Origin of the sequence: Kribbella sp. NPDC050820, from assembly GCF_040653975.1 — a bacterium.
In the GTDB taxonomy this organism is placed as follows: Bacteria; Actinomycetota; Actinomycetes; order Propionibacteriales; family Kribbellaceae; genus Kribbella.
Genome location: NZ_JBFAHB010000055.1, coordinates 1 through 56,261 on the forward strand (window position 1 = coordinate 1; position 56,261 = coordinate 56,261).

Annotated in this window: 56 protein-coding genes, 1 pseudogene and 1 riboswitch (1 of these 58 running past the window's edge); of the genes and pseudogenes, 35 read left to right on the forward strand and 22 right to left on the reverse strand. The window is 69.0% G+C overall.

The window, feature by feature from the left end; translation table 11 throughout:
• The 3 genes and pseudogenes from AB0H36_RS34140 to AB0H36_RS34150 all read right to left on the reverse strand — a co-directional run.
• A pseudogene (locus AB0H36_RS34140) lies at positions 1–320 on the reverse strand (serine hydroxymethyltransferase); the annotation flags it as partial.
• Positions 321–352: 32 nt separating this feature from the next.
• Entirely contained in the window at positions 353–1,489 is a 1,137-nt protein-coding gene (locus AB0H36_RS34145) for an aromatic ring-hydroxylating dioxygenase subunit alpha (protein WP_360533266.1), read from the reverse strand.
• Between the two features lie 42 nt (positions 1,490–1,531).
• Positions 1,532–3,970, reverse strand: a complete 2,439-nt coding sequence (locus AB0H36_RS34150; RefSeq protein ID WP_360533269.1) for an FAD-dependent oxidoreductase — start codon at positions 3,968–3,970, stop codon at positions 1,532–1,534.
• Positions 3,971–4,109: 139 nt separating this feature from the next.
• Between AB0H36_RS34150 and AB0H36_RS34155 the strand changes: the two genes are divergently transcribed.
• Both AB0H36_RS34155 and AB0H36_RS34160 read left to right on the forward strand, forming a co-directional pair.
• On the forward strand, positions 4,110–4,838 hold the full coding sequence (locus tag AB0H36_RS34155) for a PIG-L deacetylase family protein (RefSeq protein WP_360533272.1): 729 nt from the start codon (positions 4,110–4,112) through the stop codon (positions 4,836–4,838).
• Between the two features lie 40 nt (positions 4,839–4,878).
• Complete coding sequence (locus AB0H36_RS34160) at positions 4,879–5,610, forward strand: alpha/beta hydrolase (protein WP_360533275.1); 732 nt, start codon at positions 4,879–4,881, stop codon at positions 5,608–5,610.
• Here the strand turns inward: AB0H36_RS34160 and AB0H36_RS34165 are convergent.
• On the reverse strand, positions 5,599–6,921 hold the full coding sequence (locus tag AB0H36_RS34165; protein ID WP_360533278.1) for a C1 family peptidase: 1,323 nt from the start codon (positions 6,919–6,921) through the stop codon (positions 5,599–5,601). The genes AB0H36_RS34160 and AB0H36_RS34165 overlap by 12 nt on opposite strands.
• Before the next feature lie 130 nt (positions 6,922–7,051).
• On the opposite strand from AB0H36_RS34165, the gene rpsR reads away from it, so the two are divergent.
• Positions 7,052–7,294, forward strand: coding sequence for a 30S ribosomal protein S18 (gene rpsR / locus AB0H36_RS34170; RefSeq protein ID WP_360533281.1), 243 nt, complete (start codon positions 7,052–7,054; stop codon positions 7,292–7,294).
• A 1-nt stretch (position 7,295) separates the two neighbouring features.
• On the opposite strand, the gene AB0H36_RS34175 is transcribed toward rpsR, so the two are convergent.
• Genes AB0H36_RS34175 through AB0H36_RS34185 form a run of 3 tightly spaced genes read right to left on the reverse strand, consistent with a single transcriptional unit; the run spans position 7,296 to position 9,834 of the window.
• Positions 7,296–7,649, reverse strand: coding sequence for a hypothetical protein (locus tag AB0H36_RS34175; protein WP_360533284.1), 354 nt, complete (start codon positions 7,647–7,649; stop codon positions 7,296–7,298).
• A 44-nt stretch (positions 7,650–7,693) separates the two neighbouring features.
• Positions 7,694–8,335 carry a response regulator transcription factor gene (locus AB0H36_RS34180; RefSeq protein ID WP_360533287.1) on the reverse strand — a complete coding sequence of 214 codons (642 nt, stop codon included), beginning with the start codon at positions 8,333–8,335 and terminating at the stop codon, positions 7,694–7,696.
• Positions 8,332–9,834, reverse strand: coding sequence for a PspC domain-containing protein (locus AB0H36_RS34185; RefSeq protein WP_360533290.1), 1,503 nt, complete (start codon positions 9,832–9,834; stop codon positions 8,332–8,334). Before AB0H36_RS34185 ends, AB0H36_RS34180 begins: the two co-directional genes overlap by 4 nt.
• A 195-nt stretch (positions 9,835–10,029) precedes the next feature.
• On the opposite strand from AB0H36_RS34185, the gene AB0H36_RS34190 reads away from it, so the two are divergent.
• The 3 genes from AB0H36_RS34190 to AB0H36_RS34200 all read left to right on the forward strand — a co-directional run bounded on the left by AB0H36_RS34190 (position 10,030) and on the right by AB0H36_RS34200 (position 12,873).
• Positions 10,030–11,343, forward strand: coding sequence for a PspC domain-containing protein (locus AB0H36_RS34190; RefSeq protein WP_360533293.1), 1,314 nt, complete (start codon positions 10,030–10,032; stop codon positions 11,341–11,343).
• Entirely contained in the window at positions 11,340–11,528 is a 189-nt protein-coding gene (locus tag AB0H36_RS34195) for a hypothetical protein (protein ID WP_360533296.1), read from the forward strand. Before AB0H36_RS34190 ends, AB0H36_RS34195 begins: the two co-directional genes overlap by 4 nt.
• A gap of 178 nt (positions 11,529–11,706) precedes the next feature.
• Entirely contained in the window at positions 11,707–12,873 is a 1,167-nt protein-coding gene (locus AB0H36_RS34200) for a Cmx/CmrA family chloramphenicol efflux MFS transporter (protein ID WP_360533299.1), read from the forward strand.
• Here the strand turns inward: AB0H36_RS34200 and AB0H36_RS34205 are convergent.
• Positions 12,834–13,094 (reverse strand): CGNR zinc finger domain-containing protein, encoded by a 261-nt coding sequence (locus AB0H36_RS34205; protein WP_360533302.1) that lies wholly within the window; start codon positions 13,092–13,094, stop codon positions 12,834–12,836. The two genes, AB0H36_RS34200 and AB0H36_RS34205, sit on opposite strands and share 40 nt — an antisense overlap.
• A 52-nt stretch (positions 13,095–13,146) precedes the next feature.
• On the opposite strand from AB0H36_RS34205, the gene AB0H36_RS34210 reads away from it, so the two are divergent.
• The 9 genes from AB0H36_RS34210 to AB0H36_RS34250 all read left to right on the forward strand — a co-directional run bounded on the left by AB0H36_RS34210 (position 13,147) and on the right by AB0H36_RS34250 (position 21,521).
• Entirely contained in the window at positions 13,147–13,461 is a 315-nt protein-coding gene (locus AB0H36_RS34210) for a hypothetical protein (RefSeq protein WP_360533305.1), read from the forward strand.
• Between the two features lie 288 nt (positions 13,462–13,749).
• Positions 13,750–13,917: a hypothetical protein gene (locus AB0H36_RS34215; RefSeq protein WP_360533307.1), complete on the forward strand. Its 168-nt coding sequence runs from the start codon at positions 13,750–13,752 to the stop codon at positions 13,915–13,917.
• Between the two features lie 61 nt (positions 13,918–13,978).
• Positions 13,979–14,179, forward strand: a complete 201-nt coding sequence (locus tag AB0H36_RS34220; RefSeq protein ID WP_360533456.1) for a cold shock domain-containing protein — start codon at positions 13,979–13,981, stop codon at positions 14,177–14,179.
• Between the two features lie 128 nt (positions 14,180–14,307).
• A complete protein-coding gene (locus AB0H36_RS34225) occupies positions 14,308–15,456 on the forward strand; it encodes an L-histidine N(alpha)-methyltransferase (protein WP_360533310.1) in 1,149 nt (382 codons plus the stop codon).
• Complete coding sequence (locus tag AB0H36_RS34230; RefSeq protein WP_360533313.1) at positions 15,453–16,025, forward strand: hypothetical protein; 573 nt, start codon at positions 15,453–15,455, stop codon at positions 16,023–16,025. The genes AB0H36_RS34225 and AB0H36_RS34230 overlap by 4 nt, the downstream gene beginning before the upstream one ends.
• A gap of 118 nt (positions 16,026–16,143) precedes the next feature.
• Positions 16,144–18,171: a hypothetical protein gene (locus tag AB0H36_RS34235; RefSeq protein ID WP_360533316.1), complete on the forward strand. Its 2,028-nt coding sequence runs from the start codon at positions 16,144–16,146 to the stop codon at positions 18,169–18,171.
• 91 nt (positions 18,172–18,262) lie between these two features.
• Positions 18,263–19,531, forward strand: a complete 1,269-nt coding sequence (locus tag AB0H36_RS34240; protein ID WP_360533319.1) for an extracellular solute-binding protein — start codon at positions 18,263–18,265, stop codon at positions 19,529–19,531.
• A gap of 302 nt (positions 19,532–19,833) precedes the next feature.
• Positions 19,834–20,649 carry a sugar ABC transporter permease gene (locus AB0H36_RS34245; protein ID WP_360533322.1) on the forward strand — a complete coding sequence of 272 codons (816 nt, stop codon included), beginning with the start codon at positions 19,834–19,836 and terminating at the stop codon, positions 20,647–20,649.
• Entirely contained in the window at positions 20,649–21,521 is an 873-nt protein-coding gene (locus AB0H36_RS34250; RefSeq protein ID WP_360533325.1) for a carbohydrate ABC transporter permease, read from the forward strand. Before AB0H36_RS34245 ends, AB0H36_RS34250 begins: the two co-directional genes overlap by 1 nt.
• Positions 21,522–21,606: 85 nt before the next feature.
• Here the strand turns inward: AB0H36_RS34250 and AB0H36_RS34255 are convergent, their stop codons facing one another.
• Entirely contained in the window at positions 21,607–22,572 is a 966-nt protein-coding gene (locus tag AB0H36_RS34255) for an LLM class flavin-dependent oxidoreductase (RefSeq protein ID WP_360533328.1), read from the reverse strand.
• A gap of 96 nt (positions 22,573–22,668) precedes the next feature.
• Here AB0H36_RS34255 and AB0H36_RS34260 point away from each other — a divergent pair, with 96 nt between their 5' ends.
• From AB0H36_RS34260 to AB0H36_RS34280, 5 genes are all read left to right on the forward strand, one after another.
• Positions 22,669–23,820, forward strand: coding sequence for an enolase C-terminal domain-like protein (locus tag AB0H36_RS34260; protein ID WP_360533331.1), 1,152 nt, complete (start codon positions 22,669–22,671; stop codon positions 23,818–23,820).
• A gap of 8 nt (positions 23,821–23,828) precedes the next feature.
• Positions 23,829–24,791, forward strand: a complete 963-nt coding sequence (locus AB0H36_RS34265; RefSeq protein WP_360533334.1) for a dihydrodipicolinate synthase family protein — start codon at positions 23,829–23,831, stop codon at positions 24,789–24,791.
• A 48-nt stretch (positions 24,792–24,839) separates the two neighbouring features.
• Positions 24,840–26,063: a helix-turn-helix domain-containing protein gene (locus tag AB0H36_RS34270; protein ID WP_360533337.1), complete on the forward strand. Its 1,224-nt coding sequence runs from the start codon at positions 24,840–24,842 to the stop codon at positions 26,061–26,063.
• A 251-nt stretch (positions 26,064–26,314) separates the two neighbouring features.
• Positions 26,315–26,710 (forward strand): hypothetical protein, encoded by a 396-nt coding sequence (locus tag AB0H36_RS34275; RefSeq protein ID WP_360533340.1) that lies wholly within the window; start codon positions 26,315–26,317, stop codon positions 26,708–26,710.
• Between the two features lie 339 nt (positions 26,711–27,049).
• A complete protein-coding gene (locus AB0H36_RS34280) occupies positions 27,050–27,517 on the forward strand; it encodes a hypothetical protein (RefSeq protein ID WP_360533343.1) in 468 nt (155 codons plus the stop codon).
• A gap of 173 nt (positions 27,518–27,690) precedes the next feature.
• Here AB0H36_RS34280 and AB0H36_RS34285 read toward each other — a convergent pair whose 3' ends face one another.
• A complete protein-coding gene (locus tag AB0H36_RS34285; RefSeq protein ID WP_360533346.1) occupies positions 27,691–28,002 on the reverse strand; it encodes a hypothetical protein in 312 nt (103 codons plus the stop codon).
• A gap of 77 nt (positions 28,003–28,079) precedes the next feature.
• On the opposite strand from AB0H36_RS34285, the gene AB0H36_RS34290 reads away from it, so the two are divergent.
• Positions 28,080–28,610, forward strand: coding sequence for a hypothetical protein (locus AB0H36_RS34290; protein ID WP_360533349.1), 531 nt, complete (start codon positions 28,080–28,082; stop codon positions 28,608–28,610).
• Between the two features lie 43 nt (positions 28,611–28,653).
• Positions 28,654–29,229 (forward strand): HD domain-containing protein, encoded by a 576-nt coding sequence (locus AB0H36_RS34295; RefSeq protein WP_360533352.1) that lies wholly within the window; start codon positions 28,654–28,656, stop codon positions 29,227–29,229.
• Positions 29,230–29,591: 362 nt separating this feature from the next.
• Here the strand turns inward: AB0H36_RS34295 and AB0H36_RS34300 are convergent, their stop codons facing one another.
• The 7 genes from AB0H36_RS34300 to AB0H36_RS34330 all read right to left on the reverse strand — a co-directional run bounded on the left by AB0H36_RS34300 (position 29,592) and on the right by AB0H36_RS34330 (position 36,885).
• On the reverse strand, positions 29,592–30,614 hold the full coding sequence (locus AB0H36_RS34300) for a zinc-dependent alcohol dehydrogenase family protein (protein WP_360533355.1): 1,023 nt from the start codon (positions 30,612–30,614) through the stop codon (positions 29,592–29,594).
• Positions 30,614–30,889, reverse strand: a complete 276-nt coding sequence (locus AB0H36_RS34305; RefSeq protein WP_360533358.1) for a ubiquitin-like small modifier protein 1 — start codon at positions 30,887–30,889, stop codon at positions 30,614–30,616. Before AB0H36_RS34305 ends, AB0H36_RS34300 begins: the two co-directional genes overlap by 1 nt.
• Positions 30,886–32,145, reverse strand: coding sequence for a threonine synthase (gene thrC / locus AB0H36_RS34310; protein ID WP_360533361.1), 1,260 nt, complete (start codon positions 32,143–32,145; stop codon positions 30,886–30,888). The genes AB0H36_RS34305 and thrC overlap by 4 nt, the downstream gene beginning before the upstream one ends.
• Positions 32,146–32,158: 13 nt before the next feature.
• A riboswitch (SAM riboswitch) is annotated at positions 32,159–32,298 on the reverse strand.
• A 65-nt stretch (positions 32,299–32,363) separates the two neighbouring features.
• On the reverse strand, positions 32,364–33,326 hold the full coding sequence (locus AB0H36_RS34315) for a helix-turn-helix domain-containing protein (RefSeq protein ID WP_360533364.1): 963 nt from the start codon (positions 33,324–33,326) through the stop codon (positions 32,364–32,366).
• A gap of 155 nt (positions 33,327–33,481) precedes the next feature.
• A complete protein-coding gene (locus AB0H36_RS34320; RefSeq protein WP_360533367.1) occupies positions 33,482–34,711 on the reverse strand; it encodes a cation:proton antiporter in 1,230 nt (409 codons plus the stop codon).
• A 27-nt stretch (positions 34,712–34,738) separates the two neighbouring features.
• On the reverse strand, positions 34,739–35,692 hold the full coding sequence (locus AB0H36_RS34325; RefSeq protein WP_360533370.1) for a DNA-3-methyladenine glycosylase 2 family protein: 954 nt from the start codon (positions 35,690–35,692) through the stop codon (positions 34,739–34,741).
• 29 nt (positions 35,693–35,721) lie between these two features.
• Positions 35,722–36,885 (reverse strand): Fic family protein, encoded by a 1,164-nt coding sequence (locus tag AB0H36_RS34330; protein ID WP_360533373.1) that lies wholly within the window; start codon positions 36,883–36,885, stop codon positions 35,722–35,724.
• Positions 36,886–36,982: 97 nt separating this feature from the next.
• Here AB0H36_RS34330 and AB0H36_RS34335 point away from each other — a divergent pair, with 97 nt between their 5' ends.
• Entirely contained in the window at positions 36,983–37,450 is a 468-nt protein-coding gene (locus tag AB0H36_RS34335; protein ID WP_360533376.1) for a hypothetical protein, read from the forward strand.
• Here AB0H36_RS34335 and otsB read toward each other — a convergent pair.
• From otsB to AB0H36_RS34350, 3 genes are read right to left on the reverse strand one after another with little or no spacing between them, the layout of a single operon-like run.
• Positions 37,416–38,249: a trehalose-phosphatase gene (gene otsB, locus AB0H36_RS34340; RefSeq protein ID WP_360533379.1), complete on the reverse strand. Its 834-nt coding sequence runs from the start codon at positions 38,247–38,249 to the stop codon at positions 37,416–37,418. The genes AB0H36_RS34335 and otsB overlap by 35 nt on opposite strands.
• Positions 38,246–38,878 carry a LytR C-terminal domain-containing protein gene (locus AB0H36_RS34345; RefSeq protein WP_360533382.1) on the reverse strand — a complete coding sequence of 211 codons (633 nt, stop codon included), beginning with the start codon at positions 38,876–38,878 and terminating at the stop codon, positions 38,246–38,248. Before AB0H36_RS34345 ends, otsB begins: the two co-directional genes overlap by 4 nt.
• 3 nt (positions 38,879–38,881) lie before the next feature.
• Positions 38,882–39,190 carry a DUF3263 domain-containing protein gene (locus AB0H36_RS34350; RefSeq protein ID WP_360533385.1) on the reverse strand — a complete coding sequence of 103 codons (309 nt, stop codon included), beginning with the start codon at positions 39,188–39,190 and terminating at the stop codon, positions 38,882–38,884.
• 150 nt (positions 39,191–39,340) lie between these two features.
• On the opposite strand from AB0H36_RS34350, the gene AB0H36_RS34355 reads away from it, so the two are divergent.
• The 9 genes from AB0H36_RS34355 (at position 39,341) to AB0H36_RS34395 (ending at position 50,925) form a co-directional block, all read left to right on the forward strand.
• Positions 39,341–40,744, forward strand: coding sequence for an amidase (locus AB0H36_RS34355; protein ID WP_360533388.1), 1,404 nt, complete (start codon positions 39,341–39,343; stop codon positions 40,742–40,744).
• Positions 40,735–41,736, forward strand: a complete 1,002-nt coding sequence (locus tag AB0H36_RS34360) for a Gfo/Idh/MocA family oxidoreductase (protein WP_360533391.1) — start codon at positions 40,735–40,737, stop codon at positions 41,734–41,736. Before AB0H36_RS34355 ends, AB0H36_RS34360 begins: the two co-directional genes overlap by 10 nt.
• 6 nt (positions 41,737–41,742) lie before the next feature.
• The gene (locus AB0H36_RS34365) at positions 41,743–43,140 is read left to right on the forward strand and encodes a trehalose-6-phosphate synthase (RefSeq protein ID WP_360533394.1); all 1,398 of its coding nucleotides are present in this window, start codon (positions 41,743–41,745) and stop codon (positions 43,138–43,140) included.
• Positions 43,127–44,548, forward strand: coding sequence for an FGGY family carbohydrate kinase (locus AB0H36_RS34370; RefSeq protein WP_360533397.1), 1,422 nt, complete (start codon positions 43,127–43,129; stop codon positions 44,546–44,548). Before AB0H36_RS34365 ends, AB0H36_RS34370 begins: the two co-directional genes overlap by 14 nt.
• 83 nt (positions 44,549–44,631) lie before the next feature.
• The gene (locus AB0H36_RS34375; protein WP_360533400.1) at positions 44,632–45,948 is read left to right on the forward strand and encodes a sensor histidine kinase; all 1,317 of its coding nucleotides are present in this window, start codon (positions 44,632–44,634) and stop codon (positions 45,946–45,948) included.
• Entirely contained in the window at positions 45,851–46,549 is a 699-nt protein-coding gene (locus AB0H36_RS34380; protein WP_360533403.1) for a response regulator transcription factor, read from the forward strand. The genes AB0H36_RS34375 and AB0H36_RS34380 overlap by 98 nt, the downstream gene beginning before the upstream one ends.
• Positions 46,550–46,630: 81 nt before the next feature.
• Positions 46,631–48,823, forward strand: coding sequence for an MMPL family transporter (locus tag AB0H36_RS34385; protein WP_360533406.1), 2,193 nt, complete (start codon positions 46,631–46,633; stop codon positions 48,821–48,823).
• 116 nt (positions 48,824–48,939) lie between these two features.
• The gene (gene panD, locus AB0H36_RS34390) at positions 48,940–49,362 is read left to right on the forward strand and encodes an aspartate 1-decarboxylase (protein ID WP_360533409.1); all 423 of its coding nucleotides are present in this window, start codon (positions 48,940–48,942) and stop codon (positions 49,360–49,362) included.
• Between the two features lie 36 nt (positions 49,363–49,398).
• The gene (locus AB0H36_RS34395) at positions 49,399–50,925 is read left to right on the forward strand and encodes an aminopeptidase P family protein (protein ID WP_360533412.1); all 1,527 of its coding nucleotides are present in this window, start codon (positions 49,399–49,401) and stop codon (positions 50,923–50,925) included.
• 104 nt (positions 50,926–51,029) lie between these two features.
• Here AB0H36_RS34395 and AB0H36_RS34400 read toward each other — a convergent pair whose 3' ends face one another.
• Positions 51,030–51,632, reverse strand: coding sequence for a hypothetical protein (locus tag AB0H36_RS34400; RefSeq protein ID WP_360533415.1), 603 nt, complete (start codon positions 51,630–51,632; stop codon positions 51,030–51,032).
• Positions 51,633–52,206: 574 nt separating this feature from the next.
• Here AB0H36_RS34400 and AB0H36_RS34405 point away from each other — a divergent pair.
• Positions 52,207–52,350 (forward strand): hypothetical protein, encoded by a 144-nt coding sequence (locus tag AB0H36_RS34405; RefSeq protein WP_360533418.1) that lies wholly within the window; start codon positions 52,207–52,209, stop codon positions 52,348–52,350.
• Between the two features lie 264 nt (positions 52,351–52,614).
• Here AB0H36_RS34405 and AB0H36_RS34410 read toward each other — a convergent pair whose 3' ends face one another.
• On the reverse strand, positions 52,615–54,570 hold the full coding sequence (locus AB0H36_RS34410; protein WP_360533420.1) for a M13-type metalloendopeptidase: 1,956 nt from the start codon (positions 54,568–54,570) through the stop codon (positions 52,615–52,617).
• Between the two features lie 135 nt (positions 54,571–54,705).
• Here AB0H36_RS34410 and AB0H36_RS34415 point away from each other — a divergent pair, with 135 nt between their 5' ends.
• A complete protein-coding gene (locus AB0H36_RS34415; RefSeq protein WP_360533423.1) occupies positions 54,706–55,641 on the forward strand; it encodes an SMP-30/gluconolactonase/LRE family protein in 936 nt (311 codons plus the stop codon).
• A gap of 111 nt (positions 55,642–55,752) precedes the next feature.
• Positions 55,753–56,261: the 5' portion of a superoxide dismutase gene (locus AB0H36_RS34420; RefSeq protein ID WP_360533426.1), read on the forward strand. Its footprint extends 424 nt past the window's final position; 509 of the gene's 933 nt are visible here — the first part of the coding sequence; it begins with the start codon at positions 55,753–55,755; the stop codon falls past the right edge of the window.

Here is a 56,261-nt window from a genome sequence, read left to right on the forward strand (position 1 = left end):
CCCGAGTGCGGCTGCACGTTCGCCGCCTCCGCGCCGAACAGCGCCTTGACCCGGTCGATCGCGAGCCGCTCGACCACGTCGACGTGCTCGCAGCCGCCGTAGTACCGGCGGCCGGGATAACCCTCGGCGTACTTGTTCGTGAGGACGGAACCCTGGGCCTGCATGACCGCCCGCGGCGCGAAGTTCTCCGAGGCGATCATCTCCAGCGTGGTCTGCTGGCGGACCAGTTCGAGGTCGACCGCGGCAGCGATCTCCGGGTCGAGGTCGGCCAGGCTGCGGTCGAGGACAGTGCCCGCCAACGCGGTGTCGTTCGTCGTCACGATCTTCTTCCTTCGGGTGCGCGGGGTGGCCGTCAGGTGTTCGGGTTGAGCGAGTCGAGGACCCACTGGTGGAACTCGGCGATGTGGTGCTCGCTCGGAACCAGGACGCCGCCGTCGGCGTACATCCGCGAGTCGGTGGCCGCCTGGCAGCGCTCGCACGCGTCGAAGTCCTGCTGGTTCACCCGGTGGAAGAGCTCGACGGACTTGGTCAGGTCTTTGCCTTCAGCAACGACATCGGGCAGGTAGAGCCAGTCGCACTCGACGACCGTGCGGTCGGGGGCGAGCGGGAACATCCGGTGGATGATCACGTGGTCCGGCACCAGGTTGACGAAGACCTGCGGGCGGATCGTGACCGCGTAGTACCGGCGGTCCTGGTCCTCGGAGACCCCCGGGATCCGGTCCAGGCCCTCGGAGCCGTCGACGGTGAAGCCCTTGATCTCGTCGCCGAACAGCGCGCCGTGGCCGACGAAGTACTGCGCGGCGAAGCCGTCGGCGAACTCCGGCAGCACCTCGGTGAGCTCGGGGTGGATGGTCGCGCAGTGGTAGCACTCCATGAAGTTCTCGATGATCAGCTTCCAGTTCGCCTGCACGTCGTACGTGATCCGGCGGCCGAGCTCGAGGTTCTCCACGCCGTAGTGCTCGATCGACTCGACGTCGCCGAGCCGGGTCCGGACCGCGCCGACGACCGCGTCCTCGAACGACGGCGCGTCGGGCGCCAGGCAGACCCACACGTAGCCCAGCCACTCCCGGACGTGGACCTTGCGGAGTCCGTACTCGACCCGGTCGATGTCCGGCATCTTGGTGAGGTTCGGGGCGGCGACCAGCTTGCCGTCGAGGTCGTAGGTCCACGCGTGGTACGGGCACTGGAAGGCGCGCTGCGTCTCCCCGGACTCCTCGGTGCAGAGCTTGGCGCCGCGGTGCCGGCAGATGTTGAAGAAGGCGCGCGCCTCGCCGCGCCGCGAGCGGGTGATCAGGATGCTCTCACGGCCGATCTGGACGGTCCGGAAGGCACCGGGCTTCGCGATGTCGCCCGAACGGATCGCGCAGAACCACAGCTGCTCGAAGATCAGCTCCTGCTCGCGGGCAAAGAGCTCGGGGTCCGAGTAGGCGGCGCCCGGCAGCGTCGGCAGAAAGCTCTCCGGGAGGGTCTGGTTCTCGGTGACGGTCATAGGGATGCTCCTTGCAGGCGTGGACAGGGCCCGGGTGAAGGTTCAGCCGCGGAGGCGGGTCATCGACGGGTCGAAGAGCGGCTCGGCCGCGACGACGGCCCGGACCCGGCGATCGAAGTAGCCGATCTCGACCGGGGTCCCGGGGGTGGCGACGTCGGCCGGCAGCCAGGCGTAGGCGATGCCCTTGCCGATCGTGTAGCCGTACGCGGCGCTGGTGACGTAGCCGACCGCGCGGCCGTCGGCGAACACCGGCTCCTTGCCCACGACAACGTCTGCCGGCTCGTCGACGGTCAGGCACGCGAGCGTGCGGGTCTGGTTCTCCTTCCGGCGCAGCAGTGCGTCCCGGCCGACGAAGTCACCCTTGTCGAGCTTCACTGCGAAGCCGACGCCGGCCTCGTACGGGTCGTGCTCGAAGGTCATGTCGGCGCCGAACGAGCGGTAGCCCTTCTCCAGCCGGAGGCTGTTGAACGCACCGCGACCGGCGGCGATGATGCCGTGGTCCTGACCGGCCGCCCAGATGGTGTCCCAGAGGCGCAGACCGAGGTCGGCTGTGGTGTAGAGCTCCCAGCCAAGCTCGCCGACGTAGGACAGGCGCATCGCGGTGACCGGGACGTTGCCGATGCTGAACCGGGCGGCCCGGAAGTACTTCAGGCCGTCGTTGGTCAGGTCCGCGTCCGTGAGCCCGCTGAGGACCTCGCGGGCCTTCGGGCCCCACAGGCCGATGCAGCACGTGCCCGGCGTGATGTCCGTGACCACGACCGACCCGTCCGCGGGCAGGAAGCGGTTGAACCAGTCGGTGTCGAGCGCGCCGTTGACGCCGGCCTGGTAGTGGTTCGGACCGAGGCGGGCGATGGTTACGTCGCTGCGGATCCCGCCGTCGACGTCGAGCAGCAGCGTGTAGATCACCGAACCGACCGTCCGGTCGACGTTTCCGGTCGTCAGGCGCTGCAGGAAAGCCGTCGCCCCCGGGCCGGTGACCGTGAGGCGCTTGAGCGCGGTCATGTCGTACATCGCGACGCCGTCGCGCGTCGCCTGCGCCTCGGCGCCGACGATCGGCGACCAGTACTTCGCGGCCCAGTCGTTCGGCTGCGGGACCTGGTAGCGGTCGAGGAGGCCCTTGTTCGCCTCGTACCACTGCGGGCGCTCCCAGCCGTTGGCCGGCAGGAAGAAGGCGCCGAGCTCCTGCTGCCGCGCGTAGTACGGCGAGGTGCGGAGCTCCCGCGGCGAGTCCATCGGCTGGAGGGGGTGGAGGATGTCGTAGACCTCGACGAAGTTCTGGCAGTCGCGCTCGAGGATGTACTCGGGCACGAGCTGGTAGTCCTCGAAGCGGTTCAGGTCGCACTCGTGCAGGTCGAAGCTCTCGCTGTGGCCGTTGGCCAGCCACTCGGCCACGGCGCGGCCGACGCCGGCCGAGTGCGTCACCCACACGGCCTCCGCGACCCAGAAGCCGGAGACCTCCGGCGACTCACCGAGCAACGGCATGCCGTCGGGCGTGAACGAGAAGACTCCGTTGATCCCTTCCTCGACCTTCGCGTCGAGGGTCGCGGGAAGCAGCGCCTGGGTCTCGTCCCAGGCCGGGGCGAAGTCGTCGGGGGTGAACTCGAGCACGGACGGCATCACCTCGGCGTACTCGACCGGCAGCAGGTCGTTCGCGTCGATCGGCATCGGCCGGTGGCCGTAGTAGCCGATGCCGAGCTGGTCGTACCGGTCGCGGTAGTAGAGGTCCGCGTCCTGGTGGCGAAGGATCGGGCGGACCGCCTCCTCGGTCTGGCCGGCCAGCGCCGGAATCGGCCCGGTCCAGGCGAGTTGGTGCGCCAGTGGGGTCAGCGGCAGGTTCATGCCGACCAGGGCCGCGACCTTCGGTCCCCAGATGCCGGCGCAACACACGACGACGTCGGCCGGGATCTCGCCGTGGTCGGTGACGACTCCCACGACCTTGCCGTCGGCGACCGAGATGTCGGTGACCTCATGACGCGGCAGGAACTTCACTCCGCGGCTCTTCGCGCGGTCGATCTGGGCCTCGACCGCCCACAGCGCCTTGGCCAGGCCGTCGGTCGGGCAGTGCAGGCCGCCGAGCACCCGGTCACGGTCGACGAGCGGGTGCAGCTCGACGCAGCGATCCGCGTCGACGACCTCCGCCTCGACGCCCCAGGACGTCAGCCAGCCGTGCCGGCGGTGGATCTCCGCCAACCGCTCCGGCGTCGTCGCGACCTCGAGGCCGCCGACCTGGAGGAAGCACGACTGGCCCTCGTGCTCCAGCGCGACGAACTTCTCGACGGTGTAGCGCGCGAGGTCGGTCAGCACCTTGGACCCGCTCGCCTGGAACACCAGACCAGGCGCGTGCGAGGTGGAGCCGCCGGTGGCCGGCAGGTCGCCCTGGTCGAGGACGACGATGTCGGTCCAGCCGAGGGCGGACAGCTCGTCCGCGAGCGCCGCGCCCACCACTCCGGCACCGATGACGACAGTTCGACGTCCCACCATCCTGAGGCCTCCCTGTTGCGTATCCTGCACTGCATTGCGACACAAGCAACAATGCAGTCGGGACAGCAATGCCGTCAAGACCTCCGAACGCCTTGATTCACAGGACAACCGTTGGGAGCGTTCGACTAGGGTCGACGGCGTGAGCGTGCCGGAGGGGAATCCGCGGTCGGACAGTGAGATCGAGCGGGTGCTGGTGGTGGTCGCGCACCCGGACGACATCGACTTCGGGGGCGCCGGGACGGTCGCGGGCTGGACCAAGGCCGGGATCGAGGTGCACTACTGCGTCGTCACCGACGGTCAGGCGGGCGGGTTCGAGCCGGACCGGGACCGGGCCGAGATTCCCGCCGTACGACGGGCCGAGCAGACGACCGCCGCCGAGCACGTCGGCGTCCGCGACCTGCACTTCCTCGGGTACGTCGACGGCCAGGTCGAGGCGAGCCCGGAGCTGGTCCGCGACCTCACCCGGCTGATCCGGCAGGTCCGGCCGCAGCGGCTGCTCACCCAGTCACCCGAGCGCTGGTGGGCACGCCTGCCGGTGTCGCATCCCGACCACCTCGCCACCGCCGAGGCGACCGTCCGCGCGTTCTACCCCGCGGCCGGCAACCCCTACGCGTACGACGACCTGCCCGAGGAGGCCTGGGACGTCGGCGAGCTGTGGATGATGGAGCACCCCGAACGCAACCACTGGGTCGACATCACCGACACCATCGACCAGAAGATCGCCGCCCTGCTGTCGCACGCCAGCCAGCACCGCGATCCCGAGACCCTCGCCACCAACATGCGACGCTGGGCCCAGGACAACGCCCGCGACGCCGGCCTCCCGGCGAACCACTACGCCGAGGCCTTCACGGTGATCCGAATCGGCTAATCGGTTTGCGATTCGTGGTGCGAGCGGCGAGGGTGCGGCCATGACGATTGCGCATTGGGTGGTTGGGGAGGGTCCGGCACTGCTGCTGGTGCACGCCGGGGTGGCTGATGCACGGATGTGGGCTCGGCAGGTCGAAGAGCTGAGCCAGGACCACCGGGTGATCACTCTGGACCTCCGCGGGTACGGCGAGACTCCGCTCGAGCCCGGGGCGCAGTACTCCGACGCCGGCGACCTGCTCGCGGTCCTCGACGAGCTCGGCGTCGACACGGTCGAGGCCGTCGGGGCGTCGTACGGCGGCTATGTCGTGCAGCAGGCGGCCAGCCGGCACCCGGAGCGGTTCAGCCGGCTGGTGCTGCTCTGCGCGCCGGCCGACGAGGTGGAGCCGACCGACGATCTCCGGGCCGTCTGGGCAGAGGAGAACCGACTGCTGGACGCCGGGGACATCGACGGTGCGACCGAACTGACGGTGCGGAGCTTCATCGGCCCGGAGGCTTCTGACGACGCGCGCGCACTGCTCTGGTCGATGCAGAAGCGGGCGTACGAGCTTCAGTCCGCGGCCGGGGATGGTGGCAGCGAGGAGTGGCCGGTCGAGCCGGAGAAGATCAGCGCGCCCGTGAGGTTGGTCACGGGCGCCCATGACTTCGCCTGGTTCGGCAACTGCGCGGCCTACCTGGCCGAGCGGCTGCCGAACGCCGAGCTCGTCGAGCTGCCCTGGGCCGGCCACCTGCCGACCCTCGAACGACCCGCCGAGGCGCTGGGACTAATCCGCTAGCGCGCCCATCGGGTCCCACGCCGGCAGCACGATCGGCGCCTCGTCGAGCCGGGCCTGGAGCTCGGCCGGCAGGGCGGACCGTCGTACGGCGATCTCGAAGACGTGCTCGCCGAACCACGAGTCGTTCATGGTCCAGAAGCCGCTGTCCGCCTTCTCGTCACCCCAGCTGTTCTCCACCCGCCAGCGCCGCGGCTTGCCGTCCACCACGTCGACCCCGGTGAACAGCATCGCGTGCGTCATCAGCGTCTCGTGATGCAGCAGGCGGTCGGCCTTGTCCAGGGTGAACGCGGTGTCGTAGACCGAGCCGTAGTCGTACAGCTTGGCGTCCCAGTAGCCGAGGTCGGCGTTCATCTGCTTGCCGACGTCACAGCCGAACCAGACCGGCTCGCCGCCGACGATCGCGTCCTGGGTGAGCTGCTTCATCAGCTCGATGTCGACGTTCAGGTACACCACCGGCGGCGCGTCGATGACGTTGCCGAGGTAGTCGACGGTGAAGGTCTTGCCGACCGGGCTGGACGCGCGCGGGTCGTGCACCAGGCAGACGTAGTCGTCGACCGGCAGCTGCACGTACGCCGCGGCGAACTCGGTCGGCGTGGTCCAGCCGTCGCGGTGGAAGCCCTTGTCGCTGTCCTTCCACTGCCACAGGAACTTCTGCGGCGGCGTGCCGAGGTGGATGCTCAGCACCCGGTGCACGGCGGCCAGGATCTCCTGCTTGCGGTCGCGCTGCGCCTCGACGCCGTCCAGCGCGCGCAGGTCGCGGGCGCCCTGCCGGAGCAGCTTGCGCAGGGTGTCGTTCAGCTGGGAGGTCGACGACGAGCTCTCGGTCTCCGGCATCGCCGACTTCGGCACCAGGCCGTGCTTGCGGACCAGCGCGACGAACATGTTCCATTGGCCGCCGTCACCGATCGGGTCGGACAACAGGTGCGCCACGGTCCGGTCGTCGACGTCCCGGCCGGCGGTCTCGATGATCGCCTCCAGGAAGAAGTTCGAGCGCTCGATCTTGTCCCAGAACAGCAGGTAGTTCTGGGAGAACTCGAAGTCCTTCACGCCGAGCTTGCCGGCCGCGCCGACACGGAGCAGGTTCAGCCCGGCGAACAGCCAGCAGCGGCCGCTCTTCTTCTGGTTCGTCACCTTCCAGTCGTCCAGCAGGTGCGACACGGAGTGGTCGATCGAGGTGACGACCTGGCGGTCGAGGGCGATGGTGTTCACCGGCGTCTGCGTGACGGCGTTCTGCATCACCCGGTACTGCGGGTTCGACACGAACTCCTTCTCGAAGAGCGCGAGCTGTTCGGTTGTGAGATTCCGCTCCATAGCACTCGACGGTATAACAGCCGCCAAGCCCGCACCGCCTTCGCCGGGGTGGCGAAACAGTGCCCTGTCCACAAGGCGACACAGCAGCTATCCTAATTGAAAACGACATTCAACAAGGATGGAGTCCGAGATGCCCCGACGCCCGGCGCCGACCGGTAAGCGCAAACCCAAGCAGAACCCGCTCGACCGCGACGGCATCACCTACATCGACTACAAGGACATCGCGCTGCTGCGCAAGTTCATCTCCGACCGCGGCAAGATCCGGTCCCGGCGGGTCACCGGCCTCAGCGTCCAGCAGCAGAAGCAGGTCGCCCGGGCGATCAAGAACGCCCGCGAGATGGCGCTGCTGCCCTACACGTCGTCCAGCCGGTAGGTCAGTGCCAGAAGACCGCGATCCCCGCGTTCAGCAGGGTCAGACCGCCGAGGGCGAAGAAGGTGCCGCGGCTGATCGCCGGCCGCTTGCGGTAGGCGAGCACCAGCCCGGTGACGACCAGGACGACGACCAGCTTGACCGCGATCTTGGTGTTGTCGACGGTGAAGTCGTCGTCCTTCACCCCGGACGCCAGCCCGACCAGCAGCACGCCGGTGACCAGTTGGGTCAGCGCGCCGTGCAGCATGGCCGCGTTGACCACCGGTGCCTTCGACTTCAGCTGGGTGAAGAACCCGCCGAACAGGGCCGCGAAGCCGACCAGGTGCAGCAGGGTCAGCACGTCGTGCAGGAAGTCCATGCGCGCAACCCTAGTGCCACAGCGCTACCGGGCTCCCCGTGTGCTCAGACCAGGCGGCGGTCGGTCGCCCAGCGGGTCAGCTCGTGCCGGTTGGAGAGCTGGAGCTTGCGCAGTACGGACGAGACGTGGGTCTCCACGGTCTTCACGGAGATGAAGAGCTCGCGGGCGACCTCCTTGTAGGCGTAGCCGCGGGCGATCAGGCGCAGCACCTCGCGCTCACGCTGCGACAGCCGGTCCAGGTCCTCGTCCACCGAGGCGATGTCGATCGCACCAGAGAACGCGTCCAGCACGAACCCGGCCAGCCGCGGTGAGAACACCGCGTCGCCGTCCGCGACCCGGCCGATCGCGTCGACCAGCTCGGCGCCGCTGATGTTCTTGGTGACGTACCCGCGGGCGCCGGCCCGGATCACGCCGATCACGTCCTCGGCGGCGTCCGACACCGACAGCGCCAGGAACTTCACGTCCGGGTGCCGCTGGTGCACCTGCTTCATCACCTCGGTGCCGCCGCCGCCGGGCAGGTGGACGTCGAGCAGCACGACGTCCGGCTCCGTCTCGACGATCGCCTTCACCGCGCTGTCGACGTCGGCGCCCTCGCCGACGATCTCGACCGCGGCGCCGATCTCGCTGCGCACCCCGGCCCGGAACATGTCGTGGTCGTCGACGACGACAACGCGCCTCTGGCTCATCTGTCCATCTCCAGTCGCACTTCGGTCCCTGTCTCCGGATCGGACCGCACCGTCGCGCGGCCGCCGTGCCGTTCCATTCTGCCCAACACACTGTGCCGCAGGCCGAGCCGGTCCTCCGGCACGCCGTCGACGTCGAATCCCTTGCCCCGGTCCCGGACGAAGATCTCCGCCCGGTCGCCGTCCACCTCGACGAACACGTCGATCTTGTCCGCACCGGAGTGCTTGGCCGCGTTCACCATCGACTCGCGCGCGGCCCGGACCATCGAGGACAGCGGCTCGCTCAGCTCGCAGTCCCCGACCGTCACCACCTCGATCGGCACCCCGTGCGAGTCCTCGACCTCGGCCGCGGCCCGCTTGGCGGCGCCGGACAGGGTCTGGTCGGTCTTGTCGTCCTCGTCGTACAGCCAGGTCCGCAGCTCGCGCTCCTGCGACCGGGCCAGCCGGGCGACGGCCCGCGGGTCGTTCGCCTGCTTCTGGATCAGGGCCAGTGTCTGCAGCACCGAGTCGTGCAGGTGCGCGGCCATGTCCGCGCGCTCCTGCGACCGGATGCGCTCCGCACGCTCCGTGTTCAGGTCTCGGGTCAACCGGTGCACCCACGGGCCGGCGATCACGCCGATTCCGACGACGGCGAGCAGCAGCGCGACCAGTACGTCGCCGACCATCGAGAGCCGGCCGTTCTGGACCAGGAAGACGGTGACCGCGGTCCCGATCAGGATCAGGCCGACGGCGATCCGTACCAGCGACTTCCAGCCGCCCTTGCCGAGCACCAAGCCCAGGATCGGAACCCGGACCGAGTTGGCCCACTCGTTCTTCTGGCTCTCGTCCGCCTGCCGCCAGATCAGCGCCAGACCAGTGCCGGCGAACACCAGCGGCCAGAACATCTTCCCGGCGATCCCGAGCCCGGCGACCTGCAGCAGGAGCAGCACGCCGATGCCGACGACCACCAGGGCGGTCACCTGGCCGCGGCTCTTCTCCTTCTTGCGCTCCTTGGCCTCGGTCACCGGCTGCGGCGGCTGGTCCGTGCGGAGGCCACCCCGGGTGTGCGCCGCCAGCCCAGGCGCGGCCGGCATCGCGGGAGTGCCCAGCGGCATCAGGAACCAGAGCGCCGCATAGATCAGTACGCCGAACCCGCCGAAGACGGTGGCCGCGATCAGGATCAGCCGGACGACCGTGTCGGACACCCCGAGGTGGTCCGCGACACCGCCCGCGACCCCGGCGACCACACGGCCCTCCGTACGGCGGTACGCGCGACGGACCGGTGGTTGCTCGTTCGGCTGGCCTTGCGGAGCGCCGTACGGTGGCTGCTGAGGTCCGAACGGCGGTGCCTGCTGGCCGGCGTACGGAGCGTAGGGGCCTTGGTACTGCCTCGGGCCCTGCGGTCCCCAGCCCTTGTACTGCCACTGACCGGCGCCCTGGTCGCCACGGCCATGCGGTGGCCCGGGAGGGGTCCCCGGCGTGGGGGACCCGCCCGTGGGCGCGGCGCTGGCTGGCTGACTCATCCCCACGATCGTCACACGTGGACCGGGCCGACACCAGCAGGCTTGTCCCTAGCCGTCTCCTCAGCGCCCGCCGGGCGGGCTCAGGGTCGTACCGGGGAGAACCCCGAGCCGCGGGTCCCCCGGCGCGCGACCCCGGGGTCGCCAGAGGGGGATCCCCGATGTTGTCCGCGCGAGTACGGGGCCAGTATCGATGGCATGGAGCAGAACTCGAGTGGACCCGGTGGGTTCGACCGCGGCAGCCTGCAGAACGTGCAGAGCTGGCAGCGCAGCCGGTCGGACCGGATGGTGGCCGGCGTCTGCGGCGGTATGGGCCGCGCGCTGAACATCGACCCGGTGCTGATCCGCGTGGTGATGGCAGTGCTCATCCTCAGCGGTCCCGGGGTCATCTTCTACATCGCCGCCTGGGTGCTGATGCCCGACGAGGGCAGCGACCGCTCCGCGGCGCAGGGTCTGCTCGGCGACCGGGTCCGCCCGGACCACCCGTGGCTGTGGCCGGTCGTGATCGGCGTCTGCGTGTTCTTCGCGATCGCGATGATGTCGTCGTTCGACTTCGGCCGGTTCGTGCCCGGGCCGCTGATCGTGCTCGCGGTGATCTGGGTCGTCGCCTCCCAGCGTCGCCGGCTCCGCAAGAACCAGGCGAACTGGACGCCCAACGGCAACTGGAACGGACCGGCAGGTCCGCAGCAGCCTGGCCCTCCGATGGGTCAGCCGGCGACCACGTCGTACATGCCTCCCCAGACCGGCCCGTCTGCTCCCCCGGCGGGCCCGTCGTCCTCGGCCACACCGCGGCCCCAGGACCGCACCGTCGAACCGGTCCAGCCCGTGTGGACCGAGGACGACCCTCTCGGCCTGTACGTCGACGAGCCGCCCACCGCACAGCCGCCCACGACCAGCAAGCCGTCGGAGCCGCCCGCCAAGGGCATGCGCGGCGTCAAGTCGATCATCGTCGTGCTGACCGGCATCGCGATCGCGATCGCCTACGCGGCCGGCGCGGCCACCGCGACGATGCTGGTCATCGGCCTGCTGACCCTGGGCGCCGGGATGCTGATCGGCGGCTTCCTCGGCAAGACCCTGGCGCTGCTGCCGCTGGGCATCCTGCTCGCGTTCGGTGCCGCTGCGAGCATGGTCTTCCCGGAGGCGCCGCGCAACTTCGCGGACACCAACTACGTCGCGCCGGCCGGTGAGACGATCACCGCGACCAGCACGAAGTACGAGTTCGACGCCGGCGCGGTCAAGCTGGACCTGACCAAGGCGACGTTCGCTCCCGGCGCCAAGATCGAGGTGCACGGCGGGCTCGGCGAGATCGTGGTCAAGCTGCCGCCGAACGTGGACGTCGAAGGACACCTGTCGGCCGAGACGGGCGAGGTGGCCTGGCTGGACCAGAAGAAGGGCGGCCATAATGTCGAGTTGAGCGTGAACGACCTGGGCGCCGACAAGAAGGCCGGGCCGCAGGCGGTCACACTGGACCTCGACATGAAACTCGGCGGCATCAAGGTGGAGCGCGGATGAAGCAGCAGAAGGGGGCAAAACCGGACGTTCCCGGCATCATCGCCGGCACCGTCCTGTCCGGCGCCGCCACCATCTGGATGCTCACCGACAACGGCGTCCTCCAGACCGACGACCTCGGCGTCACCAGCGCCCTCCTCCTGGTAGCCGCCGGCGCCATCGGCCTGGCCGCCTCCCACCGCAGCTAACTCGGTGGACCCCAGTCGGGACGTTCCCTAGGCTCGACCGCATGTCCAGCCCGGAGGCGAGTAGAGCGTAGCCACCGGCTGTTCGGTGGCGTTTCCGCAGCCGAACTGCCGGCGATGACTCGCGGCAGGCGATCCGTCCTGCCGCACCTCTCTCATCGACGTGGTTGCGGAGTCCTCCATGCCTTTCGTGCTGTACTTGCTCGGCCTGGCCGTGTTCGCCCAGGCGACCTCCGAGTTCATGCTGTCCGGCCTCGGCCCGGACATCGCCCACGACCTGGGCGTCTCCATCCCCGCCGCCGGCTGGCTCACCTCAGCGTTCGCCATCGGCATGATCGTCGGCGCACCGGCGATCGCGGTCCTCGGTGCCCGCTGGCCGCGCCGCCGTACGCTGCTGGTGACACTGACCGTTTTCCTGCTCGTCCACGTGATCGGTGCGCTCACCTCGAGCTTCACCGTCCTGCTGGTCACCAGAGTGCTCGCCGCGCTGGCCAATGCCGGCTTCCTCGCGATCGCGCTCGCCACCGCGACCAGCCTGGTGCGGCCCGACGCCAAGGGCCGCGCTACCTCCGTCCTCCTCGGCGGTACGACGCTCGCCTGCATCGCCGGCGTACCAGGGGGTGCGCTGCTCGGCCAGCACCTCGGCTGGCGGTCCGCGTTCTGGGCGGTCGCGATCATCTCGCTCCCGGCGCTGATTGCGATCCTGCGCGCGGTGCCCGCTGCTCGCACCAGCCCGGCCACGCCTCTCGGACTACGTCTTCGCGGGCGTCTCGTCGTACTGCTGATCCTTGGTGCTTTGGTGAACGGCGCAACGTTCTGCTCGTTCACCTACCTCGCACCGGTGCTGACCGAGGTCACTGGTTTCGGCGTCGGCTGGGTGCCGCTGATGCTCGCGCTCTTCGGCCTCGGCTCCCTCGCTGGCGTCACCATCGCAGGCCGGTACGCCGACCGCCGTGACACCCGCCTTGTGATTGTTGCCGCGAGCACCTTGCTGTTCGGCTGGACTGCGTTCGCCCTGACTGCGTCACTGTCCGCCACGACCATCGTGCTGGTGTTCACTCAGGGCCTGCTTTCCTTCGCGGTCGGCTCGACGTTGATCTCATACGCCTTGTACGCCGCGCCGGAATCCCCTGTCCTGGCAGGCGGTCTGGCCACCGCCTCCCTGAACGTCGGCGCCGCGCTCGGACCCGCACTCGGCGGCGCAGCGATTACCCTGACCGACTACCGGGCCCCACTGTGGGTCAGCGCGATTCTGGTCGGTACGGCGTTGGGCCTCGGCGGCACGGCGTTGGGCCTCGGCGGCACGGCTCAGCTTCGGGCGCGACGAGCGGCTCGGCGTGAAACGTAGAGCCGGACCTTCTCCGACGTACCGCAGATCTCCATCGAGCACCAGCGCCGGCTGTCGTTCTTCGACTGATCGAGGAACAACCACGGGCAGCCGGCGCACCGCTTGATCCGCGCTGCCCGCGGCCCGGTCAGCAGTCCATAGGCCGCATAAGCCACCGGCGACTCGAGCCGCTCGAACCGCCAAGCCGGCTCCAACCCCACCTGCTCAAAAGCCGCCACCACAAACGGCCGCAACTCCTCCCACCCCTCGAGCGCACTCGCGGATCGTGGAGGTGTGTCGGGGGCTGCGGGCCGCGCCGTTGCGGTGTCTCGGCGGATTCTCCCAGCCGCGCAGGCCGGGTTCATCTTCCCCGCCTTCAACCTGGCCGTGATCGGCGGCTCGCTGGCCGGACCATACGCCGCACACCGTGCCGGCACCCGCCGTAACCTCCTCAGCGGCTTCACAGTCATGGGCGTCAGCCTCGGGCTCGCCTCGGTGTCATCCACCACAGCCGGTACGTCGGAGGTCCCCGAGCACCAGCGTGGTGTCGCTCGGCGTACTCACCTCGCCGGCACAGCTAGTGCCGCGTCAACCAACGTGGAGTCGTGACGCCAGCTGGTGCGCATTTCGACAGGAGGTGTCCGGTCCTCGACCCCGATCCCCAGTCGGTTCAGGCGGGGAGCGGCCGGCGGTGGGTGTCCACCTCCTGTCGAACTGCACCGAAGGCCACCACGCTCCCGAATCCCGGTCCGCCCCCGCGCCACGACAACCCCACCCGGTCAACCCACCCGGCACCGCATGCCCGACCGGTCAATTTCACCGGAGAACCCCGCAACTGCACCGTTCTCCCCTCGCCTACCGAGGGAGAAGGCACCAGATCAAGGGAGAACCCCGCAAATGCCTCCCACAGTCGGCGCTTTGGCTGACGACTCGGCAGGCCAGCTGGCAGTTCTCGGCTTCCCGGGAATACCTGCCCCACTCCGCATCGCCGTCGCGCTGGCCGGTGCTGTGGCCGCGTTCACGGTTTCGCGGACAGCACGCCGTACCGCGGACGACCTCGGCTAAGATTTGCTGCGCTACCCGAGGGGTCCGGGTGAAGCGGGTCCCGTTGTCACAGGAGTTCGTGATGGTGCGCGGCACCGTGAAGTGGTTCAACGCCGACAAGGGCTACGGCTTCCTGGCCGTCGCCGGCCAGGACGACGTCTTCGTCCACTGGAGCAAGATCGTCTCCGACGGCTACAAGACCCTCGAGGACGGCCAGCAGGTCGAGTTCCAGATCGTCGACGGCCCCAAGGGCCGCGAAGCCGACACCGTCACCCCGGTCTGACCCGGCCGCCCCTGCGAACGGGCCCGGCCACCGCTTGCCCGGGGCGCCCGTCGTACCGCGTTTTCCGGACTGCACCGGCCGACGACAACCGGTAACCTGTCGTCTCACCGTGTGAGGGGATGGGACGTGTGACAGAGCCGGTACCCGTGATCCGGAAGCTCGAGAAGGCACTGGCTGACGACGATTTCGCGTGGTCGCTGATGCTCGTCGGCGAGGACCAGACCGACAAGCTGGCGACGCTGACCGCCGACCTGCGCGGCCCGTACTCGAAGACCGGCGACGGCAAGCAGATCACCTCCGGCTTCTCCTACTGGGGCATCGGCCCGACGATCGCCTGGGCGAACGCGACCAACGACCCGTTCTACCTGGTGATGAAGGTCGGCGCGGAGTCGTTCCTGCGGCACTGGCGCAGGGTCCGCCCGCACGTCGACAAGAGCGGCTTCCACCTGGTGAGCCTCGGCGTCGGCACCGGCGTCAAGGACCGGACCGTGCTCGGCGACCTGCGCCGGCACAACCCGCACATGTACTACGTCCCGGTCGACATGAGCTCGGAGATGCTCCGGATGGGCACCCTCGAAGCGGTCCGCGGCGTCCGCTTCCCGATGTCCCAGGTGCTGCCGGTGCAACTCGACCTGTCCATCGCGGACAACATGGAAGAGCTGGGCCAGATGCTGACCCGGCTGGTCGGCACCGAGCCGATCCTGTTCATGCTGACCGGCAACACGCTGGCCAACTTCGGCGACGACGAGGACCTGCTGAAGATCATCACCGCGATGCTGCGGCCGCAGGACCGGCTGCTGCTCGAGGTGGCGACCACCAGCCGGCTGGACGAGGAGGCGGCGAAGTCGGCCGCCGACGAGTACCACCAGACCCGGGCGTTCGCCGAGTTCGTCACCAGCGCGCTGCGCTACAACACCGACCTGACGATCGACAACGACCGACTCGACTTCCGCGGCGAGGTGGAGACCGACGACGCCCTGCTGGTCAAGATCGTCTGGCAGAACAACAGCGGCGCGCCGATCGTGATGGGCCTGCCGGACCACACCGACGTGGTGCTGGAGCCGGAGGACACCATCCTGCTCTACATCACCCGCAAGTACTCGACCGATCGGCTGAAGAAGCTCACCGCCGCCTGCGGCCTGACCCCGGTCGAGCACGCCCACTCCGGCTTCCGGACCCGCAAGCAGAGCACGTTCGGACTGGACCTGCTCCTGCTCGCCCCGGGCGGCGTCGAGACCACTCCGCACACGCTGGCCGACGACATCTGGTCGACATGACCCCAGCTGTACGACGCCTCGTCGTCAGCACGGTCAGCTACAGCCTGCTCGGGGTCGCGTTCGTGCTGGGCGTGATCTGGTTCTTCTGGCCGCAGAACTCGCGCTGGGAGCCGGCCGTCAACTCGCTCACCCTGGTCGCCGGGCTGACCGGCATCTTCGTCGAACGCCTGACCGCCGAGGCCGAGCGCCGTACCGAGGTGCTGCGAGCCGTCGCGGACGAGCTCCGCGAAAACACCCGGCTGCTGAACGACGACCGGTTCTCGCCGGAGACACGGAGATGGCGCCAGGTCTACCCGCGGCTGGTGGTGTCCGCGGTCGACCTCGCGCTCGTCTCCGGCGCGCTCGGACTCCACCGCGACGCCGAGCTGGTCAAGCTGCTGCACCGGTGGCGAGACACCGTCCACCTGTTCAATCGCCGCCTCGACCTGACCGAGATCAGCACGTTCTCGAACACCGTCTCGCCGGAGGATCTGGCCGCGTTCCACAAGGCCCTGCACCGGGAGAACAGCTACTTCGCCGCCACCCGGGAAATGCTCGAGAAGCTGCTCACCCGGCTGCCGCCCGCTTAACGGCCGAGGCCGTAAAGCTGACAGAAGTGGCAAATCCCGCCGAGCGGTTGACTTCGGCATGCGGCCAAGGCTTACTTTCGGACAGGACCGTAAATGGGTCATCCACCGGAGGGATCGAATGCGTTCGCTCATCGCGGTGGCACTTGCCGCCCTGCTCGTCACCACTCTGACCACTCCCGCCGAAGCCGATCCACCGCTGCCGGAGGCTCCCATGGGACCGCCCACGGCGACCGTGACCTCACTCGGCACACCGCTGTCCGACGTACTGCTGATCGGTGGCACCGTCGCGCCCGGCCCGAACGGCAAGGCCGCGATCTGGAACGTCTCGAGCAGCGACCCGGCATACCTGAACGCCATCGACCCGGCCACCGGCACGCCGCTGGTGTCCGCGCCACTGCCCGGGGCCGGCGGCAGCTACGCCGTGGCCGCGGCGCCGGACGGCACCATCTACACCGGCACCTACAACAACGGTCACCTGTACCGGTGGAAGCCGGGGTCGGGGAACACCGTCGAGGACCTCGGCCGCCCGATTGCGACCGAGACCTTCATCCAGCGGATCACCACCGACGAGCAGGGCAACGTGTACGGCGGCACCTTCCCGAACGGCAAGGTGTTCCGGTTCGACCACGCGACCGGCGCGGTCCGCGACTACGGCCAGCTCAAGGCCGGCCAGACGTACGTGAAGAGCATCGACTACTGGAACGGCAAGATCTACGGCGGCACGATGCCCGACGCCCACATCCTCGAGCTGGACGTGGCGTCCGGCGCGGTCACCGAACTGCCCGCGCCGCCCGGGCTGGGCGACCCGTCCGACAAGATCGTCTACGACCTGAACACCCGGGCCGGCCGGGCCTACGTCCGGATCAGCACCGCCTTCCCCGGCCCGATGTATGTCTGGGACATCGCCGGCCGGACCTGGGTCGACGAGATCCCGAACGCGCACGGCCTGGACGTCTCCCCAGTCGGCGACAACGGCGAGATCTACCTGATCCAGGCCAGTGAGCTGAAGAAGTACGACCCGGCGACCAAGACGCTCAGCGGCACCGGCCTGACCTTCACCGGCCGGATCCAGAACACCCGCTCGATCGGCTGGGCCGAGCTCGACCTGCCCGACTACCCGGGCAAGAGCATCGTCGGCACGCTCTGGCGCGGCGAGGAGTTCCGCTACAACCCGCAGACCGGCAAGTCGGAGATCTTCCAGACCTCGGTACGGCGGGAGCCGATCGAGATCCTGTCCGTGGCCGGAGGCAAGGACAACCTCTACGCGGGCGGATTCCTGAACGGCGGAGTCTCGGTGGTCAACCCCGACACGGGCGAGGCCAAGTTCAACCGGTTCTCGCAGACCGAGGCCCTGCTGGAGGGCAAGGACGGCAAGCTCTGGATCGGCGCCTACCCCGACGCCCGGGTGTACACGTACGACCTGAGCCAGCCGTGGAGCAGCCCGGAGTACTCACCCGGCCCGCCCGGCACCCCGGACAACCCCAAGCAGGTGCTCAACCTCAAGCCGGAGATCTTCCAGACCCGGGCCCGGGCGCTGGTCGAGGTGAACGGCAAGCTCGCGGTCGGCACCATCCCCGACGGCGACCGGCTCGGCGGCGCGCTCGTCATCTACGACCCCAAGACCGGTACGTCGCAGAAGTACCGCAACGTCGTCCAGGACGAGAGCGTCTTCGGCCTGACCGCACGCGCGGGCATCGTGTACGGCGGAACGTCGATCGCCGGCGGTCTCGCGACCACTCCACCGACCCGGACCGAGGGCACCGTCTTCGCCTGGGACGTCCGGCGCGCCCGCAAGCTCTGGGAGGCCGTGCCCGTGCCCGGCGCGATCACGGTGTCGTCGGTGACGTTCGGCCCGGACGGCCTGCTCTGGGGCGTGGCCGGCAAGACCGTCTTCGCGATGGACCCGCGCTGCGGCAAGGTGGTCAAGTCCTACGTACTCGGGACGACGACGTCCAGCGGGGACATCGTGTCGACCGGAGAGGCGGTGTACGTGAGCATCGACCTGAACAAGATCTTCCGGATCGCACCGGGCCAGGCCCCGGCGCTGCTCGTCTCGAAGGCACACCGCCGGCTCGGCGTCCGTAACGACCACCAATTGGTGCTCTCCCACGGCTCCGAGCTGTTCCGAGTTGATCTCAGCCGTTGACAGCCGAAATTCGACAGGGCTACTTTCGGTCCTGACCGTTATTCGGTTCCACTGCTTTCCGGCCCTGACTTCCGGACACCCAGGGGGTGCGATGAAATCCAGCGTCCGCCGCATCGCGGCACCACTCACGGCGCTCGTGCTGGCCGCCGCTCTCAGTTCCTGCGGGGGCGACGACGGCTCGGGCTCGTCGGAGGAGAAGAAGAACGTCACACTCTGGATGTATCCGGTGATCGCCGACCAGGCGACCAGTGACGCGTACTGGCAGAAGGTCGAGAAGGACTTCGAGGCCGCGAACTCCGACATCGATCTGAAGATCGAGGCGCAGACCTGGAACGAGCGCGACCAGAAGCTCGCCGCCGCGTTCGCGGGCAAGAAGGGGCCGGACGTCGTACTGCAGATCCCGGACCAGTTGCCGCAGTACGTCAAGAACGGCTCGTTCGAGGCGATCGACGACGTGGTCGAGCCGGACAAGGACAAGTTCCTGCCGGCTGCGGTGCCCGGCCTGACGGTGGACGGCAAGGTGTACGCCGCGCCGATCTACCACACCGTGACGACGACGATGTTCAACAAGACGATCCTGGACAAGGCGGGCATCAGCAAGCCGCCGGAGACCTGGGACGAGATCAAGGCCGCGGCGCCGAAGATCAAGGCGGCCGGCTTCTCGACCCTGGACTACTCCGCATCCCCGGAGGCGTCGCTGAACCTGAACTTCTACCCGCTGCTGTGGCAGGCCGGGGGCAAGGTGTTCAACGACGACGGCAAGACCGTTGCCTTCAACGAGGCACCCGGCCTGGAGGCGCTCACCTTCCTGAAGGGCCTGTACGACCAGGGCGCGATCCCGAAGAGCTCGCTGACCAACGGCAACCTCGTCGCCGACCAGCCGCTCGGCAAGGGACAGGTGGCGATGGCCTTCACCAGCACGCCGGCCGACGCCAAGACGGTGGCGGCGACCTGGGGGGCCGCCAACGTCGTCATCGGCACGCCGCTGACCGGTGCGAAGCAGGTCGGGTTCGGCCTGCCCGGCGGTCTGGCGGTGAACGCGGCCTCGGAGAACGTGGACGCGGCGAAGAAGTTCGTGTCCTTCATGATCCAGCCCGCCCAGGTGCAGGCGCTCAGCAAGGCGTCGGGCTTCTTCACCGCGCGCACCGACGCGAAGGCGGAGCTCACGGACCCGGTGGCGCAGAAGTTCGCCGACCAGTTGCAGTACGCCTTCCCCGGTGAGCCGAACCAGTCCGCCCGCCAGGTGATGTCGCTGCTGAGCGTGGAGATCCAGGCCGTCCTCACCGGCAAGAAGGCCCCGCAACAGGCCCTCGACGACGCCGCCAAGCAGGCCAACGACCTCCTGTCGAGACAACGTTGACCGAAGCCCGCCAAGCCAAGGCCCCGGACCGAGCAGACCCCGCGGCCGACACCACGACCCCGGGCTCAACCACGAGCCCGGGCGCCGGGTCCGGGCCGGACCCCAACCCCACCGCAGTCGCCGACCCGACCTCGGGTTCCGCTGCATCGGGTGCCGTCTCGGACGTCGGCTCCGGCCGCGGACCGGCCTCAGGGTCGGGCTCGGGTTCCCGCGTTCGCTCTGTCTTTCGCCGTGCCCCGTCGCCCGCAGGGCGGCGGGGGTCGCTGCGGCGACCTTGGGTCGGGTTGTTGTTCGTTGCGCCGATGCTGGTGTTGTTCCTGGCGTTCCGGTTCCTGCCGGTGGTCGGCGCGGGGTTGCTCTCGCTCACCGACTACCGGCTCAGCGGCCGCTGGTCGTTCATTGCCCTGGACAACTACACCCGCCTGCTCCAGGACACCCTGTTCCACCAGGCCCTGCTCGTCTCCCTCACCTACACGGTGGTCTTCGTCCCGCTCACCGTGCTGCTCTCGCTCGGCACCGCCGTACTCCTGCACCAGGTGGTCTGGGGCCGCGGCTTCTTCCGCGGCGTCTTCTTCCTGCCGTACGTGACCAGCATCGTGCTCGCCGCGGTGATCTGGAAGTGGATCTACGACGCCCAGGACGGCCTGCTCAACGCGCTCCTCGGACTGGTCTCGATCGGCCCGATCGACTTCCTCGCCGAGTCCAACCTGGTCCTGCCGTCGATCGCGGTCACCTCGGCCTGGAAGGGATTCGGCTACTCGATGCTGATCCTGCTCGCCGGTCTGCAGGCAGTGCCCCGCTCGTACCTGGAAGCCGCGATGATCGACGGCGCCGGCACCTGGCAGCGGTTCCGCTACATCACGCTGCCCCAGCTGCGCCCGGTGCTGTTCTTCGTGCTGGTGATCGAGACGATCGGCGCGTTCCAGGTCTTCGATGCGATGTACGTGATGACCGGCGGCGGCCCGGTCCGCGCCAGCTACTCGCTCGTGTACTTCCTGTACGACAGCGGTTTCAAGTACTTCGACTTCGGCTACGCCAGCGCGATCGGCCTGGTGCTGTTCGCGATCGTGCTCATCGTCTCGCTCGTGCAGCGACGGCTGGTCGGGAGGGACGACTGATGGTGAACCTGCTGGAACGACCACGCGCCGGAGACACCACCCCGCCGCCCAAGGCGGACAAGCGCCCGGTCGCACGGCTCACTCTGCCGACCTTGCTGACCCTGACCGCGATCGTCACCATCGTGCCGTTCGCCGCGATGGTGCTGGTCGCGTTCGCCCCACCGAGCGGCCGCACGTTCCCCGACGCGCTCGACCCGACCCGCTTCACCTTCGACAACTTCGCCCGCGTCCTGTCGAGCTCCGACATCCCGCGCTGGACGGTCAACTCGCTGCTGTACTCGCTGGTGTCGGTGGTGTTCGTCCTGCTGTTCGCGGCGATGGCCGGTTACGCGTTCGCGAAGAAACGCTTCCCCGGCCGCGAGATCATGTTCTGGGCGTTCCTGGCCACGCTGATGGTCCCGTTCCAGGCGACCCTGATCCCGTCGTACATCCTGGTCTCGCGACTCGACTGGGTGGACAGCTACTGGGGCCTCATCGTGCCGACGCTGGCGAACTCCCAGGCCGTGTTCTTGCTCCGCCAGTTCATCAGCCAACTGCCCGACGAACTCTTCGAAGCAGCCGAGATCGACGGCGCTCCCGAGTGGCGGATCTTCACCCAGATCGTGCTACCACTCGTCCGGCCCGCGCTCGCGACCCTGGGCATCTTCGTCTTCCTCTGGCACTGGAACGACTTCCTGTGGCCCCTGGTGATCGGCCAGTCCGGCGAGATGCAAACCCTCACGGTCGGCCTGGCAACCCTCCAAACCCAAGCAGTCCCCATCAACCAAATCATGGCCGGCGCGACCATCACGGTAGTCCCGAGCCTGCTGGTCTTCGGCCTGCTCCAGCGGTACTTGACCGACAGCATCGCGATGTCGGGGCTGAAGGCTTAGGAGTCTTTCCCACGCGTGCTACGCGGTCACTCCTTCGTCGCGGCCGCTCCGCGCGGGTAAGACTCCGTGGGTGGAGTGCGTGGGGTTAGATCAACTCACCAAGCGCCTCAATGGATCGAAGCGTGTCCGCCTGCGAGAGCCCGGGTGGCTGGATGCGGAGGATGATGCCATCGGCACCCATCTCCTCATAGTGAGCCAACCGCTCCGCACACTCACCCGGCGACCCGATCACGCTGCGAGCCGCGATGTCATCCCACCCCTGCGTGTAGCGGCTCGCGTCTGCCGACGTCCGTTTCCACCCCGTGTAAGCGTCGTACAGATCCCGCAGCGGCTCCTCCAACACCCCCCGCGCCTCCTGCGACGTCGACGCGCAAAACCCCTCCCGGCACAAGATCACCTCACGCCCTAACGTCCCCTCACCACCCGGATACGACTGATACTCCGCGATCTTCCCCGGCAGATCCGCGTCCAGTTCGTTGAACGACGTGGTCCACCCATCACACATCCGCGCCGTCCGCTCCAGCACCGCCGACACCCGCCCGCCGTTCCACAACCGCGGCCGCGGACCCTGCACCGGTCGCGGCGACAGGAACGCCTCACTGATCGACGTGAACTTCCCGTCGTACGTGACCTCATCCGACGTCCACAACCGGGTCAGGATCGTCAGGCACTCCTCGAACCGCGCGACCCGCTCCGCCTGCGTCACGCCGTACAGCGCGAACTCCTCCGGCCGATACCCCAGCACAAATCCCGCAGTCAGCCGCCCACCGGACAGTACGTCGACATGCGCAAGCGTCTCGGCCAGTACGACGGGGTCGTACAACGGCGCCACGATGCCCGATGTGGCGAGGCCGATGCGGTCGGTCTTGCCGGCCAGGTAGGCGAGTGTGGTGAGGATCTCGTGGTACCCGGGCCGGTGCAGGTGCCGTTCGCCGAGCACGATCCACTCGAACCCGGCCTGCTCCGCCAGCCGTGCCTGCTCGACGGCGTCCTCGAGTCGCGGCCGCTCGTCCGGGGTGCCGTAGAGGTTCAGATAGAGACCCAGGCGCATCAGGGTGCCACCTTCCGTTGACAGAGGGCGCTCGCGGTATTTACGGTCTTGACCGTAAGTCCTTTCTCGCCAGAATGCGACCCTGAGGAGCCGGATTTGAGTGTCGTACCGCATCCGGTCGGGTTGCCGGCCGAAACCGGGGCCGTGCCGATCACGCCGGCGCCGGTGAGCGCATCAGGGCCGATCAGCGCGATCAAGACCCGCGTGGTCAGTGCGACGTACCGGCGTCCGTTCCAGATCAGCAGTGGGGTCAGCACCGAGCTGGTCAGCCTCGTCGTCGAGGTGCACACGGCCGACGGCGCGATCGGCATCGGTGAGACGTCGCCGATGACGGCGTACACCGGTGAGACGCTGGCCGGCGTCCAGGCCGCGATCGAGGAGCACCTCGCCCCGGCTCTGATCGGCCGCGACCCACTGGACCGTGCCGGAGCCCACCTGGTGATGGACTCCGTTCTCCGCGGGCAGCATGTGGCGAAGTCCGGCCTCGACATCGCCTTGTACGACCTGGCGGGCCGACTGAGCGGCTGGCCGGTGCACGCCCTGCTCGGCGGCAGCATCAGGGACCGCGTGCAGACCACGTGGGTCGTCGGGCTCGGCACGCTCGACGAGATGGCAGCTGAGGCCGCGGAGTACGCCGACAGGGGCTTCCGGCACCTCAAGGTCAAGGGCGGCCACGAGCCGGCCAAGGACCTCGAGCTGGTACGCGCGGTCCGCGCAGCCATCCCCGCGGACGCCGAGCTGTGCCTGGACGCCAACGAGGGGTACGACGCATCGACCGCCCTGCCGTACCTGGCCAAGATGGCCGAGGCCGGTCTGACCCTGCTGGAGCAGCCGCTGCCCCGGTGGGACCTGGCGGGACTCGTCCGGCTGCGGGACCGGCTCGACGTACGCCTGATGGTCGACGAGAGCATGCACTCGCTGCAGGACGCTCTGGAGATCGCCCGGCGCGGTGCGGCCGGCGTGCTGAACATCAAGATCCTCAAGGTCGGTGGGTTGCACAGAGCCCTGCAGATCGCCAACGTAGCCGAGGCCGCGGGCCTGGCGGTGAAGGTAGGCTCGATGCCCGAGCTGGGCGTGGCCACGCTGGCCGCCGTCCACCTGGCCGCCGCCGTACCCGGTGCGACCGTCGCGGCGGACCTGGTCGGGCCGCTGATGGTGCACGAGGACCCGCTGGCTCCGACGGTGTTCGCCGACTGCGACGGCTGGATCGACGTACCAACGCGCCCAGGCCTCGGCCACGACGTCTGAGAGGTCACATGCATCCACTCGTCGAGCAACTCCGCGGCACGCTGCTCCCTGCCGTCATCACCCCCATGGACACCGACGGCGTCATCGCGTACGACGCTCTGACCGCCTACGCCGGCCGTATGGCGACCGAGCCCATCGGCGGGGTCGCTGTGTGGGCTCACACCGGCCGTGGGCTCTACCTGTCGGCTGCGGACCGCTCCAAGGTCCTGGAGACGTGGCGAGAGGCAACGGACGTCCCGATCGTGGCAGGGGTCGGCGTACCGCGTTCTGAGGCCGCACAGACGCTCCAGGAGGCTGCTGACGCGACTGTGGCGATGGCACTGCAGGCTGCCGCGGGCGGCGCCGACGCAGTGATGGTCTACCCGCTAGCAGCCCTCGGCGGGCTCGCGGACGGCCACGCACAGTCTGTTGCACTGCATGAGCGCGTTGCGGCCGAGAGTGGGCTGCCTCTGGTCGGCTTCTACCTGCATGGCGAGGCCGGTGGGTACCCGTACCCGCCAGAGCTCATCCGGGACCTGCTGAACCTGGACGCCATGCTCGGCGTCAAGACAGCCACGCTGGACCGAGCCATCGGCTGTCAGGAGGCCATCTGGGCCGGCCGTGACACTGGCAAGCTGCTGATCACCGGTGAGGACCGGATGTACGGGCCGTCGTTCATGTGGGGCGCCGACACCGCACTGGTGGGCATTGCCGCCGCACAGGTCGAGTTGTCGGCCGCCGTACTGCGCAACTGGACGTCAGGCGACCACACTGCCTTCCTGACTGCCTCTGACCGGCTGGACCGCTTCGCTGCCGCGACCTTCTACGCGCCGATCGAGGGCTACGTGCAGCGGATGCACTGGGCCGCGGCGTGGGAGGGCCTGATCCCCGAGGACAGCGCCCACGACCCGTACGGCCCGGACCTGCCCGCCGCCGAGCGCGACGTCGTGATCCGCTGCCTCGAGGAACTCAGCCACTATCCTGCGAGTTAAGGGCCCGACCATAAGGAGTGTCGTGCAGATCAACCCAGCGGTGGCCTGATGGCCCTCACGGTCGGCGTCATCGGCCCGGAGGACCTGGTCCAGCGCGTGATCGCGGTCGGTCCGCCGAGCGGCGCGACCCTGGTCCCGCTGCCCTACCACCACGAGACCGAAGCGGTCGAGGTGGTCGAGCAGTCCCACGAGAAGGTCGACGCCATCCTGTTCACCGGCGTCGTCCCGTACACGATCGCCACCGAGGCCGGCGTCATCGACCGCCCGGCGATGTACGTCTCGTACGACGGCGCCACCCTACTGCGCGCGTTGGTCGAGCTGCTCAGGCTCGGCCACAACGTCACCCAGTTCTCCATCGACACGCTGCGGCGCAGTGAGGTGCTGGAGACGCTGATCGAGGCCAAACTGCCGACCGACCAGATCCAGGTGCTCCCGTACCGCCCCGGCCTCACGTCGGACGACATCGTCGCCTTCCACCGCACCGCACGCGAGAAACACGACACCAAGGTCGCGATCAGTTGCCTCGGCTCGGCCTTCCACCTGATCGAGAACGAGATGCCGTCCGTCCGCCTCGCGCCGTCCCGCTACTCGATCCGCTCGACGTTGCAAGCCCTGGTTCTGACGACCACCGGCCAGCACGTCGGCGACGCCCAGGTCGCGCTTGGCGTGATCGACCTGCCGGAGCCGGACGAGGGTTTGGCGGCCGACCTGATCACCCTCGGCGCCAGCCTCGCCGCCCTCCCCGACGGTCGCCACCTGGTCGTCACCACCCGCGGCGTCCTCGAGCAGGCCACCGAACAGTTCACCCGCATGCCCCTGCTCGACCACCTCGCCTCCAGGCACAGCACGGCGTACGTCGGCTTCGGAGTCGGCCGTACGGCGGCCGAAGCCGAAGCCCTCGCCCGTCGCGCCGTCAGCCGCGCAGCCTCGATCGGCACCGTCGCCGGCGTCGTCTCGATGTCCGACGACGTCGAAATCGTCATCGAACCCACCGGCGACCAACCCATCACCGCCCGCGGCCCCGAAAGCCTCCCCCTCCTCGCCCGCCGAGTAGGCCTCAACACCCAAACCCTTGCCCGCATGCGCGAACTCGTCGCCACCCTCCCCGACGGCCTCACCACCCAAGACGTGGCCGACCACCTGGCCGTCCAACTCCGCACCGCCCGCCGAGTCCTCAAACGCCTCGAACGAGCCGGCCTGGCCGACCCCATAGGCAGCCAACAACACGGCCGAACCGGCCGACCCCCCACGGTCTACCTCATACGCCTGTAGTACCGACCCACGCGTGCTACGCAGTCACGCCTTCGTCGCGACCGCTACGCCCGCTCCCACCCACCCCCCGGCTAATCGCCCGTGCTTCCCTGGCCGGCTACCGCCGCCCATCTGCGGTGCAGACGCCCCGCCCTCTTGCGGGCTTATCGCCCGCGCTCTGCGCGCTCCTGCGTCGCACGCCATCGACAACCAACCAACCGCCCGTCCGCAGGAGGAGTGGCATCCCGGCAACCGACTGTTCGCACCCGTCAGTGGCTTCCGGCAAGTTACCGCGAACCGCTATTTGCGATCTCGGGCTGTACGCGAAGATCGCGCGTGCCAAATGTGTTCTGGAGCTCGGCAGGGCAGGCGACGCGGTGGATGCGTTCACTGATGTTCTGAACAGTCTTCCCCCGGATTACCACCGCGACCGGGGACAGTATCTCGGATCACTTGCCCGCGCTCACGTCCTCGTCGAGCAACCCGAGGCCGCCGCTGCAGCCGCCGCCGAGGCGTACACCATCGCGATTGCGACTGGCTCGACCCGAACGCTGGCCGACCTGCGGCGGACGATGCCATCCGGCCTGGCCAGGTGGTCCCACATACCTGATGTCGAGCGATTCTGTGCCATGCTCGCAGCGGTCGAACCAGAGATTGGTGGAAACTAAGTGTTCTCACTTGCCACAGACGCAGCACCCGGTCGTCCGAACGAAGACTTCGTGGTGGCTACCACCGACCTCGCAATCGTCGTAGACGGCGCCGGCGTACCCATGGGTGGCTGCCACCACGGCGTTGCATGGTACGCGCAGCAACTCGGTGCACGCACCCTGACAGCGTTAGCTGGTCGCCCACACCTCCCGTTGGCGGACGGTTTGTACGAGGGGCTCGCCGCCGTCGCAGCGTCGCACGAAGACACCTGCGACCTGACTGATCCGGGTACGCCGTGCGCAGCGGTCGGGATCCTTCGCATAGGTGCAGAAACAGTAGACACACTCGCCCTCTCTGATGTGACCGTTCTCGTCGAGAGCGCGGAAGGTCCGCAAATCACCTGCGACCTCCGCATCGAGGAGATCTCCGGAACCGAGCCGGACGCCGTTGCCGGCATGCTGTTCAACACCGCTGAGCACAAGGCCGCCATCGCCGCCTTGGTCGCGAACCAGACCCGCACCAGGAACCGGAGCGATGGCTGGTGGGTCGCCGCTGCAGACCCCGAGGCAGCACGCCATGCTGTGGTCGACAGCTATGCCCGATCCGAAGTGGGCCGGCTGGCGATCTTCTCCGACGGGGCAACCCGCCCGGCGGACCAGATGGACCTCTACACCTGGCCCGAGTACCTGGCCCTGCTCGACAAGCTTTGTCCCGCCGGCCTGATCGCCCACGTCCGCGAGATCGAAACCGCCGACCCCGACGGAGCCCGTCACCCCCGGACCAAGCGCCACGACGACGCCACGCTCGCCTATTCCCCGTGTCGGTAGAAGCGCTTCGTCCGCGGCAGGAGGGTGCTCCGTAGCCATCGACTCCAGCCGACCGTCCGTCGGCAGGAGGACTGGCGTCCTAGCGACCGTGTGTTCGCATGCGAGCGGCGGATTCCGGCAACTGCCCTGGTCTGCGCCTTGTGCACGTCGCCGTCGAGCCTCGGGGCCGGTGACTACTGCTGTCGGTGGCGTGGTGGTGCCTGTGGCTCTCGATGCGCCCACGCGACAGCGACCGCCCACACCAGCAGGGCGACGAGGCCCCCAACGCCCGCGCCGAGGAGCGCACCGTCGAAGAGGCTGCCCAGCACCGCGCCGACAGCGCTTGTCATGAGCGCGGCGACCAGCAGAAGCGAGCTCGCATCTCCGCCCCAGCCCAAATCACGCAACCGCTTGCGCATCGGGCGTCCGCGTTCCATCAGGATCACCACTTGAACGCTGATCACCGAGGCGACCAGCAGGAAAGCCAGACAGCGGATCGTGACCACGCCGCCTATCATGCCGCCGGGTGGGCGGCACGCTGTAGACCTACAGATGCACACCCCCGCTGGCCTACGCTGGCGGGATGCGCAGATCGATTCTGCTTACCGCGGTGGTGGTCTGCGCGGTGAGTCTCCTGAGCGGTTGTGGACCGCGGGTGTCGCGCGGTGTGGTTGGCATGTCGGTCGACGACGCGGGCATACCGGTGATCGTGCTGCAGAACTGCGACGGCAACATCGCCCAACTCGAGTTCTATGACCGGAGTGGGCCACGAACGGACGACCCCGCACCGGGGCCGGCGATGATGTACGTGAACCCGCGCCCGGACAAATCCGTGGTCCAGATCCCCATCCGGACTGGTGGGAACGGCTGGCGGGTCCAGGGAGAACCACCGGCTTTGCGCGCCGACGGCAAGTACTTGATCCGGGCGTGGGGCAAACGACACGAGTGGCACGGTCGCGGCACCGAGTTCACCCTGAGAGACCTCAAGACCGTCCGTCCCGGCCAGGTCCGTCACGACTCTCCACCCGCCGACGCCAGCCCGCCGTACGATGCCATTCCAGTGAAGTACCGCGTGACCCCGCTGAGCGAGTTCATCACAGAGGACTGCCCGTGAAGACTCCCAGAATTGGCCGACCGATGACAGAAGGGCAGCAGTCGTGACGGATGGGATCATCGACCGGGAGGCAGCGGGTGTTGTCGCCTTCGCCTATGAGATGGGCGTGCTCAAGCGGCTTCGCCGAGCGGGGTGGTGGCACGTCGGCGTTCGTGATCCCGAATCCGTTGCGGAGCACAGCTTGCGAGTCGCTCAACTCGCTGCGCTGATCGCCAGTGAGGAAGGCGGTGACCCCGCGCGGGCGGCGTACCTGGGGATGTGGCACGACTCGCAGGAGACCCGGATCGGCGACATCCCGCACAGCGCCAAGCCCTATCTGGAAGTCGCCGGCAACGAAAGCATCACCGAGGACCAAGTCGCGGTCCTTCCCGAGAGTGCGGCCAAGAGCATTCGAGAGGCCGTCACCGAGTACGAGACCGCAGAGACCATCGAGGCCCGCTGCGCCAAGGACGCCGACCGCCTCGAGTGCCTCCTGCAAGCGGTCGAGTACGGCGAAGCCGGCTACCAACGGGTCGACGGCTGGATCGAATCCTCACGCGCCCGCATCCAAACCCCCTTCGCCCGCCGCCTCGCCGAAGCGGCGCTGGTGACATCCCCACTCGCCTGGCGCGACCGCTGATCGAGAGTGGCCGAAGGTGAGCCGTGCTGTCCGGGTGACGCGGGTACGGCGACTGTGAGCGAAGCGAAGCCGACGCTGGACGTGGCCTTGATGAGGTTGGCCGACCTGTTGACGGATGCCCAGGCGTCCGTGGCTGAGATCAGGCACTGGATCTCGGAGTCGGCCAGACCCCGCCTCGCCCGCGTTCCCCTTGATCCCATCCTGACGGTACGACTCCGCATGTTCGAGGAAGACCGTTGAGCGGGTCCTGACGCGCGGCGGTGACCTTGAACAGGACATAGCATGTTCAAGGCCCCGAGTTCCTGCGCAAACCCTCGGTGCGTTGCCCGATGGACGGTGGCCGGGGTGTGCCGGAGGGCGGCTTACGGGCGGATGATCGTAATGCCGGCCGGGGTGCCGTTGGTGAGGGCGGCCAGGGCGGTGGGGGTTTCGGCGAGGGGAATGGTGCGGGTGATCAGCGCGGCGGGGTCTAGGTTGCCGGCGGCAACGAGGTTCAGCATCTCGGGGTAGGCGTGGGCGGCCATGCCGTGACTGCCCAGCCATTCCAACTCCTGGCCGATCAGGCGGCCTACGTCGAGTTGGACGCCGGATGGCAGGAGGCCGACTTGCAGGTGGCGGCCGCGGGGGCGCAGGGCGAGGAGGGCTTGCTGGACGATGTCGTTGGAACCCAGGGCGTCCATGGTGACGTGGGCGCCGCCGCCGGTGAGGTCACGGAGCTGGGACACGGTGTCGGCAGACGCCAAGACGGTGTCGGCGGCGCCGTACGTGCGGGCGAGGTCCAGCGCGTCGGGGTTCGTGTCGACGGCGATCACGCGGGCGCCGAGAGCGGCCGCGATCATGACCGCCGACAACCCGACGCCGCCGCAGCCGAAGATGACGACGTTCTCCGCTGCGACGACTCGGCCGACCTGGCGGACAGCGCGGAAGGAGGTGGCGAAGCGGCAGCCCAGGCCGGCGGCGGTGTCGAAGGACAGGTCGTCCGGCAGCCGGACCAGGTTCACAGCGGCGAACGGTACGGCGACGAAGTCCGCAAACGAGCCCCAGTAGTTGAAGCCGGGCTGGAGTTGGTTGGGGCAGACCTGTTGGTCCCCGGAGAGGCACTGTTCACACGTGCCGCACGCGCAGATGAACGGCGTGGTCACGCGGTCGCCGATCTGCCGGCCGGTCACCCCGGGGCCGAGGGCGGCGATCGTTCCGGCCAGTTCGTGCCCAGGGACGTGGGGCAGGACGATGTCCGGGTCGTGCCCCATCCAGCCGTGCCAGTCGCTGCGGCACAACCCGGTGGCCTCGACCTTCAGGACGACACCACCGGGCTTCGGCTCCGGGTCCGCTACCTCGGCAACAGTCGGCAGGACGCCGTACTGCTCAACCAGAACAGCGCGCATCAGCCGCCGGCGACTGCGGGGATGATCGAGATCTCGCCGCCGTCCTTCACCGAGGTCTGCAGGCCGTCGGCGAAGCGTACGTCGTCGTTGTCGACGTACACGTTGACGAAGCGGCGCAGCTCGCCGGAGTCGTCGAGGACGCGGCCCTTGATGCCCGGGTAGGCGGTGTCGAGGGACTCGAGCACCTCGCTGAGCGTCGCGCCCTCGGCGCTGACCGAGGACGCGCCCTGGGTGTACTGGCGCAGGATGGTCGGGACCCGGACACTCACGCTCACTGCAGGCCTGCCTTCACGAAGGCGTCGTACGACGCGGGGATGGTCACCTTGGGGCCGACCCGGTCGGCCACGGCGTCGAGGGTCTTCAGCCCGTCGCCGGAGTTGATGATCACCGTCTCGGCCTCGGGGTCGAGCTGGCCGGTCTCGACCAGCTTCTTCAGCGTCGCGACCGTCACCCCGCCCGCGGTCTCGGTGAAGATGCCCTCGGTGCGGGCGAGCAGCCGGATGCCCTCGATGACCTCTTCGTCGGTGACGTCCTCGATCGCGCCACCGGTACGGCGGGCCACGTCCAGCACGTACGGTCCGTCGGCCGGGTTGCCGATCGCGAGCGACTTGGCGATGGTGTCCGGCTTGACCGGCTTCACCACGTCGTACCCGTCCCGGAACGCCTGCGCGACGGGCGAGCAGCCGGTGGCCTGGGCGCCGTACACCTTGTAGTCGGTGGCGTCGACCAGGCCGAGCTTGCCGAGCTCGGTGAAGCCCTTGTCGATCTTGGTCAGCTGGGAGCCCGAGGCGACCGGGATGACGATCTGCTGCGGCAGCCGCCAGCCGAGCTGCTCGGCGATCTCGAAGGCGAGGGTCTTGGAGCCCTCGGAGTAGTACGGGCGGACGTTGACGTTGACGAACGCCCAGCCCTCCTCCTCGCCGGCGATCTCGGAGGCCAGCTTGTTCACGTCGTCGTAGTTGCCCTCGACCGCGACCAGCGTGCCGTCGTACACGGCGCTGGTGATGACCTTGGGGCGCTCGAGGTCGTGCGGGATGAACACGACCGAGCGGATGCCGGCCCGGGCGGCGGCCGCGGCGACGGCGTTGGCCAGGTTGCCGGTGGAGGGGCAGGCGAAGACCTTCATGCCGAGCTCGCGGGTGGCGCTCAGGGCACTGGCGACCACGCGGTCCTTGAAGGAGTGCGTGGGGTTGCCCGAGTCGTCCTTCACCCACAGCTTGCGCAGGCCCAGCTCGCGGGCGAGGTTGCCGGCGTCGATCAGCCGGGTGTAGCCGGGCTCGGTGTTCGGGAAGCTGGCCACGTCGACCGGGACGGGCAGCAGCGGCTGGTAGCGCCAGATGTTCTTGGGTCCGGCCTCGATCTGCTCGCGGGTGATGGTGGGGTACTCGTACCCGACCTCGAGCGGACCGAAGCACTCCGTACAGGCGTAGAACGGACCGAGCGGCGACTTCGCCCCACAGGCGCGACAGCTCAGGTGCGTACCGTTGCCGAAGGCACCTTCACGGATGGTGTGGGTGGCGGTCAGGCTCATGAGTGAGGTTCCCTCCTCATCTTCCCCGGACACCGGATCTCGGCGCGGGACGGATTTGGCACCGTTCCGCCGCGAGGGTCCCGGACGGGACCTCAACGGGGAGGGTTGCCGGGACTTCGACGGGCCGTTTCCCTCAGTCCCTCTGGATGAGCTCCCCCGAGATTACCCAATCGGGTCCATATTGTGTCTTCGGTTCCCACCATCCGAGACACTCGATCTCAACCGTGCCGGGCCCGGAAAGTACGGCGGTACGCCGACGGCGAGGTGTGAAGCTGCTTGGCAAAGTGATGACGCAGCGTCACCGGTGTCGCAAAGCCGGCTGCGGTCGCGATCTCCTCGACCGGGGCGTCACCGGTCTCCAGCATCGTCAGAGCCGCCTGGATCCGCTGCGCGATCAGCCACTTGCCCGGTGTCGTCCCGGTCGCCTTCACGAAGTGCCGCAGGTAGGTCCGCGGCGACAACCCCGCCTGCCTGGCCAGATCCGGTACGCCGATCGGCTCGGCGAGATGCTCCAGCGCCCACTCGAGGCTCCGCGCGACCGAAGCGTCGTCGGGGTCCGGCGGCACCGGCGACTCGATGTACTGCGCCTGCCCGCCGGCCCGGTACGGCTGGATCACCAGCCGCCGGGCGACCGCGTTCGCCACGGCCGCGCCGTAGTCCTTCCGCACCAGGTGCATGGCCAGATCCAGCCCTGCGGCACACCCCGCACTCGTGAGTACGTCGCCTTCGTCCGTGTAGAGCGGCTCTGGATCGACGTGGATCTTCGGATAGCGCTCACGCAGCATGTCGGCGTACCGCCAGTGCGTCGTTGCCCGGCGTCCGTCGAGCAGACCGGCCGCAGCCAGCGCGAACGCGCCTGAGCAGATCGACACCATCCGGGCGCCACGCCCGTGCGCAGTCTGCAGCGCCTCGATCAGCGCCGGCGACGTCTCACCGCGTGGGTCGTGGACGCTCGGGATGACGACCGTGTCCGCGGCCGCGAAGTCGTCCAGGCCGTGCGGGGTGCTCAGCGTGGCGCCGCCGAGCACGCGGATCGGGTCCGGTGTCTCGGTGCAGACCTTCAGCCCGTACCACGGCTGGTCGATGTCCGGCCAGGCCAGCCCGAACACCTCGATCACGATCCCGGCCTCGAAGGCCGTCATCCCGTCGTACGCGAGGACAGAAACCGTCCGTTGTCCCATGTCACAATCTTAGCGATAGTCGTCCCCAGCGCCACTTCTGGGAACGCCTCCAGCCGCGGACGATGGAGTCATGTTCAAGGTTCTGAAGGAGATCGCAGCCGGAATCAACGCCGCCTCCGCCGTCCGGCACGGGCTCACGCCGCCCGCAGGCGCGCTCACCGCCGACGGCCGTCGAGCGTACGCATCAAAGGCGTCGCGGCAACGCCGTGCACAAGGACGCTCAGCACGACGGTGAAGCCGACGGTCGCCCACAGCCACGGCAGGTCGGTCGCGAAATGCACCCCGACGGCGGCCAGGTAGTAGACCGACGTCACCCCCCGGACCCCGAAGGCCGCCGTCATCCAGCGCTCGGAGCGATCCAGCTCCGAGCGTGCGAGTGACAGCCACGCGACGACCGGCCGGACGACGAGCACCAGCAGTACGCCGCTCACCGCGCCGGCCAGTGTGAGCGGCTCGAGCAGGCCACCGGTGATCGCGACGCCGAGCAGCAGCAGGATTCCCCAGGTCAGGATGTGCTCGAGCTCCCCGATGAAGTTGTGCAGCTCCGCGTGGAACTCGTGACTCCGCTCGGCCGCCCGAAGCGCGAGCGCGGCGACGAAGACCGCGATGAACCCGTACCCGTGCAGCACCTCGGTCAGCCCGTAGACGCCGAGCGTCATGGCCAGCGCGAGGACTGGCTCACGTGAGTCCGCCAGCCGGAAGCTCTTCGCGGGCGCACTGAACGCCATCTTGCCCAGCAGCCAACCCGCGCCAAGGCCGACCGCGACCCCGACCACTGTCTTACCTACGACGTACCAACCAAACCACTCCCACACCGAGTGCGACTTGGTGGCCGCGAAGACGGCCAGATAGACGAGTGGGAACGCCAGACCGTCGTTCAGCCCAGCCTCGGACGTCAGTGCGAACCGCACCTCGTCCTCCTCGTCCGGCTCAGCGCTCTCACCGGTCGTCGGCCCGGCAACCTGTACGTCGGAAGCGAGCACCGGATCGGTTGGCGCGAGTACGGCGGCGATCAGCAACGCAGTCGCCGGAGCCAGACCGAGCAGCCAGCCCACTCCGGTCAGCGCAGCGACACAGGCCGGCATCGCAACGAACAGCAGCCGCCACGTGACACTCCACCGGAGCAGGCTGATCGGCCGGTCGATCGCCAGCCCGACACCCATCAGAGCGATGATGACGGTCAGCTCAGCCAGGTGCTCGGTCAGCTCGGGTTCAGCGATCGGGCTGAGTTGCGCGCGGTCGACGGCCAGGCCGAGCAACAGACCTGCGCCGAGGAACGCGATCGGCGCGGAGACGGCGTACTGGCGGAGCAGACGAGGCAGTACGGCGCCCAGCAGCAGAGCCAACCCGGCGACCAGGTACAGCCCGTCCCCGTCGATCGTCATCGTGCCGGACCAGTGCCCAGCGGGCGGCTACCTCAAGCGATGAGTCGCACCCGGCGTGTGCGTCGGCAGGGACTTGCGAGGGCCGTAGCGAGGGTGGCCGACGCCGGTCAGCTCGAGCAGCCGCTGCACACGGAACCGGTGACCCCGGTACGGCTCGATCAGCTCCGCACAGCCGTCGTCGTCGAGCTCCTCGCCGATCAGCGCGTACGAGACGTTGCGGGACACGTGGTAGTCCGCGAACGAGAACGCGTCCGCATCACCATGCGCCCGCTGCCGCACCTCAGCAGCAGTCCACACACCGACACCAGGCAACGACCGCAGCCGCCGCTCGATCTCCGCGGAGTCGGTCAGCTCGAGCGTCCGCTCCAACGCCTTCGCCCGAGTGGCAGCCGTGATCACGACCCTCGAACGACGGTTCTCCACACCGGCCCGCAACCACTGCCAGGACGGGATCATCCGCCACTCCTCCGGCGCCGGCGGGACCATCATCACGCGCCCGTCCGGCGGCTGCGGTCCGGGCGCGGTCTCGCCGTACTCACGCAGGATCACGCGCCAGGCCCGGAACGCTTCCTTGCCGGTGACAACCTGTTCGATCCCGGCCGCGGCCATCGCCTCGAACACCGCCCGCGTCCGCGGCACCCGGACGTGCGGGAACCGCCGCGCCGCGTCCACCAGCGCCCGGTGCTCCGGCAACGGCTCGAACCCGTCCCAGCTGTCCGCATCCCCCAGCAGCTCCGGCACCCCGTCCAGCGCCCACCCGGCACCCGGACCCCACGCCTCGGCCTCCACCTCACCGGTCGAGGGGTACGGCGTCAGCCGCAGCAGCACCGGCCCCTCCGGTGTCCGCGTCGCCCGCCAGACGGTGCGCCGTACCGGATCGAAGACGTACGCCGGATCGCCAGGCCCCTTCCGCAGACCCCCGATCACCGAATGCGGATCCACCACCCGCCCAGGACGCCAAACCCGCACCACCGAACTCACGCCCCAAGTCTTACTCACGCCACGGACAACTAGCGGATGGGAGTTGCCGCTCCGGCCAAGCGCTCGCGCATCCATGGATACGGATCGACCAACCGCTCGCGCGTGGACAGCACGTCCTGCACAAGAACGGCGAGCCGTTCGCCCATCACATAATGGCGTCCCTTGGTCTCACCAACCGGTCGGAGCAGGTTCAGCTCCGTGAGCCTGGCCAGGTCCCTCGTCGCCGTCCGCTGCTCGATCTCGGCTCGTCGGACATACGTCGAGCGGCGGATCCGGAACCCCAGCGACGCATCGAACAGCTCGTCTGCCACCCGATCGGCCAAGCCGAACTGTTCGATCAACTGGTCGAACGCCAACCACAACTTGCCGGCTTCGCGATAGCGTCGCCGCACCGTCTGCGCCTGGATGTGGTGAGCACGGAGGTTGAACTTGACCCACAACTCGGCCGATCGCTCGGGATGCCAGGATCCCGCACCGGTTGCGGCCAGGACGCGGTAGTAGTCCTCGGTGTTGCCACCCAGCCACTCCTCGATGCTGGAGAACGCCGGCTCGCCGATGCCGCCGCGGGAGAGAACCAGAGTCTGCAGCGCCCTGGCCATCCGGCCGTTGCCGTCGCGGAACGGATGAATCATCACGAGGTTGAGATGAGCCATCGCCGCATGCACAAGCGGGTCCACTCCACCGTCACCGGCCAGCACCTCCATCAACTCCGCGACCAGGCCGGGCACCTGCTCCGCCGACGGTCCCTCGTAGACGTTCTCCCCCATCACCTCGTCGTGCACGTAAACAACACCTTGCCGGTAGCTGCCAGGACTCTTGGACAGGTCGTGGCTCAGCATCATGAAGTGCATCCCACGGACGGCGGAGACATCGAGCCGGAAGTCCGTGTCTTTCGCCATCGCCAAGACATAGCCCAGCGCCTGCCGATACCCCCGAATCTCTGCGAAGGTCCGCTGGTCCGCGCTCAGTGCTTCCTCGTCGTCGAGGGCGGCGGCGGCGTCGTCCAGCTCGACGTCGTAGCCTTCGATGCTGTTGGACCCCTGGATCGCCCGGGCCAGCATGCTTCGCCTCAGCCCGCCCACGCAACGCCGGGGCATCCGCAGCACCTCGGCCAGCTCGGACCGGAACGCGTGGATCTGCTCCAGGACCTGCTGGTCCTCGAGATCCGGCTGCGGCGTGCTGAAGATGGTCACAACTGTCCTAATGTCTCAATTCTTAGGACATCCTACTGCCATGACTTGATGATTGCGACATCGAGACATCGGTCGGGTGACGGGCTGATACTGAGGCATGACTCGGTGGCAGCGGGTGAAGGTCGTGGGGAACTTCCTGAATCTGTCCACTCTCGCCGGCCTGCTGGTCGGGGTGATCGGGCGAGCCCGGTTCAGCCGCGGGCCGCGAGGGTTGTTCTTCGCGAACGGGTACAAGATCAAGTTCCCGGTGGCGGGCGCGTTCACGATCGGGAACGTGGTGCTCAGCAAGCACGAGCGGGCGTACTTCGACGACGAGGCGCTGGTGCGGCACGAGGAGCGGCACTCCTGGCAGTACTTCTGCCTGCTCGGCCTGCTGATGTGGCCGCTGTACGTTGTCGGCGTCGTCGTCTCGTGGTTCCTCACCGGCGACCCGGCGTCGCGGAACCCGTTCGAGCGGCTGGCCGGTCTCAAGGACGGCGGGTACGTCGAACGGCCGATCCAGTCGTTCGGCCAGACCCTGACGCAGACGCTCAGCGTGCTGCGATCGCGTCCGAAAGAGCCGTGAGCACGGTCACCACACCGGCCGGGTCGTCCACCACGATGTCCGCGGCCTCGATCAGCTCGGTCGCGTTGGACGACCGCGTGGCCAGCAGCACCGCCCGCAGGCCGGTCTTGCGCTGCTCCTCGATCGCCCGGTACGCCGCCAGATCGCCGAGGTCGTCACCGGCGTACAGGATGGACTGAGCGCCGGTGTCCTCGAGCAGCCGCCGCAGTGCGACGCCCTTGTCGATGCCCGGCGGCCGCAGCTCCAGCACCAGATTGCCCGGCTCCAGCCGCAGCTCGGTCGACTCGGCCAACTCGGTCAGTGGCGTCCGCAGCCTGTCGAAGGCACCGGTCGGATCGGCCATCCGGCGCGTGTGCACCGCCAGCGAGCTCTCCTTGTCCTCCACGAACGCATCGGCGAGCCCCAGCTCCTGCAGCAGCCCCGGCAACCGGTCACGCGCTTCGGCGACACCGGACGGCACCGGGTCACTGGTCACCCGCCCAGTCGCTGCGTCCCACCGCTCCAGCCCGTAGTGCCCGAGTACGACGAGACGCCCGAGCCCAGGGTGTCCGGTCACACCGGTCAGCTCCGTGGCGACCAGGGCCGGACGACCGGTGACGATCGCCACCTGGTTCACCGAACGGGCCAGGCGGGCCAGCGCGTCGAGCGCACCCTCCACCGGACGAGACATGGCCGGGTCCTCGACCAACGGGGACAGCACGCCGTCGAAGTCCGTCGAGATCACCGCGGTGGCCGGATCGGCGACGATCGCCTCCCAGCCCTCGCGCCCCGCCTCCGTCTGGATGGTCGGCGTGCTCATCCGGTGTAGTCCGAGGTGAGGATCACGGTGAGGCGGTCCTTCTTCATGTTGTCCAGCGCGCCCTTGGTGCGGCCGATCCCGAGGTCGCGGGCGAGCTGGTTGGCGGCGTCGAGCATGCCCGGCGGGTAGTACACGGTGCTGCCGGCGACCTTGCCGTGCCAGTTGTCTGCGCCGGCCACGATCCAGCCGGCCTGCCGCGCGCGGCCCGCGACCGAGTCGGCCAGGCCCTTGCGCGAGGTGTTGTTGTAGACCTCGACGGCCGGACGCTGGTCCGGCGGGATGGTGGTCGCCTGCGTCCCGGGCGGCTGCGTGGCCGGCGGCGGTGCCGTGGTCGGCTCGCTGCCGGGCTCGGTCGTCGGCTCGGTGCTCGGATCGGCGGTCGGCGTGGTCGAGGGCGGGCCGGTGGTCGGGTCCGGCGTAGGCGTGGGTGTGGACCTGGGCACGCTGGCGCCTACCGTCGACGGGCCACCGGCCGGCTTGGGCGACGGCGTGTTCTTGCCCTCGTCCGCGGTGCTGTCGTTACCGCGGGTTCCGAACAGCACCAGCAGGCCGGCCACGATCGCGACGACGGCCAGCACGGCGACGAGGGACGAGAGGACCTGGCCCCGGTCGTCCTTCGGGCGAGGCATGTCTCAGACCTCGATACCCAAGCGGCGTGCGGAGCGGGCTCGCTGGCGGGCCGCGCGCAGCCGGCGCAGGCGCTTCACCAGCAGCGGGTCGTGGGCCAGGGCGTCGGGCCGGTCGATGAGCGCGTTCAGCACCTGGTAGTACCGGGTCGCGGACATCTGGAACTGGTCCCGGATCGCCTGCTCCTTGGCGCCGGCGTACTTCCACCAGTGCCGTTCGAAGGCAAGGATCGCGCCGTCCCGCTCGGAGAGTCCGGCCACGGCCGGCGGCGCAGCCTCGGCAGGGCCGGGAGAGCTGGCGTTGGCGCTGTCCATCAGCAGGTAACTCCTGTGCGGTCGGTGGTCGTCCGTCCGCGCTCCACTGTACGTGCTGAACAACAGCGATGTCATTCACCGCAGGTAGCGACACACACCGTGTCGCTGACGCGGCAGCCGGACCCGGTCAACTCTGGCAGGATCGATCAAGTGAGCTCAACTCTCTCCAGTCTGGCGCTGGTGGAAGAGCTGCAGGCCAGGAGCCGTGAGGTCGACCCGCTGGTCAACTCCATCTGCACCCCTGATCCCGCCGCTCTCACCCACGCCGCCCGCCTCGACACCGAGCGTGACGACGGGCGGGTGCGCGGGCCGCTGCACGGCGTACCGGTCCTGGTCAAGGACAACATCGACACCGCCGACCTGCCGACCACAGCCGGCTCGCTGGCGCTGGCCGACCAGCCGCCACCCCTGCACGACGCCCCGCTGGTACGACGGCTGCGTGAGGCCGGCTGCGTCGTACTGGGCAAGACCAACCTGAGTGAGTGGGCCAACTTCCGCGGCTCCGCCTCCTCCTCCGGCTGGAGCGCGTACGGCGGCCTGACCCGCAACCCGTACGCGCTGAACCGCTCCGCCGGCGGTTCCTCGAGCGGATCGGGCGCAGCGGTCGCCGCAGGACTGGCCGACTACGCCATCGGCACCGAGACCAACGGCTCGATCGTCTGCCCGGCCGCACTGAACGGCATCGTCGGCCTGAAGCCCACCGTCGGACTCATCCCGCAGCAGGGCATCGTGCCGATCTCGCACTCGCAGGACACCGCCGGGCCGATGACGAAGACGGTCCAACAGGCTGCAGCTCTGCTGACCGTGCTGACCGGCGGCAGCACCGACTACACCGAGCACTGCCGTGGCACGGACCTCAGTGATGTGCGCATCGGCGTACCGCGAGGTCCGCTGTGGGGCTACTCGACCGGGCTCGACGAGGTCACCGAGCACGCGCTCGGGATCCTCAGCCGCTGCGGCGCCACGCTGGTCGACCACCTGTCGCTACCGAGCCCAGGCGGCGACGAGGACCAGTTGCAAGTGCTAGCCCATGAGCTCAAGGTCGACCTGGCCTCGTACCTGGCCACTCGGGCTCCCGGCGGCCCGCGCACGCTCGACGATCTGATCGCTTTCAACAAGGAGCACGCGGACGTCGAGCTGCAGTGGTTCGGCCAGGAGCTGTTCGAGCGGGCGGCGACGACCGACGGCCTGAGCTCCCCGGTCTACGTGGCGGCGCGGCTGACGGCGCTGCGGGCGGGCCGGGACGGCATCGACAACCTGCTCCGCGACAACCAGCTCGACGCCCTCGTCACCCCGTCGTACTCCCCTGCCTGGACCATCGACCTGGTCAACGGCGACCACGTGCTCGGCAGCTCGTCCTCGCATGCCGCACTGGCGGGCTACCCGCTGCTCTCGGTGCCGTCCGGGCTGGTCGCCGGACTGCCGGTCGGGATCACGTTCAGTGGCACCGGCCGGAGTGATGCCACCCTCATTCGCTTGGCTCACGCCTTTGAAACCGCGAGAATCAGTGCAGACGGACCGTTCCCGACCCCGGAGTTCACACAGTGGGTGTAGACCGCGTCAGGTGGGGCATCGTTGCTACCGGCAACATTTCCACGTCGTTCACGAGGGATCTGAAGCTACTTGCCGACGATGCCGTGGTGACCGCGGTCGCGTCCCGGGCCCAGCACAGCGCGGACCGGTTCGCCGCCGAGTTCGGCATCGAGCACGCGTACGACGACTACCGCCGGATGCTCGACTCCGGCACCGTCGACGTGATCTACATCGGGACCCCGCACCCCCAGCACTACGCCGTCGCCCGGGCCGCGCTGCAGGCCGGGATCGCGGTGCTTTGCGAGAAGCCGGTCACGCTGACCGCCAAGCAGGCGCGTGACCTGGTCGCCGTCGCGGCCGAGCACAAGACGCTGTTCGCCGAGGCGATGTGGATGCGGACCAACCCCGTGATCCAGGCCGTCTTCGCGGACCTCGCGAGCGGCGTGATCGGCGAGCCGCAGCAGGTGGTCGCGGACTTCGCCTTCCACAAGCCGTCGCTGCCCGCCCGCCTGCTCGACCCCGCCCTCGGCGGCGGCTCGCTGATGGACGGCGGCATCTACCCGATGACCTTCACCTACCTGGCGCTCGGCCGGCCCGCCGAGATCAAGGCGGTCGGCGCACTCAACGAGGACGGCGTCGACCTCAACGTTGCGATGGCCTGGCGGTACGACTCCGGCGCGGTCGCGGCCCTCACCTGCGGCCTGCGCTCGCAGAACCCGTGGACAGCAGCGATCAGCGGCCAGGACGGCAGCCTGTTGCTCCCGCACCGCTTCCACCACCCCGAGTACTACGTGCGCCGTACGGCGGCCGGCGAGGAGCGGATCGACGTCCCGATGCATGGCCTTGGGTACCACTATGAGGCGGCCGACGTGATGCGCGCGCTGCGTCATGGTCTCGTCGAGGTGCCGTCCCTGCCGCATGCCGCGACGATCGAGATCCTCGAGCTGCTCGACGAGACCCGTAGACAGATCGGGGTCAGGTACCCCGGTGACAACGAAGACCTGGGTGGATAAGAAAATATGCCGAACGGACGCAGTTCCTTCGTAGTGGTGGCCAACCGGCTGCCGGTCGACCGGATCGAGATGCCCGACGGCAGTACGGCGTGGCGCCGCAGCCCAGGCGGTCTGGTGACCGCGCTGGCCCCGGTGATGCAGCGTCACCACGGGGCCTGGATCGGCTGGACCGGCAGCGCCGACGAGAAGCTCGATCCCTTTGACAACGACGGCATGCACCTGGTGCCGGTGCTGCTGTCCGCCGAGGACGTGCGGCTGTACTACGAGGGGTTCTCGAACGCGACGCTGTGGCCGCTGTACCACGACGTGATCGTGGCGCCCGAGTTCCACCGCGAGTGGTGGGAGTCCTACGTCGCGGTGAACCGGCGGTTCGCGGAGGCCGCCGCGGAGGCCGCCGACGACGGCGCCGACGTGTGGGTGCACGACTACCAGTTGCAACTCGTCCCGGCGATGCTGCGCCGGCTGCGTCCCGACGTACGGATCGGCTTCTTCCTGCACATCCCGTTCCCGCCGACCGAGCTGTTCGCGCAGATGCCGTGGCGGCGGCAGATCCTGGACGGGCTGATGGGCGCGGACCTGGTCGGTTTCCAGCGGCCCGGCGCCGCGTCGAACTTCGCCCGGCTGGCCCGCAACCGGATGGGTCTGCGTACCCGCGGCGACCGGATCCACCTGCCCGACGACCGGATCGTCCGGGCCAAGGCGTTCCCGATCTCCATCGACGTCGGCGAGCTCGAGGACCTCGCCCGCAAGCCGGAGACCGAGGCCCGCGCTGCCGAGATCCGCCACGAGGTCGGCGACCCGGCCCACATCCTGCTCGGCGTGGACCGGCTCGACTACACCAAGGGCATCCGGCAGCGGATGCGCGCGTTCGGCGAGCTGCTGGACGAGAAGCGGGTCTCGGTCGACGACGCCGTGTTCGTGCAGGTGGCGACGCCGTCGCGGGAGCGGGTCGAGCAGTACCGGGTGCTGCGGGACGAGATCGAGCTGCTGGTCGGCCGGATCAACGGCGAGCACGGCCGGATCGGCACACCCGCGATCAACTACCTGCACACGTCGTACTCGCGGACCGAGATGGCCGCGCTGTTCCGGGCCGCGGACGTCGCGGTGGTGACGCCGCTGCGCGACGGCATGAACCTGGTCGCCAAGGAGTACGTCGCCTGCCGGTACGACGACACCGGGGCCCTGGTGCTGAGTGAGTTCGCCGGTGCTGCGGACGAGTTCCGGCAGGCGTTCCTGGTGAACCCGCACGACATCAACGGGATGAAGGACACCATCGTCGACGCGATGAACACCGACGACCGCCAGCTCGGCCGCCGGATGAAGGCGATGCGCAAGCACCTGGCCGCACACGACGTGAACGTCTGGGCCGCGAGCTTCCTGAAGGCCTTGCATGACGAAGACTGACGGCCGGGTCCTCGCACTCGATCTCGGTACGTCGTCTGCCCGCGCGCTGGTGCTGTCAGCCGCCGACGCGGCCCCGATCCCGGGTGCGCTGGCGCGCTACAAGATCTCGCCGACGTACGCGACCGGCGGGTCGGCCACGCTGGACCTGCACGAGTACGTCGAGGGCCTGCTCGGCTGCCTGGACGAGCTCCAGCAGAACGGGCACCTCGACGACATCGGCGCGATCGTGCTCTCCTCGCAGTGGCACTCCATCGTTGCCCTCGACAACAAAGGCGCGGCGCTGACGCCGGTGATCACCTGGGCAGACACCCGGTCCGTGCACCTGGATCTCGGCTCGTCCTTCGACGAGCACAGCTTCCACGCGCGCACCGGGTCCTGGCTGCACCGCCTCTACTGGACGCGGCGGATTCCTTGGCTGCTCTCCGAGCTCTCGCCGGCTGGATTCGCCGGTCTGCCTGATCTGGTGCTGGAGCGGCTCACGGGCGAACGGGTGACCTCGGTGTCGATTGCGTCCGGGACGGGGACGCTCGACCTTGCTCGGGGTGTGTACGACGAGGAGGCGCTGGAGATCGCCGGCGCGAAGGCCGACCAGTTGCCGTCGATCGTCGCGTCCGGGTGGACCGGGTCGTTGTCTTCGGAGTTCGGACGCCGGTGGCCGGCGCTGGTCGGCGTACCGGTGCATCCCCCGACGGGTGACGGCGCCGCGTCGAACGTCGGGACCGGTGGGTACGACGAGACGACTGCGGCGGTGACGGTGGGGACGTCGGCCGCCGTACGCGTGGTCCACCCGATCGCGGACGCGCCGGAGCTGCCGTGGGAGCTGTGGCAGTACCGGGTGGACGACGAGCGTGCGGTGACCGGGATGGCCTTCTCGGCCGCGGGCAACCTGCACGCCTGGCTGACCGGCGTACTGCAGTTGGAGCACGAGGAGCCTCGCGGTGTGGAGATCGGGTCATCGCGGGTGATCGCGATTCCGTTCCAGGCGGGGACTCGGCCGCCGGCGACGGTGCCGAGCGGGTCGGGGGCGTACTTCGGGCTGTCGTTCGACGACAGCGGTGAGGACCTGCTGGCGGCATCGTTGCAGGGCGCGTCGCTGGAGATTGACCTCGGGCTGCGGATGCTGGACGCACTCTTCGACCGTGAGCTCTCGGTGGTTCTGGGCGGTGGCGGGATCGACGCGTCGGCCTGGTGGCGGCGCTGCTTGACGGCCACGTTCGCCCGTCCGACCACTGTCTGCGCCGAGGCCGAGGTCGGTGCCCGCGGTGCGGCCGCAGTCGCTCTCGGCCTGTCCCCCGCGCCCGGTGGCGAGCGCCTGACGCCGGTCGCCGCCGAGGTGTCGCGAGTAGCCGAGCTGCGCCCGCGCTACGCAGCCCTCCGCGAGCTAGCCGTCAAGGCATCTGCTCTCTGAGCTGTACGCCGCCTGCGGTACGGCGCCGTACTACACCTGCGGTACGGCGCGGATACAGCCGCTGGCAGACGTGGTTTCGGTGGGTGACCACGTACTGTGAGGGAATGGGCGCGCTGCTGCGGTTCTGCCGCGACTTCAAGTGGCACCCGTTGGCGTTGGATCACGGCCTCGCACTGACCCTGCTGGCCCTCAACCTGATCGTGCCGGGCAGCCGGCACGTCGGCGAGCGGATCCAGCTGACGCCGACGGTCGTGGTGCTGACGGTCGTCGCGGCGATCGCGCTCGCGCTCCGCCGGCTCGCGCCGCTCGTCGTGCTCGGTGTGACCACGGTCGTCACGACCACCTACCTGATCGTCGAGCAGGGGAAGAGCCCGATCGTGCTGTTCATGGCCTGCGCGGTCTACACGGTCGTGATGGAGAAGGACCGCCGGACCCGCTCGATCGCTGTCTGCGTGGTCGCGTTGGTGACCCTGGTCGCGGACGCGCCGGTCTCCGACGGCAACGTGCTCGACAACCTGGGCCTGATGTTCCTGGTGCTGTTCGCGGGCGCGGTCGCGGAGGCCGTGCGGTACCGGCGCGCCCTGCAACAGGAATTGGAGGAGCGAGCGCTGCGCGCGGAGCAGTCACGCGAGGAGGAGGCCCAGCGCCGGGTGATCGAGGAGCGGCTCCGCATCGCCCACGAGCTGCACGACGTCATCGCGCACCACATCGCCCTGATGAACGTGCAGTCCGGCGTCGCCGCCCACGTGCTGAGGACCCAGCCGGAGGAAGCCGAGCGAGCACTCGCCCTCGTCCGTTCCGGCGGCCGCACGGTGCTGCAGGAGCTCACCGTCCTGCTCGGCATCCTCCGCCGCTCCGGTTCGTCCCTGCCGACCGCGCCCACCCCATCACTCCACGAGCTGGGCGCCATGATCGCCTCCTTCACCGCCGCCGGCGTCGAGGTCGACTGGCATCTCCCCGACTCCCTCGGCGACCTCCCCGACGTCATCGAGCTCACGGCGTACCGCATCGTCCAGGAGTCCCTGACCAACGTCCTCAAACACGCTCCCGGCGCCACCGCCCACCTCCAGCTGGCCCGCCGCCCAGGCGCCCTGGCGATCGACATCACGAACACCGCCCCGCCCAGCCCCAACGGCGCAACCACCCCACCTGCAGCCGCTCCGGTCGGCCTCGGCGCCGGGCACGGTCTCGTGGGGATGCGGGAGCGGGTGTCGGCTGTGGGTGGGGACCTGCGCACCGGACCGGAGCCCGGGGGCGGGTTCGGCGTCCATGCTGTGCTTCCTCTCGAGACGGGAGATGTGAGTGACGATCCGGGTCTTGCTGGCCGACGACCAGACGCTGATTCGCAGCGGGTTCCGGGTGCTGGTGAACTCAGCACCCGATCTGGAGGTCGTTGCTGAGGCATCGAACGGCCGGGAAGCGGTTGAGCAGGCCCGGACGGAGCGCGCCGACGTGATCCTGATGGACATCCGGATGCCCGAGGTCGACGGCCTGGCCGCGACCCGGCAGATCACCGCGGACGAGGCGCTGGCCGGGGTGAAGGTGCTGATCCTGACCACGTTCGAGGTGGACGAGTACGTCTTCGAGGCGATCCGGGCGGGCGCCAGCGGGTTCCTCGGCAAGAGCGTCGAGCCGGCCGAGCTGATCAACGCGATCCGGGTGGTCGCCCGCGGCGACGCGCTGCTGTCCCCGAAGGCGGTCCGCGGCCTGATGAACCGCTTCCTGGCCGAGCCCCGGATCGGGCAGGACGTCGGCCCGTCCGCGCTCGACGTCCTCACCGACCGGGAGCGCGAGATCGTCAGCCTGGTCGCCCTCGGCCTGACCAACGACGAGATCGCCGAACGCCTGGTGCTGTCCCCCTCGACCGCGAAGACGCACGTCAATCGCGCGATGGTGAAGCTCGACTGCCGCGACCGCGCACAACTGGTGGTGGTCGCGTACCAGACCGGCCTGGTCCGTCCCGGGACGACTGCCGCCACCGACGTACCGCAAACGCAGTAGGCCGTACGGCGTCCGCAGTACGTCGAGAAGCCCACGGCTGACCGACGCGGGCTACAACGCTCGGCCGGAACGATCGGCGGCATGGCTACCTTCCTCTACCGGCTCGGCCGGTTCGCTTTCCGCCGGCGCCGGTTGGTGGTGCTGGTGTGGCTCGGTCTGCTGGCCACCGGCGTTGCCGGCGCGGCCACCCTGTCGGGCTCGACCGCCGACGGTTTCTCGATCCCGGGCACCGAGTCGCAACGCGCGGCGGACCTGCTCAACGAGCGCTTCCCGCAGGCCGGCGCCGATGCCGGGACCGCACGCATCGTCTTCCGGGCTCCGGACGGGCAGAAGCTCACTGATCCCGCCGCGACCGCGGAGGTGCAGGAGACCCTCGGCCGGATCGAGGCCGCGCCACAGGTCGCCCGCGTCCTCGACCCGTTCACCGCCAAGGCGATCTCCGCCGACGGCCGCACGGGCTACGCCCAAGTCACGTACGACGTGACCGCGCAAGAGGTCACGCCTGAGGCCCAGGAGGCGGTCGCCGCCGCGGTCGAGCCGGCGCGCGCCGCCGGTCTCACGGTCGAGTACGGCGGTGACGCCATGCAAGTGCAGGACGAGCAGAGCCTGACCGAGGTGATCGGGCTCGGCGTGGCTGCCGTCGTGCTGCTGATCACCTTCGGCTCGCTGATCGCCGCCGGCCTGCCGTTGCTGTCGGCAATCATCGGGATCGGCATCGGGGTCACCGCGATCACGGCCGCGACCGGTTTCATCGACATCGGCTCCGGGACGCCGATTTTGGCGTTGATGATCGGGCTCGCGGTGTCGATCGACTACGCGTTGTTCATCATGTCGCGGTACCGGCACGAGCTGAGCACCGGGCTGGAACCCGAGGAGGCGGTCGGCCGCTCGGTGGGCACGGCCGGGTCCGCGGTGGTGTTCGCCGGGCTGACCGTGGTGATCGCGCTGGCCGGGCTGTTCATCGTCGACATCCCATTCCTCACCCAGATGGGGCTGGCGGCCGCCTTCACCGTCGTGCTGGCCGTTGCGATCGCGCTGACCTTGCTGCCGGCGCTGCTGGGCTTCGCCGGGCGACGGGTGCTCGGCGGGCGGATCCCGGGGCTGCGGGCCGGTGATCCCGAGGCGGCCGGGCGGATGACGGCCGGGCGTCGCTGGGCGCGGTTCGTCACGCGGCGGCCGGTGGCGGTGCTGATGGTGACCGTGATCGGCCTCGGCGCGCTGGCGATCCCGGCGACGGACCTCGAGCTCGGTCTGCCGGACGACAGCACGGCGGCTCCCGATTCCACTCAGCGGAAGGCCTACGACCTGCTCTCCGAGGGCTTCGGGCCTGGTTTCAACGGCCCGCTGATGGTGGTGGTCGACGCCGGCGGGGCCGCCGATCCGCGGACGGCGGCCGACGCCACGGCGACCGCCGTACGTGCACTGCCGGACGTCACGATGGTGACGCCGCCGACGTTCAACCCGGCCGGGGACACGGCGTTGCTGACGGTGATCCCGTCGAGCGGCCCGGGGACGACGCAGACGCGCGACCTGGTGCAGGCGATCAGGAGCCTGCCGGAGAACGACAGCGCCGAGGTCGCAGTGACGGGCGCGACCGGGATCAGCATCGACTTCTCGGACAAGCTCGGCGATGCGTTGGTGCCGTACCTGCTGCTGGTGGTCGGGCTCGCGTTCCTGCTACTGATGCTGGTGTTCCGCTCGCTGCTGGTGCCGCTGAAAGCGACGCTGGGCTTCCTGCTCACGGTCGCGGCGACGTTCGGTGCGGTGGTCGCGGTGTTCCAGTGGGGCTGGCTGGCCGGGCTGTTCGGGATCGAGGGGCAGACCGGACCGGTGATCAGCATGCTGCCGATCTTCCTGATCGGCGTGGTGTTCGGCCTCGCGATGGACTACCAAATCTTCCTGGTCACCCGGATGCGCGAGGAACACGTCCACGGCGCCGAGCCCCGGACCGCGGTCGTCGACGGCTTCGCCCACGGCGCCCGCGTGGTCACCGCGGCCGCGGTCATCATGACGGCCGTCTTCTCCGGCTTCATCCTGTCCAGCCAGACCCTGATCCGCGAGATGGGCTTCGGCCTGGCCCTGGCGGTGGCGATCGACGCCTTCCTCGTCCGGATGACCATCGTCCCCGCCGTCATGGCCCTCCTCGGCCGCTCCGCCTGGTACCTCCCCCGCTGGCTCAACCGCCTCCTCCCCAACGTCGACGTAGAAGGCGACTCCCTCCGCACCACCACCGCCGCGCCTGCCTCCCGACAACCCGAGCTCACCCACCACTAGCGCCCGGTCGGCCTGGGCGAGCCATCGCCCAGGCCGGCCACGTCTGGCGGGCGGGTTAACTTGTTGGGTGATGGGGGTTACTGACGGGGTGGTGGGCGGGCTGGATCATGGCGGGCATGTGGCGCGAGATGATGAAGTCGAAGGTGCACCGGGCGACGGTGACGCAGGCGGATCTGGACTACGTCGGGTCGTGCACGCTGGACGCCGAACTGATGGACGCGGCGGACCTGCTGCCCGGCGAGAAGGTGGACATCGTCGACATCACCAACGGCAACCGGCTGTCGACGTACCTGATCGAAGGGCCGCGCGGATCCGGGGTGGTCGGGATCAACGGGGCGGCGGCGCACCTGATCCATCCCGGCGACCTGGTGATCCTGATCGCGTACGGGATGTTCGACACCGCGGAGGCGAAGGTGTTCGAGCCGAGCGTAGTCTTCGTGGACGAGCACAATGCGATCACTCGCATCGGCTCCGACCCCGCCGAGGCGCTGCCGGACAGCGGCACGCTCCGCGGCGACCAACTGCACAACCAGCGCTGAACTACAGCCCCGCGCCGAGACGAGGACTGGTCGACGATGACGGACACGACCGAGACCACCGCAGCCGAGACGACCGCAGCCGAGAACACCGCTCCGGAGACCACCACTGCAGCCAACGCCGGCGCTGGTGCCGCCGCGGCTGACGAGTCGGCGCCGAAGACTGCGTCACACGACAACGAGCCGAACCCGAAGCTCCGGGCGTTCATGAACTCGGGGTGGGCCGACTCCGAGCGACAGGACGTGACGCTCAGCGACGTCGGCGTGTGGGCGGCGAAGCGGCGGGATGCGCTGTCGCAGGCGTTCCCGGGCGAGCGGCTGGTGATCCCGGCCGGCACGTACAAGGTCCGGTCGAACGACACCGACTTCGTCTTCCGCCCGCACACCGACTACGTGTGGCTGACCGGCAACCAGACCTCCGACTCGGTGCTCGTGCTCGAGCCGAACGGCACCAGCGGCCACGACGCGATCCTGTACTTCCGCCCGCGCGCCGACCGCGGCCAGGGCGAGGAGTTTTGGCGCGACCGGATGTACGGCGAGCTGTGGGCCGGCCGGCGCCCGTCGCTGACCGAGACCGCCAAGGAGTTCGGCATCGAAACCCGACACGTCGACGGTCTCGCCGACGCGCTCAAGGGCGACTTACCGACCCGGGTACGGCGCGCGGAGCACGAGTCGATCGCCGCGCTGCTGAGCGGCACGAAGACGGAGGCCGCCAAGGACCGGGAGTTGGCCGCGACGCTGTCCGAGCTCCGGCTGGTGAAGGACCCGTTCGAGATCGAGCAGCTGCGCAACGCCGTCGCGATCACGCACCGCGGCTTCTCCGACGTACTCGCCGAGATGGACAAGGTCCGCGAGTACGGAGAGCGCTGGATCGAGGGCACGTTCTGGCGCCGGGCCCGGGCCGAGGGCAACGATGTCGGCTACACCTCGATCGCCGCCGCCGGACCGCACGCGACCACGCTGCACTGGATCGAGAACGACGGCACCGTCGACGACGGCACGCTGATGCTGCTGGACATGGGTGTGGAGAACCGGCAGCTGTACACCGCGGACATCACTCGGACGCTGCCGGTCAGTGGTGAGTTCACGCCGCGGCAGCGCGAGCTGTATCAACTGGTGCTCGACGCGCAGAACGCGGGGATCGCTGCGCTCCGGCCGGGTGCGGCGTTCCGCGCCGGCCACGAGGCCGCGATGGAGGTCATCGTGCACGGCCTCGACGCGATGGAGTTGCTGCCGGTGTCCGCAGAGGAGGCGCTCGACCCGGAGAGCATGCTCTACCAGCGCTACACCCTGCACGGCGTCAGCCACATGCTCGGCCTCGACGTCCACGACTGCGCGTCCGCACGCGAGGAGAAGTACCGCAAGGGCCAGGTCCAGACCGGCTACGTCCTCACCGTCGAGCCAGGCCTCTACTTCCAGTCCGACGACCTCACCGTCCCCGAAGACCTCCGCGGCATCGGCATCCGCATCGAAGACGACATCCTCATCACCGACAACGGCACCGAGAACCTCTCAGACGCCATGCCTCGCGAAGTAGAAGCCCTCCAAAACTGGATGGCTTCCTGACCCGAACCAACCCGGCAGCTCAACGCCAACGGCCGCGAGCTGCCGGGCGCTGGCGGCGGGATGCCAGGTTGTGACGCCAGCGCTGCTCAGGACGTGTCCCGGCGTCAGCTGGTTGTCGGAGGCGGGCGGACCGCCTCTGGAGCCGGTGCGTCCTGCGCCGGGACAGCCGACGTCGGCGGTGTCCGCCGCGCCGCACGGAGCACGCCGATGACGGCTCCGATGAGCCACAGCATGAAGACCGCGGACGCCACACCCCCACTCCAGAAGCCGGACAGGCACAGCACGGCGGCAAAGTACGACAGCCGCACGGCCCACCTCGGCAAGGCGCGTGCCTGCTGGACGATCCGCGTCGTCACGCCGACCAGCGCCGCGCCGCCGACCAACCCGGTGAGCGCGACGGCGAGCCCCGCCGTGCCGAGCACGCGGGCGGTGTCCGGATCGGGAGTGAACTCGTCCGACCATGCCGTGACCGCACTCGACACGTCGAGCGACACCCCGGTGATCAGCAGCCCGCCGAACAGCGCCGCCGCCGGCACGGTCGCGTGCGCAAGTGGGTCACCGCCCGACAGCCGATCCAGAACCCGCCGCAGCCCGACGACGAACCAGAGCAGCAGAGCAACCCCCGCGCCAAGCACCGGCAGCCCAATCCCGGCCGCAGTCTGCCGCGCGCCGTCGTCGATCCTCTCGAGTATGGCGGCGTCCGACATACCTGGCGCGTCAACGCCAACCAATGCCCCCAGCGCCACCCCAACAACAAGCAGCACAACCGAAGCAGCCCCAGCCCACCCCGCACGCCGAAGCGCCTGTGACTCGTCCATCCCGCCTCCCACTGCCGCGGCCCGGCCGGATCGGAGATGCCGGGCACCAGAATCCGCGTCCGCCGCGCAAAACCAGAGCGGCCACTGACAGCGTGCACCCACCCCCGCTCCCCAGCAAGCACACCACGCACCTCACGCAAGGTCGTGGGAGCACCGAGACCGCTGGTCGCCGGACCACCAACTTCAACAGCCAGCCAAACCAGAGCATCTGTCTCAACGGACCACCGCCATACCCGTTCAACCCGCACGGGCAACCGCCGTACTGCCTGCCCGCAGGGGGCCGCCGCCGTACCTCGTGAACCCGCACAGTCCACCGGGGTCGCTGGTCGCAGGACCACCGGCTCCAGCGACCAGCCGAACCGGAGCAACTGTCTCGACGGACCGCCGCCGTACGGCGTGAACCCGCACAGGCCACCGGGGTTGCTGGTCGCAGGATCTCCGGCTTCAGGGGGCTGCCGAAGCGGTGCAGCTGTTTCGACGGGCCGTCGCCGTACTCGGTGAACCCGCGCGGATCGCCGTCGTACTCGGTGAATCCGCGCGGGGCACCGCCGTACCTCGCGGCCTCCGGGTTGCTGGTGGTCAGCCCAACCACCGGGGTGGCTGGTGAGGCGGGCCGGCGCACTACCGAATGCAGGCCGGCGGCTCATCGCGTGTGGGGTGGGCTTGTGGGTTGATTGGTACGCCGGACTGCCGGGCTATCGGGTGGTGGTTGTCAGGTGGCTAGTCGGCTACCAACCCGCTCGGGGTTCTGGTGGGTGTCCGAGCCATCGGCTTCCACGACAGGCCAACCGCACGATCGACTAGACCCCGGCAAGCCCGCCGCGCTGAGACGGCGAGCTGCCGGGTTGCCAGTAGGCCGAAACCGGTCGAGTTACCAGATGCGGACTCGGTTTTCGGGGGCTAGCCACATGGTGTCGGAGTCGGTGGTGTTGAAGGTGGTGTGGAAGGCGTCGATGTTCTTGACGACTGCGTTGCAGCGGAACTCGGGTGGGGAGTGGGGGTCGATGGCGAGGCGGCGGGCGGCTTCTTCGGGGCGGGTTTTGGTGGACCAGGCGGTGGCCCAGGAGAGGAAGAACCGCTGGCTGCCGGTGAGACCGTCGATGACCGGGGGCTCGGCGCCGTCCAAAGACAGCTCGTAGGCGACGTACGCGATCGACAGGCCGCCCAGGTCGCCGATGTTCTCGCCGAGGGTGAGCTTGCCGTTCACGTGCTGGCCGGGCGTCTCGGCCGGCGAGAGGGCGTCGTACTGCGCGACGAGTTTGTCGGTGCGCTGCTCGAAGGCGGCCCGGTCGTCGTCGGTCCACCAGTCGTTGATGTTGCCGTCGCCGTCGTACCGCGAGCCCTGGTCGTCGAAGCCGTGGCCGATCTCGTGCCCGATCACCGCGCCGATCGCGCCGTAGTTGACCGCGTCGTCGGCGTCCAGGTCGAAGAACGGCGGCCGCAGGATGCCCGCCGGGAAGACGATCTCGTTCATCCGCGGGTTGTAGTACGCGTTGACCGTCTGCGGCGTCATCTTCCACTCGGTCCGGTCCACCGGCTGCCCGAGCTTGGCCAGCTCACGCGCGGTCTCGACCGCGACCGACCGCCGCACGTTGCCGAACAGGTCGGCCGGGTCGGTCTCGAGCGCGCTGTAGTCCTTCCACTTGTCCGGGTAGCCGATCTTCGGCACGAACGCGGCGAGCTTGTCCAGCGCGCGCTGCCGAGTCTCCGGCCCCATCCAGTCGAGCGCGTCGATCCGCTGCCGATAGGCCTCGACCAGGTTGGCCACGAGCTCGACCATCCGGGCCTTCGCCGCCGGCGGGAAGTGCTCGGCGACGTACAGCCGGCCGAGCGCCTCACCCAGCGCGGACTCGACCACGCCGACACCGCGCTTCCACCGCTCGCGCAGCTCAGGCGCACCGGTCAGCGTCTTGCCGTAGAAGGCGAAGTTCTCATTGACGAAAGCTGAGCTCAGCAGCGGCGCCGCGTCGTGCACGATCCGCCAGCTCAGCCACTCCTTCCACCGCTCGAGCTCGACCTCCTTCAGCGCACCCGCGGCCGCCGTGAAGAAGTCCGGCTCGCGTACGACGACCTGCTCGACAGCAGTCGCCGGTACGCCGGCACCCTCGAGCCACCGCGACCAGTCGAACCCGGGAGTCAGCTCGTCGAGCCCACCCCGGTCCAGCTTGTTGTAGGTCAGCGTGACATCGCGATCCTTGACCCGGTCCCAGTGCCCAGAGGCGATCCGGGTCTCGAGCTCCATGATCCGCTCGGCGGCTCCCGCCGGGTCGGGCAGTCCGGCCAGCTCGAGCATCCGCGCGACGTGCGCGACGTACGCGGTACGGATCTCGGCGAACGTGTCCTCGCGGTAGTAGGACTCGTCGGGCAGGCTGATCCCACCCTGCATGAAGTACACGATGTACTCGTCGGACTTCTTCGCGTCGGCGTCGATCCAGGTGTGGAACACGCCGGACACGCCCTGCAGCTCGAGCGTGCCGAGCGCGGCGACCAGGTCGCCGGTGTCGGCGATCCCGCGGACCAGCGCGAGCTGGTCGGCGATCGGCTCGGCGCCGAGCCGCTCGATCGTCTCGGTGTCCATGAAGCTGCTGTAGAGGTCGGCGACCTTGCGCGCCTCACTGCCTTCCGGATGCCCGGCCGCGACGGTCTTCTCGACGATCGCGCGGACGTCCTGCTCGGCGGTGTCCGACAACGCGTGGAAGGCGCCGTAGATGGCCTTGTCCGCCGGGATCTCGTGCTGTTCCAGCCACGGCCCGTTCGCGTGTCGGTACAGGTCGTCCTGCGGCCGCACCGTCTCGGACAGACCCGAAATGTCGATCCCTGCAGTCATCCCAGCCCCTTGCCTGAGTTCGCCTGATGTTGCTGTCAGCGACAGTACCCGGTGTCCTCGGCGACCGCTCTGAACTATCCACAGGCCCCTACCGTTGATCTGGTAAACACATCGGATCAGGAGGGACCCCCGCCCATGCCACGCCTCGTCCGTAGGCTCACCGCCGTCCTCAGCGTCCCGGCGCTGATGCTCGGCTTCGTCAGCACCTCGGCCTCCGCGCAAACGACCACGTTCCCCACCCGCATCGAGTTGCCGAACGGCTTCCAGCCGGAAGGGATCGCGATCGCCCGCGGCACGGCGTACTTCGGCTCGCGACTCGACGGCGACATCTACGCCGCCGACCTGAAGACCGGCCAGGGCAAGGTGATCACCGAAGGACCCGGAACGGGTTCGCTCGGCCTCAAGGTCGACCACCGCGGCCGGTTGTTCGTCGCCGGCGCAGCCGGTGGCAACGGCCGCGTCATCGACACCCGCACCGGAACGGTGCTCGCGAGCTACACCTTCACCACGACCGCACCGACCTTCGTGAACGACGTCATCGTCGGCAAGGACGCGGCCTGGTTCACCGACTCCCGCAAGCCCGTCCTCTACAAGGTTCCGCTCGGCCGCGACGGCAGTCTGCCCGCTCAGTCCGCGGTCCAGACCATCGCGTACAGCGGCGACTACCAGCACGTCCCGGACGTCAACAACGCCAACGGCATCGCGCTCACCCCGGACGGCAAGGCGCTGATCATCGTCCAGTCGTCGACCGGTTCGCTGTTCCGTGTCGACGCCAGCACCGGCGCGACGCGCAAGATCGACATCGGCAGCGCCGTGATGACGAACGGCGACGGCATCCTCGTCATCGGTACGACGCTCTACGTCGTCCAGAACCGCCTCAACAAGATCGCCGTACTCAGCATCGACCCGTCCGCCACCGAGGGACAGCTGGTCCGCGAGATCACCAGCGCGGACTTCGACGTACCGACCACTGCGGCAGCCTTCGGGTCCCGGCTGTACCTGCCGAACGCTCGCTTCACCACGACGCCGACTCCGGACACGCCGTACTGGGTGACCGCCGTCCAGCGCTGAACCGTTCCCGCGTGCGGCTCGTTGTCATAAGTTGAAGGCACAACGAGCCGCACGTCGGCCGTCTGGGGCACTGCGCCGACTCCGCGGCAGACACCGGGGAGGAACCTGCTCATGCCACGCCTTGTTCGCCGACTGGGGATCACCCTCGCGCTGCCTGCGCTGATCCTCGGGCTGGTCACCACACCGGCCTCGGCCCACGCCGCCAAGTCGTTCCCGACCAGAATCGAGCTACCCAACGCCTTCCTGCCGGAGGGCATCGCGATCCGCAACGGCATCGCCTACTTCGGTTCCCGCGCCGACGGGGACATCTACGCCGCCAACCTGCGGACCGGCGAGGGCGAGGTGATCAGCCAGGGTCCCGGTACGCCGTCCGTCGGGCTGAAGGTGGACAACCGCGGCCGGCTGTGGGTATCCGGCGGCCCGGCCGGCAACGCCCGCGTTGTCGACTCGCGCAGCGGCGACATCCTCAGGACGTACACGTTCGCGACGGCGCCGACGTTCGTCAACGACGTCATCCTCGGCTTCGGTGCCGCCTGGTTCACCGACTCGCAGAAGCCGGTGCTCTACATGGTGCCGTTCGGCAAGCACGGCCAGCTGGCTCCACAGTCCGCCGTACGCAC

Coding starts and splice junctions, on each gene's coding strand:
- AB0H36_RS34150 (WP_360533269.1), bottom strand. CDS start 3,970: ATGGTGGGACGTCGAACTGTCGTCATCGGTGCCGGAGTGGTGGGCGCG.
- AB0H36_RS34255 (WP_360533328.1), bottom strand. CDS start 22,572: ATGCGCCTGGGTCTCTATCTGAACCTCTACGGCACCCCGGACGAGCGG.
- panD (WP_360533409.1), top strand. CDS start 48,940: ATGTGGCGCGAGATGATGAAGTCGAAGGTGCACCGGGCGACGGTGACG.
- AB0H36_RS34250 (WP_360533325.1), top strand. CDS start 20,649: ATGGTGAACCTGCTGGAACGACCACGCGCCGGAGACACCACCCCGCCG.
- AB0H36_RS34410 (WP_360533420.1), bottom strand. CDS start 54,570: ATGACTGCAGGGATCGACATTTCGGGTCTGTCCGAGACGGTGCGGCCG.
- AB0H36_RS34290 (WP_360533349.1), top strand. CDS start 28,080: ATGCGCAGATCGATTCTGCTTACCGCGGTGGTGGTCTGCGCGGTGAGT.
- AB0H36_RS34165 (WP_360533278.1), bottom strand. CDS start 6,921: ATGGAGCGGAATCTCACAACCGAACAGCTCGCGCTCTTCGAGAAGGAG.
- AB0H36_RS34235 (WP_360533316.1), top strand. CDS start 16,144: ATGCGTTCGCTCATCGCGGTGGCACTTGCCGCCCTGCTCGTCACCACT.
- AB0H36_RS34365 (WP_360533394.1), top strand. CDS start 41,743: ATGCCGAACGGACGCAGTTCCTTCGTAGTGGTGGCCAACCGGCTGCCG.
- thrC (WP_360533361.1), bottom strand. CDS start 32,145: ATGAGCCTGACCGCCACCCACACCATCCGTGAAGGTGCCTTCGGCAAC.
- AB0H36_RS34190 (WP_360533293.1), top strand. CDS start 10,030: ATGGAGCAGAACTCGAGTGGACCCGGTGGGTTCGACCGCGGCAGCCTG.
- AB0H36_RS34320 (WP_360533367.1), bottom strand. CDS start 34,711: ATGACGATCGACGGGGACGGGCTGTACCTGGTCGCCGGGTTGGCTCTG.
- AB0H36_RS34220 (WP_360533456.1), top strand. CDS start 13,979: ATGGTGCGCGGCACCGTGAAGTGGTTCAACGCCGACAAGGGCTACGGC.
- rpsR (WP_360533281.1), top strand. CDS start 7,052: ATGCCCCGACGCCCGGCGCCGACCGGTAAGCGCAAACCCAAGCAGAAC.
- AB0H36_RS34385 (WP_360533406.1), top strand. CDS start 46,631: ATGGCTACCTTCCTCTACCGGCTCGGCCGGTTCGCTTTCCGCCGGCGC.
- AB0H36_RS34395 (WP_360533412.1), top strand. CDS start 49,399: ATGACGGACACGACCGAGACCACCGCAGCCGAGACGACCGCAGCCGAG.
- AB0H36_RS34400 (WP_360533415.1), bottom strand. CDS start 51,632: ATGTCGGACGCCGCCATACTCGAGAGGATCGACGACGGCGCGCGGCAG.
- AB0H36_RS34200 (WP_360533299.1), top strand. CDS start 11,707: ATGCCTTTCGTGCTGTACTTGCTCGGCCTGGCCGTGTTCGCCCAGGCG.
- AB0H36_RS34370 (WP_360533397.1), top strand. CDS start 43,127: ATGACGAAGACTGACGGCCGGGTCCTCGCACTCGATCTCGGTACGTCG.
- AB0H36_RS34335 (WP_360533376.1), top strand. CDS start 36,983: ATGACTCGGTGGCAGCGGGTGAAGGTCGTGGGGAACTTCCTGAATCTG.
- AB0H36_RS34230 (WP_360533313.1), top strand. CDS start 15,453: ATGACCCCAGCTGTACGACGCCTCGTCGTCAGCACGGTCAGCTACAGC.
- otsB (WP_360533379.1), bottom strand. CDS start 38,249: ATGAGCACGCCGACCATCCAGACGGAGGCGGGGCGCGAGGGCTGGGAG.
- AB0H36_RS34185 (WP_360533290.1), bottom strand. CDS start 9,834: ATGAGTCAGCCAGCCAGCGCCGCGCCCACGGGCGGGTCCCCCACGCCG.
- AB0H36_RS34270 (WP_360533337.1), top strand. CDS start 24,840: ATGGCCCTCACGGTCGGCGTCATCGGCCCGGAGGACCTGGTCCAGCGC.
- AB0H36_RS34245 (WP_360533322.1), top strand. CDS start 19,834: ATGCTGGTGTTGTTCCTGGCGTTCCGGTTCCTGCCGGTGGTCGGCGCG.
- AB0H36_RS34265 (WP_360533334.1), top strand. CDS start 23,829: ATGCATCCACTCGTCGAGCAACTCCGCGGCACGCTGCTCCCTGCCGTC.
- AB0H36_RS34415 (WP_360533423.1), top strand. CDS start 54,706: ATGCCACGCCTCGTCCGTAGGCTCACCGCCGTCCTCAGCGTCCCGGCG.
- AB0H36_RS34145 (WP_360533266.1), bottom strand. CDS start 1,489: ATGACCGTCACCGAGAACCAGACCCTCCCGGAGAGCTTTCTGCCGACG.
- AB0H36_RS34300 (WP_360533355.1), bottom strand. CDS start 30,614: ATGCGCGCTGTTCTGGTTGAGCAGTACGGCGTCCTGCCGACTGTTGCC.
- AB0H36_RS34240 (WP_360533319.1), top strand. CDS start 18,263: ATGAAATCCAGCGTCCGCCGCATCGCGGCACCACTCACGGCGCTCGTG.
- AB0H36_RS34345 (WP_360533382.1), bottom strand. CDS start 38,878: ATGCCTCGCCCGAAGGACGACCGGGGCCAGGTCCTCTCGTCCCTCGTC.
- AB0H36_RS34160 (WP_360533275.1), top strand. CDS start 4,879: ATGACGATTGCGCATTGGGTGGTTGGGGAGGGTCCGGCACTGCTGCTG.
- AB0H36_RS34195 (WP_360533296.1), top strand. CDS start 11,340: ATGAAGCAGCAGAAGGGGGCAAAACCGGACGTTCCCGGCATCATCGCC.
- AB0H36_RS34215 (WP_360533307.1), top strand. CDS start 13,750: ATGCCTCCCACAGTCGGCGCTTTGGCTGACGACTCGGCAGGCCAGCTG.
- AB0H36_RS34315 (WP_360533364.1), bottom strand. CDS start 33,326: ATGGGACAACGGACGGTTTCTGTCCTCGCGTACGACGGGATGACGGCC.
- AB0H36_RS34175 (WP_360533284.1), bottom strand. CDS start 7,649: ATGGACTTCCTGCACGACGTGCTGACCCTGCTGCACCTGGTCGGCTTC.
- AB0H36_RS34350 (WP_360533385.1), bottom strand. CDS start 39,190: ATGGACAGCGCCAACGCCAGCTCTCCCGGCCCTGCCGAGGCTGCGCCG.
- AB0H36_RS34180 (WP_360533287.1), bottom strand. CDS start 8,335: ATGAGCCAGAGGCGCGTTGTCGTCGTCGACGACCACGACATGTTCCGG.